This is a genomic window from Roseobacter fucihabitans (assembly GCF_014337925.2).
In the GTDB taxonomy this organism is placed as follows: Bacteria; Pseudomonadota; Alphaproteobacteria; order Rhodobacterales; family Rhodobacteraceae; genus Roseobacter; species Roseobacter fucihabitans.
The window spans coordinates 207844-264866 of the sequence record NZ_CP143423.1; the positions used below are offsets into that span (position 1 = coordinate 207844).

At 58.6% G+C, this 57023-nt stretch carries 54 protein-coding genes and 1 pseudogene (2 of these 55 only partly in view); 28 read left to right on the forward strand and 27 right to left on the reverse strand.

The genetic code is table 11. The annotated features are described in order from the left end of the window. The 4 genes from ROLI_RS00995 to ROLI_RS01010 form a co-directional block, all read right to left on the reverse strand. Positions 1-668, reverse strand: the 5' portion of a protein-coding gene (locus ROLI_RS00995) for a cytochrome D1 domain-containing protein (protein WP_187428342.1). 484 nt of this gene lie to the left of the window's left edge; 668 of the gene's 1152 nt are visible here — the first part of the coding sequence; the start codon lies at positions 666-668; the stop codon falls past the left edge of the window. Beyond that, positions 668-973: a cytochrome c gene (locus ROLI_RS01000; protein ID WP_338469219.1), complete on the reverse strand. Its 306-nt coding sequence runs from the start codon at positions 971-973 to the stop codon at positions 668-670. Before ROLI_RS01000 ends, ROLI_RS00995 begins: the two co-directional genes overlap by 1 nt. Before the next feature lie 4 nt (positions 974-977). Next, on the reverse strand, positions 978-1775 hold the full coding sequence (gene cobA / locus ROLI_RS01005) for a uroporphyrinogen-III C-methyltransferase (RefSeq protein WP_187428084.1): 798 nt from the start codon (positions 1773-1775) through the stop codon (positions 978-980). Between the two features lie 95 nt (positions 1776-1870). After that, positions 1871-3613 (reverse strand): nitrite reductase, encoded by a 1743-nt coding sequence (locus ROLI_RS01010; protein ID WP_187428085.1) that lies wholly within the window; start codon positions 3611-3613, stop codon positions 1871-1873. A gap of 129 nt (positions 3614-3742) precedes the next feature. On the opposite strand from ROLI_RS01010, the gene ROLI_RS01015 reads away from it, so the two are divergent. From ROLI_RS01015 to ROLI_RS01050, 8 genes are all read left to right on the forward strand, one after another. After that, positions 3743-5713, forward strand: coding sequence for a NosR/NirI family protein (locus ROLI_RS01015; protein ID WP_187428086.1), 1971 nt, complete (start codon positions 3743-3745; stop codon positions 5711-5713). Between the two features lie 23 nt (positions 5714-5736). After that, positions 5737-6114, forward strand: a complete 378-nt coding sequence (locus tag ROLI_RS01020) for a cytochrome c family protein (protein ID WP_187428087.1) — start codon at positions 5737-5739, stop codon at positions 6112-6114. A gap of 84 nt (positions 6115-6198) precedes the next feature. Then, a complete protein-coding gene (locus tag ROLI_RS01025; RefSeq protein WP_187428088.1) occupies positions 6199-6651 on the forward strand; it encodes a cytochrome c in 453 nt (150 codons plus the stop codon). Between the two features lie 9 nt (positions 6652-6660). Then, complete coding sequence (locus ROLI_RS01030; RefSeq protein ID WP_187428089.1) at positions 6661-8025, forward strand: cbb3-type cytochrome c oxidase subunit I; 1365 nt, start codon at positions 6661-6663, stop codon at positions 8023-8025. Beyond that, complete coding sequence (locus ROLI_RS01035; protein ID WP_187428090.1) at positions 8022-8834, forward strand: CbbQ/NirQ/NorQ/GpvN family protein; 813 nt, start codon at positions 8022-8024, stop codon at positions 8832-8834. The genes ROLI_RS01030 and ROLI_RS01035 overlap by 4 nt, the downstream gene beginning before the upstream one ends. Positions 8835-8837: 3 nt before the next feature. Beyond that, complete coding sequence (locus tag ROLI_RS01040; RefSeq protein WP_187428091.1) at positions 8838-10742, forward strand: nitric oxide reductase activation protein NorD; 1905 nt, start codon at positions 8838-8840, stop codon at positions 10740-10742. A 35-nt stretch (positions 10743-10777) separates the two neighbouring features. Further along, a complete protein-coding gene (locus ROLI_RS01045) occupies positions 10778-11269 on the forward strand; it encodes a cytochrome c oxidase subunit 3 (protein ID WP_187428343.1) in 492 nt (163 codons plus the stop codon). After that, positions 11266-11517 carry a cytochrome C oxidase subunit IV family protein gene (locus ROLI_RS01050; RefSeq protein ID WP_187428092.1) on the forward strand — a complete coding sequence of 84 codons (252 nt, stop codon included), beginning with the start codon at positions 11266-11268 and terminating at the stop codon, positions 11515-11517. Before ROLI_RS01045 ends, ROLI_RS01050 begins: the two co-directional genes overlap by 4 nt. Here ROLI_RS01050 and ROLI_RS01055 read toward each other — a convergent pair. Both ROLI_RS01055 and ROLI_RS01060 read right to left on the reverse strand, forming a co-directional pair. Further along, the gene (locus tag ROLI_RS01055; protein WP_187428093.1) at positions 11514-12101 is read right to left on the reverse strand and encodes a DUF4202 domain-containing protein; all 588 of its coding nucleotides are present in this window, start codon (positions 12099-12101) and stop codon (positions 11514-11516) included. The genes ROLI_RS01050 and ROLI_RS01055 overlap by 4 nt on opposite strands. Continuing rightward, on the reverse strand, positions 12064-12798 hold the full coding sequence (locus ROLI_RS01060) for a Crp/Fnr family transcriptional regulator (protein WP_187428094.1): 735 nt from the start codon (positions 12796-12798) through the stop codon (positions 12064-12066). The genes ROLI_RS01055 and ROLI_RS01060 overlap by 38 nt, the downstream gene beginning before the upstream one ends. Positions 12799-13039: 241 nt before the next feature. On the opposite strand from ROLI_RS01060, the gene ROLI_RS01065 reads away from it, so the two are divergent. Continuing rightward, complete coding sequence (locus tag ROLI_RS01065; protein WP_187428095.1) at positions 13040-13732, forward strand: Crp/Fnr family transcriptional regulator; 693 nt, start codon at positions 13040-13042, stop codon at positions 13730-13732. A 17-nt stretch (positions 13733-13749) separates the two neighbouring features. Here the strand turns inward: ROLI_RS01065 and ROLI_RS01070 are convergent, their stop codons facing one another. From ROLI_RS01070 to ROLI_RS01110, 9 genes are all read right to left on the reverse strand, one after another. After that, a complete protein-coding gene (locus ROLI_RS01070) occupies positions 13750-14652 on the reverse strand; it encodes an FAD:protein FMN transferase (RefSeq protein WP_187428096.1) in 903 nt (300 codons plus the stop codon). After that, positions 14649-15161 carry a nitrous oxide reductase accessory protein NosL gene (locus ROLI_RS01075; protein WP_187428097.1) on the reverse strand — a complete coding sequence of 171 codons (513 nt, stop codon included), beginning with the start codon at positions 15159-15161 and terminating at the stop codon, positions 14649-14651. The genes ROLI_RS01070 and ROLI_RS01075 overlap by 4 nt, the downstream gene beginning before the upstream one ends. Further along, positions 15158-15979, reverse strand: coding sequence for an ABC transporter permease (locus ROLI_RS01080; protein WP_187428098.1), 822 nt, complete (start codon positions 15977-15979; stop codon positions 15158-15160). The genes ROLI_RS01075 and ROLI_RS01080 overlap by 4 nt, the downstream gene beginning before the upstream one ends. Continuing rightward, positions 15976-16878 (reverse strand): ABC transporter ATP-binding protein, encoded by a 903-nt coding sequence (locus tag ROLI_RS01085; protein WP_187428099.1) that lies wholly within the window; start codon positions 16876-16878, stop codon positions 15976-15978. The genes ROLI_RS01080 and ROLI_RS01085 overlap by 4 nt, the downstream gene beginning before the upstream one ends. After that, positions 16868-18112 carry a nitrous oxide reductase family maturation protein NosD gene (locus tag ROLI_RS01090; RefSeq protein WP_187428100.1) on the reverse strand — a complete coding sequence of 415 codons (1245 nt, stop codon included), beginning with the start codon at positions 18110-18112 and terminating at the stop codon, positions 16868-16870. The genes ROLI_RS01085 and ROLI_RS01090 overlap by 11 nt, the downstream gene beginning before the upstream one ends. A gap of 3 nt (positions 18113-18115) precedes the next feature. Further along, entirely contained in the window at positions 18116-20029 is a 1914-nt protein-coding gene (gene nosZ / locus ROLI_RS01095) for a TAT-dependent nitrous-oxide reductase (RefSeq protein WP_187428101.1), read from the reverse strand. Positions 20030-20043: 14 nt separating this feature from the next. Further along, positions 20044-22203: a NosR/NirI family protein gene (locus ROLI_RS01100; RefSeq protein ID WP_187428102.1), complete on the reverse strand. Its 2160-nt coding sequence runs from the start codon at positions 22201-22203 to the stop codon at positions 20044-20046. 113 nt (positions 22204-22316) lie between these two features. Continuing rightward, the gene (locus tag ROLI_RS01105; protein ID WP_187428103.1) at positions 22317-22988 is read right to left on the reverse strand and encodes an NnrU family protein; all 672 of its coding nucleotides are present in this window, start codon (positions 22986-22988) and stop codon (positions 22317-22319) included. A 1-nt stretch (position 22989) separates the two neighbouring features. Further along, positions 22990-24201, reverse strand: coding sequence for an NnrS family protein (locus ROLI_RS01110; protein WP_187428104.1), 1212 nt, complete (start codon positions 24199-24201; stop codon positions 22990-22992). A gap of 90 nt (positions 24202-24291) precedes the next feature. On the opposite strand from ROLI_RS01110, the gene ROLI_RS01115 reads away from it, so the two are divergent. Next, entirely contained in the window at positions 24292-24717 is a 426-nt protein-coding gene (locus ROLI_RS01115) for an Rrf2 family transcriptional regulator (RefSeq protein ID WP_187428105.1), read from the forward strand. Positions 24718-24798: 81 nt separating this feature from the next. On the opposite strand, the gene ROLI_RS01120 is transcribed toward ROLI_RS01115, so the two are convergent. Both ROLI_RS01120 and ROLI_RS01125 read right to left on the reverse strand, forming a co-directional pair. Then, positions 24799-27204 carry a YbcC family protein gene (locus ROLI_RS01120; protein ID WP_187428106.1) on the reverse strand — a complete coding sequence of 802 codons (2406 nt, stop codon included), beginning with the start codon at positions 27202-27204 and terminating at the stop codon, positions 24799-24801. A gap of 21 nt (positions 27205-27225) precedes the next feature. Continuing rightward, on the reverse strand, positions 27226-28767 hold the full coding sequence (locus ROLI_RS01125; protein ID WP_262386366.1) for a proton-conducting transporter membrane subunit: 1542 nt from the start codon (positions 28765-28767) through the stop codon (positions 27226-27228). Between the two features lie 124 nt (positions 28768-28891). On the opposite strand from ROLI_RS01125, the gene ROLI_RS01130 reads away from it, so the two are divergent. Next, positions 28892-29770 (forward strand): LysR family transcriptional regulator, encoded by an 879-nt coding sequence (locus ROLI_RS01130; protein WP_187428108.1) that lies wholly within the window; start codon positions 28892-28894, stop codon positions 29768-29770. Between the two features lie 179 nt (positions 29771-29949). Here the strand turns inward: ROLI_RS01130 and ROLI_RS01135 are convergent, their stop codons facing one another. Beyond that, the gene (locus ROLI_RS01135) at positions 29950-32742 is read right to left on the reverse strand and encodes a bifunctional aconitate hydratase 2/2-methylisocitrate dehydratase (RefSeq protein WP_187428109.1); all 2793 of its coding nucleotides are present in this window, start codon (positions 32740-32742) and stop codon (positions 29950-29952) included. 288 nt (positions 32743-33030) lie between these two features. On the opposite strand from ROLI_RS01135, the gene ROLI_RS01140 reads away from it, so the two are divergent. From ROLI_RS01140 to ROLI_RS01155, 4 genes and pseudogenes are all read left to right on the forward strand, one after another. Further along, positions 33031-33306: a helix-turn-helix domain-containing protein gene (locus ROLI_RS01140; RefSeq protein ID WP_338469220.1), complete on the forward strand. Its 276-nt coding sequence runs from the start codon at positions 33031-33033 to the stop codon at positions 33304-33306. Positions 33307-33407: 101 nt separating this feature from the next. Continuing rightward, the gene (locus ROLI_RS01145) at positions 33408-33677 is read left to right on the forward strand and encodes a hypothetical protein (RefSeq protein ID WP_187428110.1); all 270 of its coding nucleotides are present in this window, start codon (positions 33408-33410) and stop codon (positions 33675-33677) included. A gap of 249 nt (positions 33678-33926) precedes the next feature. Beyond that, positions 33927-34073 (forward strand): annotated as a pseudogene (locus ROLI_RS01150) (transposase); the annotation flags it as partial. Positions 34074-34149: 76 nt separating this feature from the next. Beyond that, complete coding sequence (locus ROLI_RS01155) at positions 34150-35385, forward strand: 50S ribosomal protein L11 methyltransferase (protein ID WP_187428111.1); 1236 nt, start codon at positions 34150-34152, stop codon at positions 35383-35385. A gap of 35 nt (positions 35386-35420) precedes the next feature. On the opposite strand, the gene ROLI_RS01160 is transcribed toward ROLI_RS01155, so the two are convergent. From ROLI_RS01160 to ROLI_RS01170, 3 genes are all read right to left on the reverse strand, one after another. Further along, positions 35421-35735 (reverse strand): phage integrase N-terminal SAM-like domain-containing protein, encoded by a 315-nt coding sequence (locus tag ROLI_RS01160; protein ID WP_262386349.1) that lies wholly within the window; start codon positions 35733-35735, stop codon positions 35421-35423. Between the two features lie 197 nt (positions 35736-35932). Continuing rightward, complete coding sequence (locus ROLI_RS01165) at positions 35933-36196, reverse strand: hypothetical protein (protein WP_187428112.1); 264 nt, start codon at positions 36194-36196, stop codon at positions 35933-35935. A 112-nt stretch (positions 36197-36308) separates the two neighbouring features. Then, positions 36309-36518, reverse strand: a complete 210-nt coding sequence (locus tag ROLI_RS01170) for a hypothetical protein (protein WP_187428113.1) — start codon at positions 36516-36518, stop codon at positions 36309-36311. A 304-nt stretch (positions 36519-36822) separates the two neighbouring features. Between ROLI_RS01170 and ROLI_RS01175 the strand changes: the two genes are divergently transcribed. Next, positions 36823-37134 (forward strand): hypothetical protein, encoded by a 312-nt coding sequence (locus tag ROLI_RS01175; RefSeq protein WP_338469221.1) that lies wholly within the window; start codon positions 36823-36825, stop codon positions 37132-37134. On the opposite strand, the gene idi is transcribed toward ROLI_RS01175, so the two are convergent. The 6 genes from idi to ROLI_RS01205 form a co-directional block, all read right to left on the reverse strand. Next, the gene (idi, locus tag ROLI_RS01180) at positions 37095-37625 is read right to left on the reverse strand and encodes an isopentenyl-diphosphate Delta-isomerase (RefSeq protein WP_187428115.1); all 531 of its coding nucleotides are present in this window, start codon (positions 37623-37625) and stop codon (positions 37095-37097) included. The genes ROLI_RS01175 and idi overlap by 40 nt on opposite strands. Further along, entirely contained in the window at positions 37622-38800 is a 1179-nt protein-coding gene (locus ROLI_RS01185; RefSeq protein WP_187428116.1) for a geranylgeranyl diphosphate reductase, read from the reverse strand. Before ROLI_RS01185 ends, idi begins: the two co-directional genes overlap by 4 nt. Positions 38801-38802: 2 nt before the next feature. Beyond that, positions 38803-40092: a BCD family MFS transporter gene (locus ROLI_RS01190; RefSeq protein ID WP_187428117.1), complete on the reverse strand. Its 1290-nt coding sequence runs from the start codon at positions 40090-40092 to the stop codon at positions 38803-38805. Beyond that, positions 40089-40997 (reverse strand): chlorophyll synthase ChlG, encoded by a 909-nt coding sequence (gene chlG / locus ROLI_RS01195; protein WP_187428118.1) that lies wholly within the window; start codon positions 40995-40997, stop codon positions 40089-40091. Before chlG ends, ROLI_RS01190 begins: the two co-directional genes overlap by 4 nt. Before the next feature lie 64 nt (positions 40998-41061). After that, a complete protein-coding gene (gene ppsR / locus ROLI_RS01200) occupies positions 41062-42483 on the reverse strand; it encodes a transcriptional regulator PpsR (protein WP_187428119.1) in 1422 nt (473 codons plus the stop codon). Continuing rightward, a complete protein-coding gene (locus tag ROLI_RS01205) occupies positions 42480-43262 on the reverse strand; it encodes a cobalamin B12-binding domain-containing protein (protein ID WP_187428120.1) in 783 nt (260 codons plus the stop codon). Before ROLI_RS01205 ends, ppsR begins: the two co-directional genes overlap by 4 nt. A 315-nt stretch (positions 43263-43577) precedes the next feature. Between ROLI_RS01205 and bchF the strand changes: the two genes are divergently transcribed. The 12 genes from bchF to acsF all read left to right on the forward strand — a co-directional run. After that, positions 43578-44090 carry a 2-vinyl bacteriochlorophyllide hydratase gene (gene bchF, locus ROLI_RS01210; RefSeq protein ID WP_187428121.1) on the forward strand — a complete coding sequence of 171 codons (513 nt, stop codon included), beginning with the start codon at positions 43578-43580 and terminating at the stop codon, positions 44088-44090. Continuing rightward, positions 44087-45373: a ferredoxin:protochlorophyllide reductase (ATP-dependent) subunit N gene (locus ROLI_RS01215; RefSeq protein WP_187428122.1), complete on the forward strand. Its 1287-nt coding sequence runs from the start codon at positions 44087-44089 to the stop codon at positions 45371-45373. Before bchF ends, ROLI_RS01215 begins: the two co-directional genes overlap by 4 nt. Before the next feature lie 40 nt (positions 45374-45413). Continuing rightward, a complete protein-coding gene (gene bchB, locus ROLI_RS01220) occupies positions 45414-46940 on the forward strand; it encodes a ferredoxin:protochlorophyllide reductase (ATP-dependent) subunit B (RefSeq protein WP_187428123.1) in 1527 nt (508 codons plus the stop codon). Then, the gene (locus ROLI_RS01225) at positions 46930-50505 is read left to right on the forward strand and encodes a magnesium chelatase subunit H (protein WP_187428124.1); all 3576 of its coding nucleotides are present in this window, start codon (positions 46930-46932) and stop codon (positions 50503-50505) included. Before bchB ends, ROLI_RS01225 begins: the two co-directional genes overlap by 11 nt. 60 nt (positions 50506-50565) lie before the next feature. Further along, complete coding sequence (gene bchL, locus ROLI_RS01230; protein WP_187428125.1) at positions 50566-51465, forward strand: ferredoxin:protochlorophyllide reductase (ATP-dependent) iron-sulfur ATP-binding protein; 900 nt, start codon at positions 50566-50568, stop codon at positions 51463-51465. Continuing rightward, complete coding sequence (gene bchM, locus ROLI_RS01235; RefSeq protein WP_187428126.1) at positions 51465-52202, forward strand: magnesium protoporphyrin IX methyltransferase; 738 nt, start codon at positions 51465-51467, stop codon at positions 52200-52202. The genes bchL and bchM overlap by 1 nt, the downstream gene beginning before the upstream one ends. After that, a complete protein-coding gene (locus ROLI_RS01240; RefSeq protein WP_187428127.1) occupies positions 52199-53638 on the forward strand; it encodes a PucC family protein in 1440 nt (479 codons plus the stop codon). Before bchM ends, ROLI_RS01240 begins: the two co-directional genes overlap by 4 nt. 22 nt (positions 53639-53660) lie before the next feature. After that, the gene (gene puhA, locus ROLI_RS01245; protein WP_187428128.1) at positions 53661-54428 is read left to right on the forward strand and encodes a photosynthetic reaction center subunit H; all 768 of its coding nucleotides are present in this window, start codon (positions 53661-53663) and stop codon (positions 54426-54428) included. 76 nt (positions 54429-54504) lie between these two features. Beyond that, entirely contained in the window at positions 54505-55164 is a 660-nt protein-coding gene (gene puhB, locus ROLI_RS01250; protein WP_187428129.1) for a photosynthetic complex putative assembly protein PuhB, read from the forward strand. 5 nt (positions 55165-55169) lie between these two features. After that, a complete protein-coding gene (gene puhC, locus ROLI_RS01255; protein ID WP_187428130.1) occupies positions 55170-55637 on the forward strand; it encodes a photosynthetic complex assembly protein PuhC in 468 nt (155 codons plus the stop codon). Positions 55638-55659: 22 nt separating this feature from the next. Beyond that, positions 55660-55956, forward strand: coding sequence for a hypothetical protein (locus tag ROLI_RS01260; RefSeq protein ID WP_187428131.1), 297 nt, complete (start codon positions 55660-55662; stop codon positions 55954-55956). Then, positions 55953-57023: the 5' portion of a magnesium-protoporphyrin IX monomethyl ester (oxidative) cyclase gene (gene acsF / locus ROLI_RS01265; RefSeq protein ID WP_187428132.1), read on the forward strand. 78 nt of this gene lie beyond the right edge of the window; 1071 of the gene's 1149 nt are visible here — the first part of the coding sequence; the start codon lies at positions 55953-55955; its stop codon lies beyond the right edge, outside the window. Before ROLI_RS01260 ends, acsF begins: the two co-directional genes overlap by 4 nt.

Genomic DNA, 57023 nt, shown 5'->3' on the forward strand with positions numbered 1-57023 from the left:
TGAACGGTTGGGGTTTCAGACCACAGATCGAGCGTGCTCAACCCATCCTCGCCAAACAGGCCGACGATGTAACGCCGCCCGTCGCCCGTGATCAGCGCGTCGTAAGGGTTCACCCCCATACCGGTGATTTTCGTGACCTCGGGCGCGGCCCCGGACATATCGGCGATCCAGGTTTCACCGCTGTCCCACATCGAGAACACGAACCGCCCACCGGGTGCGTCCACGAGACCGATGGTTTTGGAGCCTGTCGGAAAATCCGCAACCAGATCGAGCGTTTCGGCATCAAAAACCCGCACGCCGCCTGGTTCGTAGTTGGACACGGCCACCAGAAGTCCGTCATCGGAAATGGCACCGCCGATGGAATTACCCGCCTGCATCACCCGACCTGCGATGGTTTGCGTGACCAGATCGAGCTTGGTCAGGCCCCCGTCACGGCCAAAAATAAAGGCATAACGCTCATCGGGTGAAAAAACCGCGCTGGCATGGGAGAGATCACCGAAACCCTCAACGCGCGCGAGCACATCCATATCGGATTGATCCACGATGAGAACGGAGCCGGTGGTGCGTTCGATGACCACACCCAGATCGCCGGTCGCATGGACGGCGAGCTGCGCAATGGCCCCAAGGGTCAGCGTCAGATATATCACAAGAGCACTCAGCAGACGCATCATTCGTTGACCTCCAATAGGTAGGCGGCGATCCATTTGGCCTCTGTTTCACTGAGCAAGGGACGCCAGGACGGCATGGCAGTGCCGGGGATGCCGTCCAGAACGATGGTTTGCAGGCCCTCAACCGTGCGGCCTTTCAGCGCCTCAGGCGTTATCGCGCGGCCCAGACCGCCGGTGAGGTTCAGGCCATGGCAGGAGCCGCAATCCTGTGTGATCAGATGCGCGAGCTGTTCCTGTCGCGACAGCGATAGGCTGCCCGCCCAGAGAGGAGGCGCACAGAGTGCAATTACAAACAGGATTGCCACGCCTCTAACCATGCAACACCCGTTGCAATTCAGGTGCTTGCAGGATCGTATCCGCGCTGTTGGTCTGATCCAGAAGGCTGACGACCTGTCCGATGATGAACAGAACCGGACCGGGAACGGGGATCGTCGCGCGCTTGATCTGCAAGGCACCCAGATGCGTCACCAGCCGGCTTTCGTTGGGGCGGGTGCCGTTGGCCACGACCAACACGGGGTGATCTTGGGGTAGGCCATGGCTGATCAATTCGCGGGCGATCTGTTGCATGTTCGCGTGGCCCATGTAGACCACAAGCGTGGTCTGCGCATTGGCCAACCCAGCCCAGTCCAGATCCAGCGGGCGGTTGGCCTGGCAATGACCGGTGATGAAACGGACGCTATTGGCGAGCCCGCGATGCGTCAGCGGCACGCCGGTGGCCGCAGAAATGCCCTGAGCGGCCGTGATGCCCGGCGCATAGCTGACCGCAATTCCGGCGGCGCGCAGAACGGCGGCCTCTTCCGAGCCACGCCCGAACACCATGGGATCACCGCCCTTGAGGCGCGCCACGGTGGAGCCCTGTTCTGCCAGTTTCAGTAACAGCGCATTGATTTCCGATTGCGGGACGGGGTGATGATCGGGCTTTTTACCAACATCTATACGCCGCACACCCGCCGGGATCAGCGCCATGATATCGCACGACACCAGCCGGTCATGTACCACCACATCTGCCGATTGCAGCATCCGCAGCGCCTTGATCGTGAGCAGGTCGGGATCACCCGGCCCCGCACCCACCAGAAAAACCTGACCCCTGTTCATTTTCTTGAGCATGTCGCGTCCTCGTTCAATGGTTTGCAGCCCCCTAAGGGCTGAAAAGGGCGCGGCAAGCGGGAGAAACTTGCCACGCCCCATTGGCGCGTTGTGTCTTAGTAAACGTCCGCGCGTGTGTTGAAGACGTTGAACTTGCCGGTCGGTGTGATGAGACGTTCGTCCTTGATCACATGCTTGAGTTCCAGCGTCTTGTCATCGACCACAACGATGGCCGATTCCAGATCCGCCGCGTTCCAGATCGAAAACCAGATCTCATTGCCCGCCTGGTTGAATTCGCCCTGGACAACACGCGGCTGACCCTCGGCAATCCCGGCCCATTCTACGAGCGGCAGAACGGTGTATTCAGGCTCCTCCTGATCCAACTCGTCGATCTTGAAGACCGCAACCGATCCGGAGGTTTCCGCATCCGGGTTCAGCGTCGCATCCACATAGAGGTGGTTCGATGTCGGGTGCGATTTCACAAAGAGCGATCCACCGCCAAGCGCATAAAGCTGCTGCACCATCTTCCAGGCATGATCCGGGTTGCCCTCGGGGTCTGTCCCGATCAGCGCGACGGTATCATCCCCAAGGTGTGATGTTGCCCATACGGGTCCGTAGGTTGGGTGGTTGATATTGGCACCGCGACCGGGGTGCGGTGTTTCGCCTTCGGTCTCAATCACCGCGACCTTCTTGCTCTCCTTGGTGTCGATCACAACGATCTTGCCACGCGCATTGGCCGCCGTCAGGAAGTAGCGTTGCGTGCTGTCCAACCCGCCATCATGCAGGAAGCGTTCCGCGTTGATCTCGGTAATTTTCAGCGCGTCGATGTCGGAATAATCCACCATCATGATCTTACCGGTTTCTTTCACATTGACGAGGAATTCAGGCTTGTAATGCGATCCCAGAATGGCCGCGACACGAGGTTCGGGATGGAATTCCTGTTCATCATAGGTCATGCCGCGCGTTGATTTGATACGCAGAGGTTCCAGCGTGTCACCGTCCATGATCACGAATTGCGGCGGCCAATAGGCACCTGCAATGGCGTATTTATCCTCAAAGCCCTTGAACTTGGAGGTCTCGACCGATCGCGCTTCCGAGCCGACCTTGATTTCGGCAACGGGACCGGGGTTTTCCATCCACAGGTCGATCATCACAACCTTGGCATCGCGACCGATCACGAACAGATAACGCCCGGATGCAGAAATCCGGCTGATGTGAACCGCATATCCGGTATCGATGATCGTTTTGATCTCATAGCTCGCGCCATCAATCAGGGCGATCTGGCCCGCGTCGCGCAGCGTCACCGAAAAGAGATTATCGATATCGATATCGTTCATCTTTTCCGTGGGCCGGTCTTGCGGTGCCACGATCACGCTCCAGCTTTCGCGCATTTCCGCCATACCCCATTCCGGCGGCACGGCAGGTTCAAGCAGCAGATAACGCGCCATGGCGTCCACCTGCTCTTCGGTCATATCGCCCGAGGTGCCCCAATTGGGCATGCCCGCAGGCGAGCCATAGGTGATGAAGTCGCGCAGATATTCAAACCCGTTTGGCCGGGTGATGTCCGTCGTCAGAGCCTTGCCTGTCGCGCCCTTGCGCAACACACCGTGGCAGCCCGCGCAGCGTTGGAAGTAAATCTGATTCGAGGATTGATATTCGCTGGGCGTCATCACCGGATCGCCCGGTTTTCGACCTGGAATTTCGACCTCAATCTGACCCAGAGTCGTCAGGGAAGGCTGGTAGGCCGCCGAAGCGTCATCCCCATGATCCGCTGGCTTTTCCTGTGCAAGCGAAAAACTGGCAGTGAGCGATAACAAAGCACCGACGGCAACAGAACGTGTGAGGATTGAAAGGGACATATTTCGGCTCCAATTTTGGAAAATTCTATGTGTGTAAGGCTGGGCGAGAGGGGCACGTTCCAGCCTTGACTTTGGTCAAGACGATTGCCCGCCATGCCCTGCAAGGTTGGTTTCAGGGAGAAAACCCGCATGAAAAACCGCGCGCTGTTTATTGTGATTGCGTTCTTTTTGAGCGCGGTTTCTGCATGGGCGGACAGTGGGCTCGACCTTGGTGACGCCCGTGATTTGCTGGGCCTCCAAGAGCCTGAAATAAGCATCCAAGAACAGGTTGAACCCCTTCCGGTCTGGCAGGTGACATCCGCCGTTGATGGCCGCGTGCTGGGCAAAATCGGCTCCACTTGGGAGATCCTGGGCTCGACGGGGTATTCGGGCAAACCGCTGGATATTCTGGTCGGTGTGGATGCTTCAGGCATCATTACCGGTGCCAGGCTGATTGCCCATGCCGAGCCGATTTTGACCTTGGGGATTTCGGATCAGGATATCGCGGATTACGTTAACCGGTTCGCGGGCCTGAACATGGGTCCGCAGGGGATGGAAGGCAGCCCCCCCGATATCATCAGCCGCGCGACCGTTTCCACAGGCGTCATTCGCGATTCCATCCTGCATACCGCGCGGGTGCTGGCCCATGCGGATCATGGGGGCTTGGAGCGTGTGCGGTTTCAATCGGCCAATTGGGCGGCCCTGAGCCGTCTTGACGCCTTTGCCACGCGCTCTGTCACCTTGCGCGATGCCCGCGCGGCGCTGCCGGATGCATCTCCGCCGATCCCCGATAAAGACGGCACGTTCCTGGAGGTCTGGGTCAGCGTGCTGGACCCCGCGACGATCGGGCAGAACCTGCTTGGCGCGGCGGGTTTTCACCGCGTGATGGCCGCGCTGCCTGCGGATCACGACGCGTTGCTTGTGGCCAGCCGGGGGCTGCACTCCCATCGTGGCACGGCTTGGCGCAGGTCCGGGGTGTTTGAGCGCATCGTGCTGGAACAGAACGGGCAACGCTTCGTGCCGGGCTCGGACGGCTACCAGCGGCTGGACCAGTTCGAACCCGGTGACGCGCCGGACGTCAAAGAGGCGAGCCTTTTCGCAATCCCGCGCGATCAAATCAACCTGGCCGATCCGTTCACGCTGACAATCATCGCCACGCGCGGCGCGGCCAGTTTTGAGATGCCCGTGGCCGTGGCCCTTGGTGAGGCATTCTTGAAACCCGCCACCGCACTACCCACACCCACGCTTGTCTGGCGCGCGGCATGGGTGACAAAGAAATGGTCGGTTCTGGGGTTGAGTTTGATGCTGGGCACGCTGTTCATGATCCTGCTCTTTCAGGACGCCTTCGTGAAACGCCCGCGCCTTTGGCTCTGGACCCGGACGGCATTTTTAACCGTCACCTTTGTCTGGCTCGGGCTCATTCTGGGCGCGCAGCTTTCCGTCGTGCAGGTCGTCGCCTTCGCACATTCACTGCTGAACGGCTTCAAATGGGACGTCTTCTTGATGGAGCCGTTGATTTTCGTGCTCTGGGGGTTCACCGCGTTGGGTCTGTTGTTCTGGGGCCGGGGGGTATTTTGCGGCTGGCTCTGCCCGTTTGGCGCATTGCAGGAGCTGTCAAACCAGGCCGCGCGCCGTCTTGGGATCAAACAAATCACCGTCCCGCCTGCCGTGCATGAACGGCTTTGGGTCATCAAATACACGCTCTTTCTCGCGATCCTGGGGTTGTCATTCTACTCCATGACGGACGCGCTCATTCTGGCCGAAGCAGAGCCTTTCAAAACGGCGATCTCCTTGCGTTTCATGCGCAGTTGGCCATTTCTGCTTTTTGTGGGCGCGATCCTTTTCGCGGGGCTTTTCGTTGAGCGTGCCTATTGCCGTTATCTCTGCCCGCTGGGTGCGGCTCTCGCGATCCCGGCGAAGTTAAAAATCTTTGACTGGTTGCGTCGTCGCCCGCAATGTGGTCGTGAATGTCGCCTGTGCGAACAACATTGTACGGTTGGCGCAATTGACCCGCTGGGACGAATCAATCCCAATGAATGCATCCTCTGCCTGCGCTGTCAGATGATCTTCCACGAGCCGCACACCTGTACGGTTCTCAAACGCCGCAATCGCGCGGCATAAACATGATCTGAAAGGATAAATACATGTTCCATAAACTCTCAATCGGCCTGCTGGCCCTGACGATCGCGACCCCCGCGCTGGCATCGGGTGACGCTGCAAGTGGCGAAAAGGTCTTTCGCAAATGCAAGGCCTGCCACGCCGTGGGCGAAGACGCTAAGAACAAGGTCGGACCGGCTCTGAACGGCATCATTGGCGCGGCCGCAGGGGCCAATGCCGATTTCAAATACTCCGATGCGCTGATGGAAAAGGCCGCAGGCGGTCTCGTCTGGACCGAAGAGGAAATGACCGCGTTTCTAACCAAACCCAAAGAATACCTGCCAAAGACCAAGATGAGCTTTGCCGGTTTGCGCAAAGAAGACGACGTGGCGGACGTTATTGCCTATCTGGCGACCTTCAACTGAGGGCTGCTTGACTTTCGTTAAGGCGGCCGCGCGCCGCCTTGACCACTCTTGTTCCTATTGGCCTGCTATCAAAAGGAGCAAAGGATGCGTGACGTTCTCACGACTTCCATGGCCCGCAACATATTCTATGGCGGGTCACTGTTTTTCATTCTCATCTTCGTCGGTCTGTCGGTGCATTCGCACTATTACATCGTCAACACCTCCACGAATGCGGCGACCCTTACGGATGAGGTCGCCCACGGCAAGCATCTGTGGGAGCGCCATGGCTGCGTCAATTGCCATACGATCCTTGGGGAAGGTGCCTATTTCGCCCCTGAGCTTGGCAATGTGATGACCCGCTGGGGTGTTGAGGACGATCCTGAAGCCGCCTTTGAGACCCTCAAAGGCTGGATGGACGCCATGCCCACGGGCATTGAAGGGCGCCGTCAGATGCCGAACTTTGGCCTTGAGGACGACGAATACCGCGCGCTGAGCGAGTTCCTTTTGTGGACCAACACGATCCGCAATCAGGACTGGCCCCCCAACGACGCAGGATAAGGAAAACCCATGAAATACAAATCTCAATCCATCGCATTGGTCTACTTCTCCGTAGCTCTCGCGCTTTTCGCTGTTCAGGTTTCAGGGGGGCTGCTTTTGGGCTGGATCTATGTCAGCCCCAATTTCCTGTCCGAAATCCTGCCCTTCAACATCGTGCGCATGTTGCACACAAACTCGCTGATTGTCTGGCTCCTCTTGGGCTTCATGGGGGCGGCCTATTTTGTGATCCCCGAGGAATCCGAGCGCGAAATCCATTCGCCCCTGCTGGCCTATATCCAGCTTGCCATCATGGTGCTTGGCACGGCTGGCGTCGTCGTGACCTATCTGTTCAACCTGTTTGAGGGCAACTGGCTGCTTGGCAAGGAGGGGCGCGAGTTCCTGGAACAACCCGTCTGGGTCAAACTGGGCATCGTCGTGGCCGCGCTGATCTTCATGTATAACATCACCATGACCGTGCTGCAGGGTCGCAAAACCGCGATCACGAACGTATTGCTGTTGGGCCTTTGGGGGCTGACGCTGCTCTTCCTCTTTGCCTTTTACAACCCGTCGAACCTCGCACTCGACAAGCAATACTGGTGGTTCGTCGTGCACCTCTGGGTTGAAGGCACATGGGAGCTGATCATGGCCTCCGTCCTCGCCTTCCTGATGCTCAAACTGACCGGCGTGGACCGCGAAATCGTGGAAAAATGGCTGTATCTCATTGTCGCGACGGCCTTGTTTTCCGGCATTCTCGGCACGGGGCACCACTATTATTTCATCGGGATGCCGGGCTATTGGTTGTGGATCGGCTCGATCTTCTCCGCGCTCGAAGTGGTGCCTTTCTTCGGCATGATGGCCTTTGCCTTTGTGATGGTTTGGAAGGGTCGCAAGGACCACCCCAACAAGGCTGCTTTGCTCTGGTCGCTGGGCTGTGCCACGCTGGCGTTTTTTGGCGCGGGCGTCTGGGGTTTCATGCATACGCTGCACGGGATCAACTACTATACCCACGGCACGCAGATTACCGCCGCGCATGGTCACCTCGCGTTTTTTGGCGCTTACGTTTCGCTGAACCTCGCGATCTTCAGCTATGCATTTCCGATCCTGCGCCAGCGTGATCCCTATAATCAGGTGCTCAACATGGCGTCCTTTTGGTTGATGGCGGGGGGTATGACCTTCATGACCTTCGTGCTGACCTTCGCAGGTACGGTTCAAACCCATGCACAGCGCGTTCAGGGTGAGTATTTCATGGATGTACAGGACGCGCTTGCGATCTTCTACTGGATGCGCTTTGGCTCCGGTATCGCGGTGGTTCTTGGGGCGCTCTTGTTCATCTATGCGGTGGCCATGCCGCGCAAGGAACTGATTTCCGCTTCACCGAAAGTGCCTGCGGAATGAACATGGCATATACACCAATCGACAAGGGGGCGGCTGACGCCCCCTTTTACATGCCTCAAGGGTCGGAATGTGAGCTGTTCGAGGCGGCATATCACGCCAACATGCCGCTTCTGCTCAAGGGGCCGACGGGTTGCGGCAAAACCCGTTTCGTGTCACATATGGCTGCGCGCCTTGGTCGCCCGCTTTATACGGTGGCCTGTCATGATGATCTCTCTGCGGCGGATCTGATCGGGCGATACCTGCTCAAGGGTGGTGATACCGTCTGGGCCGATGGGCCTCTGACCCGTGCGGTGCGGGATGGCGCAATCTGCTACCTCGATGAGGTCGTGGAGGCGCGCAAGGATGTGACCGTCGTGCTGCACCCGCTGACCGATGACCGGCGCATCCTGCCGATTGATCGCACCGGGGAGACCTTGGAAGCAGCGCCCGGTTTCATGCTGGTGGCCTCCTATAACCCCGGCTATCAGAACATCCTCAAAACGCTGAAACCCTCGACGCGGCAACGGTTCCTCTCCGCCAGTTTCGATTTCCCGCCTCTGGATCAGGAGACCCGGATCGTGGCACAGGAAAGCGGGCTGGAACCTGAACGCTGCAAGAACCTTGTGCGTCTTGCGGGTAAATTCCGCGCGCTCAAGGGGCAAGACATTGAGGAAGGCGTTTCAACGCGGTTGGTGATCTATACCGCCACGCTGATCGCCAAGGGCATGCCCATGACGCAAGCGATCCATGCTGCGATGATCGAACCGCTGACCGATGACGCGGACGTGCAACAGGGGTTGTCCGACATCGTTACGGCCATCTTTGGCTGACCCATGTCGGACGCGCTGGAACCCTGGGAGCCGGAAGAGACCATCGGGAAGATCTGGCACCGTTGGGCCAGCCATTTCGATGCACCAGAACCCGCCTACCCGGAAGCGGCCGTGCATCTTGAAGATGAAATCGCGCGTCTGGCGGTACTGTTCAGGGGTCTGGGGGGCGATGCATCCGTCGAGATACGCCCCGCCATGGCAGAGGCCAGCCACCACCGTCTCAGCTGGCGGCGCAGGCTTGGCACATGGGCGGAACATGCGCCCCAGGCGAGCTTTGACGGCGGGATCCTGCGCCTGCCGATCACCCTTGATCTCTTTGCGGATAGGGCGCTCAATCGCGGGCTTTATACCTGGTTGACGGTTTGCACGGCCAGCCTGCGCGATATCCCCGAGACGCTGGATGACCCGCTGGCCGCCGATATCGCCTATTTACATGCGGGGCAGGAAATGGTGCTGCGCGCCCTGACGCAATGCCCTGGTTTCAAATCGCTCTTTGTGGCGCTGAAGGATGCGCATCTCGCCGCGCGTCCCCGTACCGCATTGCCCCGCGCAGAGGCCAGCGCCGAAGCCCTCGCGCGGTATGTCTTGGGCGAAGGCGATGCGCCGGAACCGCCCCCCGGTGCTGCCCCGCGCAACTACCGTCCCTTGCGGCCCGTGCCGCTCTGGCCACGGTTGCTCCCCGGTGATCCCAATGCGTTCTGCGCGCCCAATGACGCGCCAGAGGCTGCTGACACGGGCCAGGAGGAAGCGCTTGAAACCACCAGAAAGGGCAAACGCAAAGCCGCCGACCAGACCGAGCGGCGCGACAGCCTGATCCTGCATAAATTCGAAGCCATCCTCAGCTTTGCCGATTTCCTGAACCTGAACCGGCGCACCGATGACGATGATCTGGAGGCGGCCAAAAAGGCGATGGATGATCTCGACGAACTCTCGCTGACCAACATCTCCAAGGCCCCCGCCAGCAAATTCAAACTGAACCTCGATCTGGCTCCTTCGGATGTGAACCGCGAAGCGATCTCGGGCCAGCACACCTATGATGAATGGGACGTGCAAAGCCAAAGCTACCTGCCCGATCACTGCTGCGTCTACGCCTCTGAAACCGAACCCGCCGCCGCGCCCGCGCCGCAGGACGCCCCCGCCAAGCGCCGTATCCGCAACGTGCGCCGCCAGTTTGAGGCCTTTCGCCCGCGCCCCGTTACGCTGAAATCACAACCCGACGGCGACACGCTGGACCTCTCCGCTGTCATCCGCGCGCGCGCCGATCTTGCCGCTACCGGGTCGGCCCATGATCGCCTGTGGTGCCAGACACGGCCCTCCTCGCGCGACCTCGCCGTCTCCATCCTGATCGACACCTCGCGCAGCACCGAAAGCGCGGTGACGGGTCGCGCCGTGATCGACATTGAACGCGAAGCGCTGACCGCGCTGGCCTGGGGGCTGCACGCTTGCGGTGATCCGCTGGCGATCCATGCGTTTTCCTCGCTGCGCCGGGATCGCGTCTATGTTGAGCGGTGCAAGGATTTCACCGAACCCATGAGCGCCAAGGTCGAATGTAAACTGGCCAGCCTGCGGCCCGGTTTCTATACTCGTCTTGGGGCCGCGATCCGGCATGTATCGGCGGATCTGCAAACCCCACCGCAGACGGCCAAATTATTGCTGGTGCTGACCGATGGGAAACCCAACGACATCGACCATTATGAAGGGCGTCACGGGATCGAGGACACCCGTAAAGCGGTGCTTGAAGCGCGGATGCGCGGCCAATCCGTCTTTGGCATAACCGTCGATCCCAAGGGTCAAAGCTGGTTTCCACGCCTGTTTGGGCCCGGTGGCTATGCGGTCATTGCCCAACCCGAACATCTCATCACCACGCTGCCTGCGCTTTATCGACAACTGGTCGGCGACGGCGGGTGAGCCCTGCGCCCAAAGGCCTGCCGGGCGAGCTCATGATGTGGGTGTTGATCTTCTCTGAACTGGCGGTTTTTGGCGCAGGGCTTGCGGCTTTCATGGCCGTGCGCCTGACCGATCCCGCCGGTTTTGCTGCGGCTCAAAGCACGCTCATGGTGGGGATGGCGGGGGTAAACACCATCGTTTTGGTCACGTCGGGCCTTTTTGCCGCCCTTGCGACGATTTCGGTGACCAAACCTGCGGCCAGGATGTGGCTTCTGGCGGCAAGCATGTTGGGGGCGGTCTTTCTATGGCTCAAGGGGGTCGAATACGCCGGAAAATCTGCGGCCGGGATCACGTTCGAGACCCATAGCTTCTTTACCTTTTACTACCTGCTGACCGGTTTTCACGCGGCCCATGTGGTCGCGGGCATCGTCATGCTGGCACTGGTCGGCTGGCAGGCGCAGCCAAGGATCATCCAGACCGGTGTCGCCTTCTGGCATATGGTCGATCTGGTCTGGGTACTGCTCTTTCCAGTGATTTACCTGCTATGACCCGAGCGCATCTGATCCGTGCTTGGGTAGTTCTTGCAGCCCTCACCGCCCTCGGCACCGCTTTGCATTTTAGCGCGCTGCCGCCGAAAATCGCCGGCAGTCTGATCCTCTTGGCGGCATGGCTCAAGGCGCGCCTGGTGCTGTTGGATTATCTGGAACTGCGCGGCGTGCCTGGGTGGTCGGGCGGCATCCTTTTTGGGCTGCTCGGCTTTGTTGTCCTGCTGCTGCTGCTGTTTCTGGCGGTTTAGGCCGCGGCTTTCACAGCATCCGCAAGCGGCACCGGTAAGTCGAACTCGCTCAACACCCGCGCACGCGCCGCATCCGACATCTTGCGTGCTGTCTTGCCGACGATGTCGAGCACTTTATCCTCAGGGTGTTTGGCCGCGAAAGGTCCGAAATACCATTTCAGGAAAGTAAAACAAATCACATCTTCCAACTGCTGCACCTCTGCATCTCGCTTGATGCCCTCTTTGCGCAACAACACGCCAACCCGGTCGCAGGCCTCCTGCGCATAACCGGCGTCCTGCATCAACCCGGCCAGACGTGCACCATGGGCCTGCCCCTGATCGCGCCGCCATTGCAAATAACCGGCGCGCCCTTGCGCGTATTCCGCCCGCTTGAGCAACCACCGTTCGATATGCTGGCCACGCGCTGCAATTCGCAGGACGTCACTGGCGGTTTCGCCAAACAACCGGTCCAGCTCAGAAGTCATGCGCACCCCGTAGAGATAGGCCTCCGGCTGCTCTGTACCCGTCTCATCCGCCTCCAGGGTCGGATCGGCACGGTTGGCGATGTCAATTGCTGCCAATACGGCGTTCAGCTTTGCGTTCATGTTTTGCGCTCCAGGATTCTGCGGGATCTTCATCGGCGTATTCGGCCAACCGTTCCACAGAAGCAATAATGGCATGATCTTTCTGGATCGTCACGCCGTAGCTTTTTAAACGCCGAAAGGCGCGCGACAGAGATTCAGGTTTCATACCCAACCATGCCGCAATCAGCACCTTATCATATGGAAGTATCACCGTGCAGTTTCCGGTTTTACCTGCGCAGAGCGACAGCAGAAAATCGGCGATGCGCTGCCCGCCGGTGTGTGATTTCAATTGTTCCACATGCTCAACCAGCGACCGGTTGCTTTCCATCGCGCCGGATAGAACCGATTGGCACAGCACCATATTCCCCGACAGGGCCTGGGACAGCGCCCGTGCGTCAATTTGCAAAACCATACCCGTGGAGACGGCTTCCGCGCCTGCCATGAAGCTCTGATCTCCAAGGGCTGCTTCCTCGCCGAAACTGCTGCATTTGGTAAAGATGCCGATCACGGCCTCGTTCCCGCAAGGCGTCATGCGATAGGTTTTGACCCATCCTTCCAACACAACATACAGGCTGTGTGCTTCTTCCCCCTGCAAATATACCGAAGCCCCCCGATCAAGATGACGAACGGATGACTTGTAAAGTAGTCTTTCCAAATCTGTTGGCGGTAGGTTTCGAAAGATCGGAGCGCGCCCGGCGATCTCAAATATTGTCCCCATTGTGTTTCTTTCTATAGCTTCCAAAGCGAGGTGGCTAACAACGCGTGATCAGGCGATTCCCCTTATCCTGGAGAATTCAACTGCCGCTTGAGCATAGATGTTAACAAAACCCTGTCTTTGAGGATTCTCAATTGAGGACGGAAAACTGTACAAAATAAGTGACAGTTTGCCGTTTGATGATGTTTACGATTCCGGCCAATTGTGTAACTTATATACTCAGCGAAAAGCGAAAGGCTGAGCAATGGACGCTGCATTTCTGAATGATCATGATCGGGAGGCGCTGCGGCATTCGACGCTTTGTTCGGCGATGAACGAAGATGAACTTTCCAGTGTCATGGCAAGTGGCCGAATTCTGAATTTGGGGCGTTCAGAGTATCTGTTCGAGCAGGGTGAGCGCGCGCATAATCTATTTTTGATTCTGGATGGCTGGGCGCAGATCACGCGCGATGAGTGCGATGGTACGCATACGCTGATCGAAACCTTCCACAGAGGCGATTGTCTGGCAGAGGCCCCGGCCTTTCTGGGCAAAATCTATCCTGCCTCTGCGCAGGCCATGACCGATCTCAAAGTGCTGACGATTAACGGAGAAATGCTGCTCGATATTATGCAGAGCAACCGTGCCTTACTGGCGCAGGCGCTTGCTTCGGTATTTCGAAAGCTTCACACTCTCATTGACGATGTGGAATCGCTCAAAACGCTTACGATCCGTGAAAGGCTTGCGAACTTTCTGTTGGAGCACGCCAGGAGTACCCCGGACGGGCAGGCCTTTACCTTGCCTTTCAGCAAATCCCTCATTGCCGCCAAAATCGGCACCAGCCCTCAGCAATTGTCGCGTACCTTTACCGAACTAAAGGAATTTGGCGTCACGTCACGCGGACAGAAAACCACGATTGAGGAGTCTGATGTGCTGCGCGCTATGCTGTCAAAAACCTGACCCGACGGCGGGTTTCTCTATCCCCGATACGCCAGGCTGGCGGAAGGAAAATGCCCGAGCATGGCCTCCGTTTCCTGCGTATTAAGGCAGCAAGCTGCCGTGGACAGGGCATCCGCAAGGGCGGCAGTTTCATGGGTCACGCTGAGCGTGTTCCAAAGCTGGGCCGAGAGGCCACTGCGCGCATCAATGATGTGTCCTCGCCCGTCCGTCAAAACCGTCCCCCGCGACGAGGATGTGGCCAGAGCGCGGTCCTTGAGTGTCAAATTTCGTACGACCGTCCCCGATGGATCCGCAATTCCGACGCGCCAGGCCCCCCCCTCGGGACGGCTGCCCCAGGCGCGCTGTTCGCCGGCATCCACAATCACGTTCTGTAACCCGAGGCGGCGCAACAGCTCTGCAACACGGTCCGTGATATATCCCTGCGCGATGCCGTTAAGCGTCAGAGCAGAGCCGGGTTTGAGCCGTGCCGCCTTTGCAGAAAACACAACATCGCCAAAATCACCCGATGGGGCAGGGGCAGGTTCGCCCAAGGCCCGCGCGATCCAGAGCGGTTGGATCGTGGGATCGAAAGAGCCGCCTGAGGCTTGCCAAACCGATTTTGACAGGCTGAGCACCTCCAACAGGTCAGCGGAGGGCGACATTAACGCCCCGGTTGCGTTCAGCCGGCTCAACTCGGAGTGGGGCCGATAGAGACTCAGGATGGTCTCAAGTCGGGCGATTTCATCGCGGACCTGTGCGAAGACGGGTGCCGCTTCCGCTGGATCGAGACCGGCAACGATGATCTGCGCCTGTGCCCCTAAGGCCTGGCCCCGCCAAGAGGTGGTGGATGCTGCGGCGAGGGCGTTGCGCGATAGGCCGCAGAGGGGAACCGCCGCTGAAATCCGCAAAAACCTGCGGCGTGAAAGGGGGCGCGTGCTCATCCGTTTTCCTCTCCTGAGAATGTGATGTCTACGGGGGCGAGAAATGCGTCTTGTGGCACATCATCCATTCTATAAATCTGCCCGCCGTAATCGGCTTTGAAGGACGCTGCACTGGCCTTTGTGGAAAACGGGACAAGTTCGGGAGCGCCCATGCCGCCCATCTTGCCCGAACCGATCACATAATGCGCATCACTGGCCGTGATCCAGTTCTCTGCGCCCGGTGTGGCCCAGGGCGCGATGGCCATGTCATTGACGTAGATGGCCGTGATATAGCCGTCCTGCTCGGCGCTGGCGATATAGGTAAAGGCGTCCCGGACTTGCGCAAAGAAGATTGGGTCCGGCAGACCGCTCAGGAAAATCTGCGCCTTGGGGCCGGGGTGTTCGGAGATGTTCATCATGCAGTAGTGCGCGAGGTTTTCTGCCGTGAGCGGCATTGGATCGGGTGCTTCGGCGATATCTTCCTTGCAGGCGGTCAACGCCAACGCGCAAAGCAAAATCAGAGTTCTCATGGCACCCTCCGTCCAAAAACAACACGCGCCAGCAGCAATCCGGCCACCGGCCAGAACAACAGGGACAGCAGTGCACCCTGCGCAGGCAGCGCCGCCGCCGCTGCCCCCATGCCTGTCACCAGCGCCTGATCTGCGGACCCCGTGACGGCAAAAAGCCGCAGGGCATCGGCAGGATTGGCCAGCAGCGCCCATGGGAAGATTTCCCGGCTGAACACCCCGCCATTGTCCCAGACGACCAGCGCTAGCAGGACCAGATCATAGAGCACGACCAGAACGAGCCAGACGAACCCGGCCCCGCCCGCGGCTGCGGCCACCGACCGGCTGAGGCTTGAAACGACATAGCCCAGGGCAATAAACGCCGCCCCCAAAAGAATCGCCCCCAGCATCAAGCGCAGCAGGGCGATCCCGCTGGCGGGTCCCGCACCGCCAAGCGCAAGCGATATAAGCCCCGAGAGCCCGAACCCGATGCAGACCGCGATGGCCAATGCCGCCAGATGCGCGAGGAATTTGCCCGCTAAAAGCGCGCCGCGCGACACCGGATAGGTCAGCACCAACGCCAGAGAGCCGCGCTCCGCGTCCCCCGCAATTGTCTCGAAAGAGATCAAAAGCGCCACCAGCGGCACCAAATAGACCGCCAGTGTCGTCATCGACGCCACCGAAACGGTCAACAGATCCACCCCCAGCGCGCCGGAGGTGGTGGCCCCCGCGAGCGTCAGGGCCAGAGCAAACACGGATAACAGACCCGTGGCGATGATCAGCCAGCGGTTGCGTTGCAAAATGCGGAATTCGACGCTGGCGAGGGCAATGATCTGGCTCATGTCCTACCCTCCGATCGGGAATAGAAACGATAGAGGTCTTCCAGCGTGGGCGGGATGATCTCGACATCTGCGATTTCTGTACCGAACGCCGTGACCTCCGCCAAACGCGCCATTTTGTTTTCCTGCGTGACCGCAAATTCGACCCGCGCGCCGTTGATGCGCCGCCCGCCAAATCGATCAAACACGGCGCCCGCGTCATTTTTGGCCTCAACCCGGATGCGGATGGGCATGTCCGCACGGGCAAAGAGCGTCTTGAGCGGGGCATCCGCCACCAGCTGACCCTTGCGCAGAATGGCGATACGGTCGGTGCGCGCTTCGATCTCGGTCAGCGCGTGGCTGGCGATGACCACACCGGTGCCTTGCTCCGCCAGCGCGTCGATCAGCGCATAAAGGTCATGCCGGGCTATGGGGTCCAACCCGCTGGTCGGCTCATCCAGCAGCGCCAGCGCGGGTTTACCGAGAAACACTTGCGCCATGCCCAGCCGTTGCCGCATTCCCTTGGAATAGGTGCCGATGCGCCGGTCCGCTGCACCCGACAGACCCACGCGCTCCAGTAAGACCTCCGCTTCGCGCATGTCCACCTTGGCGAGCCGCGCGAATAATCGGATCTGCTCGCGACCTGAAAGGGCAGGATGGAACGCCACCGCCTCGGGCAGATAGGCGACCGCCGCGCGCGCGCCATGGCTGCCCAGCCGGTGCCCGGCAATGGCCACTGATCCAGTCTCAAGCGGCAAGAGCCCCAGAACGCCCTTCATCAGGGTCGATTTGCCCGCCCCGTTATGGCCCAGAAGGGCAACGCGCTCCCCCGGTTGTACGTTTAGCGACACATCAATAACGCCGTCGGCCCCCTTGAACCGCCGCGTCAGCCCGCTGACCTTGAGGGCCAGATCATCCGCCATGGGACGCCCCCCAGACCGGCACATCAATCACAACCGGACGCATCAGCGGCGCACTGTCCATCACGCCGCCGGGGGTCAGCGCGGGAAAGGCCGATTGCGCCCATTGCACCATCTGCACGGCGGGCGAGCCGAGTAACAGGCGCGCGGCGGGTTGCTGCCAGAGCATCTGGTCGATGCTGTCATTGGGCCGATAGGTGCCATCCGCGATCCCGTTGCCGTCCAGATCAGTCGCGACAAAATCGGACCAGTAATTCCCCCGCCCCGCAATCGCCCAGTCGAGCCATTTGGTGGAGACATATTTGACCTGCGTCCGGTTACCGACAACGGCATTGCCGGTGACGTCATTGCGCTCGGAGCCAGCGGTGAAATGGATGCCCACGCCGCAGCGTTCAAAGCGGTTGTCCGTGATCCTGTTCTTATGCGCATTATAGACAAACAGGCATTTCTTGGCGCCCTCCTGCACGTAATTCCCGCGCACCTCGGAGCGGTTGGTGAAATTCAGCATCACGCCGTGATCGCGATCCCCGACGGAGACATTGTCAAGCACCTTCACATGGCGCGAATACATCACCGCAAAGCCCAGGTGGTTCCCGATGGACAGGTTCCCCGACACCTCGCTGTCATTGGCATACATGTAATGCACGGCGAAACGCAGGTCACGAAACCTGTTGCCACGAAAGACGTTGCGTTTGGAGGTATTGACGAAAATCCCGTCGCGCCCCCAGCGGATGTCATTGCCCTCCACCACCGTGCCGGGCGCGTTCCAGACATAGACGCCATTGCCACGCTGGTTCATGCGATGGCCCTGTCGCCCTTCGATCACATTGCCCGTGATCAAGGCATCGCGCGTACCGTGCACGTCAATACCGTAAAGGTTACCTTGCAGCAGATTGCCCTGCACCACCGCACCGGTTGCCGATTTGGTTAGGGTGATCCCGGCATCCTTGGTCTCATGGCTGTCCCCGGAGCCGGTCACATGCAGCCCCTGCACCCGGATATCTTTGGCATCCAGCGTCAGGACGGAGCCTTGACCCTGTCCCGTCACATGCACTCCCGCACCGCCAATCAGATGCACCGGTTTTGATAAAAGCAGCGGGCCCGCGTAGTGGCCCGGTTGCAAGCGCAGCACCGCACCCGGCGCTGCGGCATCGATAATGGGCTGCAAAGGCGTCGTCCCTGCGAGCGCCATGCCCGCAGAGATCAAAAAGAAAAGAAACGCCCTGAGCAGCCCCATGGTTCAGCTCGCCCTTGGCTCGACGAACATCCGGCCGCGCATCTCCATATGGAGCGCGTGGCAGAACCACTGGCAGTAATACCAATGCACGCCCGGACGGTCGGCGGTGAAGGTAATCGACGCCGTCGCCTGCGGTCCCACCTCCATCGCCACACCGTGGTTGGACAGGCAGAACCCATGCGTCACATCATCGATGTCATCGAGGTTCGTGACGTAGATCGTGACCTCATCGCCCTGTTGCACGGTGAATTTTTCCAGACTGAATTCCGGTGCGATGGAATACATATAGACACGCACCTTATTGCCATCCCGGATCGGTTCGGGGTGGCCGTCCTCAAGATCCACACCATCGGCGGCGGCCTGTTGGCGCGCGGCTTCCCAAGAGGGATCATCGCGGCTGTAGATGTTCACCGGATTGACCTTGGAGGCATGCACGATGATGGAATCATGCGGTTCGGCAAAGGTCGGCCCGTCATGCAGAACCTTCATCTCGTCACTGGAGATGTCGATCAGTTGTTCGTTCTCCGGTTTCAACGGCCCGGTATTGAGGAACCGATCCTTGGAGAACTTGTTCATGGAAATCAGCCATTTGCCATCGGCTTCGGCTGTCTCGCCCATGGAGGTCGAGTTATGCCCCGGCTGATAATGCACATCGACCTTGGAGATGATCGGATCGACATCCGCGCCGCCGTAAGCCTCGATGGCGCGCGCCATGTTCCACTTGGCGACCTGACTGTCCAGAAACAGCGTGGTGAAACAATTCCCCTTGCCGTCAAAGGCGGTGTGCAACGGCCCCAGCCCCAGTTCGGGTTCGGCCACGATGCAGGAGCGCGGATCGGCCCCTTCAAATAGCGCATCCACCAGCGTCACGTCGATCACCGATACCGTCGGTGACAGCTTGCCGTTGATGACAATGTGCTGCTTGTCGGGGGCTGCGTTACAGCCATGCGGGCTGTTGGGGATCGGGATGTAGCGGGTGAGTTGCGAATTGGCGGTCTTGCGCCCATCCAGCACGCGCACGCCCTGCAATATCTGCCCTTCGCCCGCGGCCACGGCGGCCTCGATGGCTTTGATGTTGAACACCACGCAATGGTCTGTTTCATTGGCCGTCATCTCGGCGAGGTTCATCCCCATCTCCGAGTTATAGGAGGTCGCGAAGGCGTATTTGCCCTGATAATCCGCGTCGCAATTGTCGAGATTGCCGGACACGATCACCTGCCAGGCGACCTTCATCTCATCACCATCAATCGCGGTGAAAATGTTCACGTATTCCTCGGGGCTATCCAGGATCGAGCCGTCATTGACCAAGGGCACCTCATGCTCACCATTGGCAAAAATATAGCCTGTGCGCGGGTATTTTTGCGGGCGCATGCCGTGAATATCCTGCGCATTGGGGATCTCGATGATCTTGTCGCATTTCATGATGTCACACCGGATCCGCGCGACCCGCGTGTTGGCCTTGTCATTGGCAAAAATATAACGCCCATCATAGGTGCCATCGGTGAACGACATATGCGGGTGGTGCAGATCGCCGTTGTCGTAGGTTTTCATGCCGCGTTTTGAGAGCATCTCGCGGGTCTCGGGCAGGAGGCCTTCGGTCAGCACCTGCAGGCTCTCGTTGGTCTGGCCCCATCCCGTCGCCGAGCAGCGGTTGAACACCGGAATGCGCATCAACTCACGCATGGACGGAAAGCCCAGGATCCGGATCTCACCTGACTGGCCCGAGGACCAGAAGCCGTAATATTCATCCAATTCGCCCGGCGCGAGGTTAAAATGCCCCTCGGCGGCGTGGGCGGGTGTCGCGCTGCCCAGCAGACCCGCGCTCCCGGCGGCAGCAAGTGCCGCGCCGCCGGCGGTTGCGCCCATCAACTGGCGACGGTTCATGCGCATCTGCGCTTTGCGTTCCTCTTGTGACATGGTCTTTCTCCTTCTCAATTGGGTTCTGAAACTGGTTTGGTGCGGGAAAAAGCGTCCAGCGCCTCCGTCCCGGCGGCGCTTTTTGCGCGCCGTCTGATCTGTTTGATGACAACGGGACATTTGTCCTCGGACTGGTACAGCACCTGACAATGCAGGCAATTGACGCATTCATTGGGGTTGATTTCGCCCGTGGGATGGATCGCCTGCACCGGGCATTCATTGGCGCAAGAGTGGCACGGGTTGCCGCATTCCCGGTAGCGTTTGAGCCAGTCAAACATGCGAATACGGGCCGGAATCGCCAGCGCCGCGCCCAAGGGGCAGACATAGCGACAATAGAACCGTTCGATGAACAGCCCGATGCCCAACATCGCCAATGCAAAGACTACAAAGGGCCATTCGCGCGCAAATTTCAGGATGATCGCGGTCTTGAAGGGCTCGACTTCGGCCAATGCTTCGGCGCGTGGCAGGGAGGTCAGCGATACCGCGAAAAGCCCCAGAAAGATCATGTATTTGATCGGCCAGAGACGTTCATGCAGACCCCAGGGCAAGTCAAATTGCGGAATTTTCACGGCGCGCGCGATCTTGTTGGACAGCTCCTGCAAAGCGCCGAAGGGACAGAGCCAGCCGCAATAGGCCCCACGGCCCCAAAACAGCAGCGCCGCCGCGATGGCAAACCACTGGATGAAGACCAGCGGATCGAGCAGAAACGCGTCCCAGCTGAAGCCCGAGCGCAACGCGCCCCCAAGCGCCAGCAGGTTCACCACAGAAAGCTGCGCGTTCATCATCCAGCCCAGAAACACCAGCGTCATGGTCAGAAAACCGGTGCGCACCCAGTAGAACACCCGCGCGTTTCGGGTGAATTGTTGTTGGAAGAAAAAGATCACCGTGAGCGTGGCGAGCATCGCTGCGAGGATGCCAATCTCAACCGTTTTATCGCGCCAGACGCGTTGCCACAGGGCAGTTTTGGCCGCGGCCTCATCCTCGACAAGAGGGTGGTTCACGAGGGCAGGCTCGATGAAGCGTTCGGGCAGTTGATAGCCCAGATTCGCCGTGATGAACGCCTTGCTGACCGCACCGGTCGCGCGCTGTACCAGAAGTTGCAGACGCCAAGGCTCTGCGGGGTCGAACTCGACATCCGCGCCGATCTTGAAAAGGTCAAGCTCTGTAAAAGCGGGTGCATCCGCCGGATCAAGCCGCCCCAACCGCTTGTGATCACGATCAAAAAAGCGCACGGCGCGGTCGCCCTGGATAAGCTGTATCCGGTCAAAAATGCCGCCGCGCACATAGCCCGACCCCTTGAAGGAATAGGACCCGCGCCCGGTGATCAGAATGGCCTCCTCGCCCTCCTCCAGCCAGCCCACCAAATTGGCGTATTCGGCCGCCCCCAGCAGCGATCGCCCAATCTCGGGGATGGACACAATGGCGGCGGTCATTTCAATGAATGTATCCTCGGAGGCCCCTTTTTCAGGACGGGAAATCGCTTTTTCATCGCCGCTCTGCTCGAAGGCGCGATTGACCTGGCCAATGTCGAGCGCGAGGGTGCGGACCGAGCCATCCCCCGCCAGCGTCATCCAATCGGATGTGGCCTCACTTGAACGGTCGATCTTTCGCTTTGGCCCTGCGATCTGTACGGTTAACCCGCCCAGCGACAGCATCCGTGCCACCTTGATCCCAGCGCGCACGATGCTGTCATCGATCACCATGACGGTCACGGTCGCGCCGGAAATGATGTCTAACTCATGCCCGGAGCCGCCGGCCTCTATTTCCGCCTTCAGATCAAGACCGCTGTATCCTTCAGTCATCGCCTTGACCTTGCGATCTGGAATCCCGATCAAAACGATTGGCTCGGAGTGTTTGACCAGATGCGCCGCCATCAGCTTCGCGTTCATGTCAATCGCGGCGACCACATGGATGGGCTTGCCGGAATATCCGGTCGTGCCGACAAAATCCGATGTCAGAAAGGCATACCCCAAAGTCTCCCCCCCGCGCAGGATCGGGGCGACTTTTGTTTCCGGGTCGATCGCGCCGAAGCCGTCGGCGTCTTTTGCAAATTCGCTTGCGGAAAGAGAAGGCAGAAAGGTTGCCAGCGTGTCCGAAGCCACAGGCCTGACACCCATGGAAAGACCCGCGATGAGCACAAGGCAAAACGCAAACAGGCTTCGGATTGCAAGCATGTAGCGCCTCCCTCACGGCACTCTGTGCAAGCTTGCCTTGCGGTGCCTTGACTAAAGTCAAGGAAGGGCCAGCGAAACCACGACCCCCGCAGGGCTGCACCCGATATGTGATCCTAAGGCAGGGGGCCGACGCCAAAAAGCACGGGATGAAGGGCCAGCAGCGCCAGAAAAGCGATCAGACCAGCAAGGAGCCTAAGTGCAAGATTACCGCGATTTTCCGTGCCAAAGGAGGTGTTTGCGCCCTTGGCGCGGTGTAGGAGGTCGCCCCATGCCGCGCCCATTTGCCGCTTTTTGCGCCGATCAATGATCTTGCCACCGAGCACAGCGAAAGAGCCAAAAAGCCCGAACAGCAAGACATGCGCCACATCACCATTGGGCAGGATATGTGCGAAGGCCCAAAGCCCAAGCGCCAGCAGCATCGGGTGTCGTGTGAACCGAATGATGCCGGGTTTGGCCGCATCAAAGGCCTGATTGCGCGCGCCCCCGAAAGAAAAGGGATTTGGCCGACCAATGCTCAGGGCCAACAGAATGCAAACGCACAACATGACAATAAGGGTTATGATATTCTGCCATGCTGCCCAACGCCACAGGACGACATATGGCGCGCGCCCCGCAGCACCGATGACCCAGGCCAGCGCAGATAAGGAGAGCAGCGAATAGGAAATCGTGAAGCCTGTTTGCCCAAGCCAGGCAACAAGCCTTGTTCGCACCACAGGCCGCACAGGCAGGGAATGTGTGAGGAAGAACACGCCAAAGGCTGCGATAAATTCGCCCCATACCGTCATGTCACGCCTGGCCTTTTCCAACCGGCTTGGATCGCAGCAAAAGGGGGCCATAGATGCCGACAAAGCCTGCAAAACTGGCGATCCAGAAGATTGCCGCCGCCCCGAATAGCACCGTCGCCTTGGTCACGAATACCCCTGCGGCGACCCGTAAAAGCACGGCAATCACGACTGCGGCGTAGATAAGGACCGTACCGGTGCCTGCGTGCAATGCTTGTCCGGTATGGCCAAGGGTCGCGCGGGTCATCACCGCCAAAGTCATCAATCCGATCGCCCCACCCATCCAGATATGTTGGACCGCACCCAAACCGGACATTTCGCGAAAAGCGATTTCTGCCGCCAGGCCCAATGCGCCAAGCGGCAGCATCAGATACGCGATATGCAAGACGCTCACCAGAGGTTCGGCCCGCGTGTGCACGCCCGCCCATCGAAAAACGCGCATCACGTGCAACAGGCCAGCAACAGCGAGACAGGCTGCGGTCAGGAGGGAAGCTGGCGTTGCCACCCATGTCAGGAGTGCGATCAGCAAGGCCAGCAGGGAGATCTTGTCAAAACGTTGCATCGGGGGGGACGGCAGCTGATCCGCCTTCTGTTTCACCAGCCAGCTGCGCGTGAAGGATGGCACGACCCGCCCTCCGATCACCGCGATCATCATCACGCCCGCCCCAAGACCGATACGCAGCCCGTAGCCCTGCGCGGCATACTCACCCTGGGCCGCTTCCCAGTGGAATACCGCGTTGCCCAGCATCAAGACGGCCAGCATTGCGAGCACTATGAGGTTGCGCCAGTTTTTCCCCGCAATGATCTCGCGCGCAAGCACGAGGGAAAGCGTGAACGGCATTGCAAGATCGATGAGTGCGATCAGAAACGGCGAGAGCGTGCCCGGCAGAGTAAGAGCCACACGCCCAGCAACCCACAAGGCGAAAAGCCCCGCCAGCGGCCAGCCGACGATTGGCAGACGCCCTGTCCAGTTGGGCACAGCGGTCAGCAGGAACCCCGCAACGACGGCCGTGAGATAGCCAAACAGAAACTCATGTGCGTGCCATGACACTGGATCAAACGCGGTTTCCAGTGCGATTTGACCTGACAGCAGCGCCAACCAGATCAGCATCGCGATGACCGCCCAAACTCCCGCGCCAAGGAAAAAAGGGCGGAACCCATATGTCAAAAGAGCCGGTCCGGTCCATGCACGCATTTGTTGGGCTGTGCTGCTCATCCTGAGGGTCCTGGGATTCTTCTGCCTTGCATCTGGCGATACGCCTGTTAATTGGTATTGTAAATACTTATTCATTTGCACGGTTCATAAATGCGGCTGACATCCTTCACTGATTATGGCTTGCGGATGCTGATGCGCATGGCCAGCGCGCCGGAGCAGGCCTTTTCAACGGCCGATCTGGCCGAAGAGTTCAACCTGTCCCGCCATCACCTCAGCAAGATTATGCAACGCCTCGCGCGCGGCGGAATTGTGCAGACACAGCGTGGCGGCAAGGGCGGCGCGCGCTTGTGCAAAGCGCCGGGAGACATCCCGCTCGGCTCCGTCGTTTCACTGCTGGAGAGCGATCAGCCCTTGGTCGAATGCCTTGCCGTGGGGCAAAACACGTGCACGCTGGAGGATAGATGTGGTCTCAAATCCCGCCTGCGCGCCGCCGAGGCGGTTTTTCTGGCGGATCTGGACAGATCAACATTGGCCGATATCGCCTTGGCGCGAAAACCGACACGCAGAACATCATAAGCCCTTCGTGGCCCCTAATTCCTGCACCACCTGCCATATGTCACAGCGGGCGGTGCAGATCAAAGCAAGCAATTGACAGGGTCAGCTCGCCGCCTTCAGCTCCGCGGGCGGAGCCGGATCAACAGCCATCTGTGACCATTCCAGATCCCCGTCATAGCGCCAGGCCATCCGCCCTTCTTCATCCAGCGCAAAGAGGTGCAGCCAATGATTATCAAACAAATCCCGTACACCGTCATGGCGCTTGAGCACATCGCTCATCGCTTCGCGCGGTGCCTGGATGCAAACTGACAACCGCAGCGGCTCATGCGCGTAATCCTCGCCGTCATGCACCGATTGCCAGGGCAAACCGGCGCGCAACGTTCCGCCGTTGCCTTCAACCACGCCGATACCGCCGGTGATATTGTGCAGCAGCTTATTGCCCGCGCCAAAGGTATCCGGGGCAACGGTTGAGCCATAATATTGCAGGCTGATCCAGCTTGCCACGACCACCGGCGCGGTCATGATGAGTTCGAGCACACCGAAACCCTTGTCCTCTTTCCACTGGTAGTCATGCAGAAACGCGCGGCCCTGCATATTTTTGCACGCTGTGTGATGGCGCGGTGCTGCGATGAACGCCTTGCACCCGGCCAGCGCCCATTCGGGCCGTGTTTCCGCCCAATCCCTGCTGCGCAGATCGATGTCACCCTGACCTGCCGCGCGCGGCAGACGCAACGCCCGCTCGCCCCGCGTCTGGCTGCCCGCAGCCGCGAAGCATTCTTGCGCGCGGCGCAGATCATCCGCGTGACCGTCGCAGGGATGATCCTGAGTATAGAGCGTGATCGCATCGGTCGTCGTGTCATGCAGGGCCGCGACAAACAACGTGTCCTCGGGCAGGTCGATACCGCGCTGCCCGAGACCCGCACGGACCTCGGCACTGTTGAGCAGCCCGGCCAGCAACCGCGCGTTGACCTCGCCGGAATACCCCCCGCAGGCGCCACAATGCAGACCGCTGGCGAAAGGGTTGTTGACCACATTCGCCCCATGCCCCGCCAAAACCACGAGGCGCGCAAAATTCTCTGTGAACGACATCGCCCGCAAAATGGTTTCCGCCGCATCAATCTGGGCGGCAAGATCAAGCGCGGGGTCCAGCCGGGGTGCCGGTCCGCCGGGTGCCTCATTGGGCGCGAGGTTCAGCGTATCGCGCAGCAGTTTGCCGACATAGATCGGCCCCGTCGCCTCCACAAAGGCAAAGGAGGAGACCGCAGCCAGTTTGAAGCGGCCCCATGCGCGGCTGGCGCGGGCCGTGAAGCGGGCGGTTTGCTCTGCCTCAACGTTATCGGTTTGCGTGACCGATGTGACGCCCGGATTGAGCAGCACCGGCAGCCTGTGTTCTGCGACGTCCGATGCAAAACCCTTGTGGGACGCGGTCAGGCCGAAAAAACCGGCAAACCCAAGCGTGCGAATATCAGGGCTCACCGCTTCCAGCGCGCGGCGAAAGACCTCCGAGCGCACATCGATGCAAAACGCTGCCTGCAAGGCTGGTCTTTTATCCGTCAGTTGCGGTGCCGGGTCGGCCAAGGTTTGTGCCAGATCGCGCTGTACCGCACGTTCCCATGCCTCTTGCAGAATGGCGTTGGCGACAAGGTCCGCATCCGGGGTCACGGGCGCGGCATGGGCGGTTTTCACATCTTCCCATTTCTGCGCGATCTGGTCTTTGTACTGCGCAAAAAGCGCTTCTTCCCAGATCAGCCGGATGGTCAGCATGTCGGTGATGGTCTTGTCATCCGTGCCCGCCAGTTCGGCCTGCCACAGGTAATAGCGCGCGACCTGCGACCAGCCGCCGAGAGTAAACAGCAATTGATGCAGATAGGTTTCGAGGGCCGCCTCGGGCAGCGCCAGCGCTTTGATACTGCCCGACATGGCCTCGCGCGCCGTGTCCGGCGTTTCGGCGACGAATTGCGCAAAACTCACCAGCCCGGCGATTTCCGGGGTCAGGTCATGGGTCGCATTCTGACGCCAGGCGTCATAGGCACCCCGCCGGCGCGGTGCCGCCCAAAGTGCCTGGCCCTGATCGAAATAACCCGCGGCCCAGAGCCCCAACCGATCCGCGATGATCCCCGGCCAATCGATGCCACAGACCTCTGCGGCAAGATCCGCGATGCTCGGCAAGGGTGTCGGGTCAGCGGCCTGCGCGCCGGCCAATTGCTTTAGCGACTGAAGATCGGGCAGGTTTGGCGATGTCTGGCGCGCAAGGGCGGCGGTGATGTCGGCATCGGTGATCGTGCCGTCCTCGAGCCGCTCTTTGTACCAGTTGCGCGGCATCGTCACGGGGACCCCGCCCACGCGCCCCAAACGCGCCCCAACCTGCGCCAGCGTTTCCTGTGCCTGACCCAGATAGGGGTTCACGGCGACCGATGAAGCCAGAGGCCAGACGGGGGGAATGGCGCGGGCAGCCGTGTCGCTGGCCTTGGTGATCGTTGCGGGGGAGATTTTCAAAGAAGCAGTCATCTGTTCATTCCTTAACATCACTCAAAGGCTCCGCTTGGTGGACCACCCACCCAGCAGCTTGTCAAAAACGGCATTGGCATAAAGACCGTTGGATAGATGTACCCGCATGCCCGCCGCCGCCGGATGGTAGGCCCAGAGCGGGAACATCGCCTGTGCCACGGCCACCAGACCAAAGCTCAGGATCGCAAGCACGATCAGCGCCCATTCCAGCGGACCGGGTGCCGGTGTGGCCGGCAAGGTGCCCTGCATCAGCCATTCCGCCCCGGTTTGCAGCGCAAAGTAACCCACCGCCGCCGCAACCGAGAAAGCGGCGGTGCGCTGTGTCAAGACGCGCGGGGCAGCATCTGCCAAACCCTGTGCGAGAAGATACGCGACACCGAAGATCAAAATCGCACCAAGCGCGATCGCTTGCGGGGATTTACCGGTGAAGCCAAAGATCAGAGCAACAGCCGCGTAAATTACCAGCGCAATCAGAAAGGCGCGCCCCACCGCGGAGGCATTGGGGATTGCCACGGGGCCGGGCCTGCGGATCGCGGCGACCCCATCGACGGCTGTTCCGGAGGCCAGAAAAGCATGCGCCTTATAAAGCGAATGGGCCACGATATGCAGCAAGGCCAGTGGGAACAGTGCCAGACCACATTGCAGGATCATGAAACCCATCTGCGCCACGGTGGACCAGGCCAGGGAGGTCTTGACCGCCGATTGCGTCAGCATCACCAGCCCGCCAAAGAGCGCGGTGAACCCGCCGATCATCACCAGAACGGCAAGCACGCCCGGTGCCAGCAGCATCACATCGGCAAAGCGGATCAACAGGAACCCACCCGCGTTGATGACCCCCGCATGCAGCAATGCGGAGACGGGTGTGGGTGTCTCCATGACTTCGGTCAACCACCCGTGCATCGGGAATTGCGCGGATTTCAGGATCGCGGCAAGCACCAGCGCAGAGGCAATCCATCCTGCGGCCTCATGGCCTTCGCCCATACGGGCCGCTGCGAGAATATCCGCGATGTCCCCGGTGCCATATTGCACGAAAATCAGGACGACAGCGACGAGCAAAGCGCCATCGCCCAGGCGCGCGGTAATCCACTTCTTGCGGGCCGCGCGCTGTGCTGCGACGCGGTCCGAATAATGGAGCAACAATTGGTGCAGACAGAGGCTGGTGGCGATCCAGGCCGCCGCCAGAAGCAGGATATTGCCCGCAATCACCAACACCATCACCGAGGCAAGCGTCGCGCAGAGCCAGCCGGTAAAGGGTCCCTGTTGCGCTTCGCCATCCATGTAATTCGCGCTGTAGCGCACCACGATCCAGCCCACAAAAGTCACCAGCAGCAGCATGGTTGCGCTGACGGCATCCAGGCGCGCCGATAAACCCATGCCTTCCAACCCCACAAGAGCGGATGTTCCTGCCCCTTTGGCCATTAGGGCAACACAGGACAGGAAGGCAGTCGCCAAAGCGGCAAGCGCTAGGACTTCAATCATCCGCAACAGCGTGCCCGGACGCATGTCAGGTCCGCGAAACGCAACAAAAGCCGCAATGATTAATGCGATGGGTGGCAAAAACATGAGGGTGGCAATGGACACGGGGGACATCTCCTTGACGCTGAAAAACCGCTAGCACAGCGCTATCAAATTCGGATGTCATAATAAAATTCATTGTTTACTCATTATCGTTCTGTTTAATAGATGAATGAGCGAGTTCAACTATCACCATCTGCGCTATTTCTGGGCCGTCGCGCATGACGGTAATCTGACGCGCACCGCAGAGCGGCTGAACCTGTCACAATCTGCGGTGTCGGTTCAGATCAAGCAGTTGGAAACCCATTTGGGCCATGCCCTATTTGAGCGGCGTGGGCGCCAGCTTGTTCTGACGGAGGCTGGCCGTATCGCGCTTGATCACGCGGATGCGATTTTTGCGGCAGGGCGTGAATTGATCGGCACCTTGCAGCAAAAGGGGCGAAGCCGTCAGGCGATCCGCATCGGTGCGCTGGCCACCTTGTCGCGAAACTTCCAGATGGAATTCCTGCGCCCGATCCTGAACCGGCCAGATGTCGAGGTGATATTGCGTTCAGGCACGAGCACAGACCTTTTGCAGGGGCTTGAATTGCTGAACCTGGATGTCGTTTTGATCAACCAACCGCCCGCTCAGGATGCGATGACCTCCTTTGTGTCACATCGCCTGTCGGAACAACCAGTAAGCCTTGTCGGCACGCCAGACCGGCTTGATCCGCATCTCAGCGTGAGCGACCTTCTGACCACGCAGCCGGTTATTTTGCCCACCGCCGATACCGGCATTCGGATCGGCTTTGATGCCTGGACCGACCGTCTGGGCATAAGACCTCAGATTGCCGCAGAAGTGGATGACATGGCGATGATGCGACTGCTTGCGCGTGCCAGCGTCGGGCTGGCGGTATTGCCGCCCATCGTTGTGCAGGATGAATTGACAAATGGGAGCCTTGTGGAAGCAGAGCGCCTGCCCGGCATCGGCGAGACCTTTTTTGCCGTGACAATGACGCGCCGGTTTCCAAATCCGTTCCTCACGGAACTGCTGGAGCCTCGTGCAATTTAGACGATACCTGTGCATGAACGTTGCCGGGACTGCGGAGCGGCTCGGGTTTTTGGGGCAAGGCCACTCATTGGGTGAATAGGGCGGCATGCACGGATAATATGAAGCGGGCGGAGCAGACAAAGTGCAGATACGCAACAGCGCTATTGATCAAACACAAAGCGAGCCCCGCCCGTAATTTCTCAGAAATGAGCCGACGATGTCCCGCTTGGTTTTGCAAGTGGTGGGGCAAACTTGGTCAGATCTATCCCCTTTACGGCCGATTTATATTCTTCAAGGGTCGGTGTGCGGCCGAGGATTGATGACAGAACGACAACAGGCGTGGAAGCCAATAAGGACTCGCCCGTTTTGTCATCCGCGTCTTCGACGACGCGGCCCTTGAACAGGCGCGTGGATGTTGCCAGCACCGTGTCGCCTTTTGCTGCCTTTTCCTGATTGCCCATACACAGGTTGCAACCCGGCCTTTCGAGATACAGGATATTCTCGTATTCCGTGCGTGCCTTCCCTTTGGGGGCTGCGTCGTCGAACTCAAATCCAGAGTATTTCTGCAAAACCGCCCAATCGCCTTCCTCTTTCAACTCATCGATGATGTTGTAAGTGGGGGCCGCGACCACCAAAGGCGCTTTGAAGGCAACCTCGCCGTATTCCGCCTCCAGATTGCGCAGCATTTGAGCGACGATTTTTACATCCCCCTTATGCACCATGCAGGACCCGACAAACCCCAGATCGACCTTCTTTTCGGCGCGATAGTATGAAATTGGCCGGATCGTGTCATGGGTGTAGCGTTTGGAAACATCCGCATTGCTCACATCGGGATCAGCAATCATCGGCTCGTCAATCACATCCAGATCGACGACAACTTCTGCAAAATACTTCGCATTGTCATCGGGTTTTAGCGCGGGTTTCTGACCGGATTTAACCTCCGAAATACGCCTGTCGGCGATCGCGATCAGGCCTTTGAGCATCTCGGCATCGTTATCCATGCCTTTGTCAATCATGATCTGAATGCGGTCTTTGGCAATCTCAAGGGATTCGATGAGGGTTGCGTCTTCGCTGATGCAAATGGAGGCCTTTGCTTTCATCTCGGCGGACCAATCGGTGAAGGTGAAGGCCTGATCCGCAAGCAAGGTGCCGATGTGGACTTCGATGATACGGCCCTGAAAGACGTTGTCGCCAAATTGCTGAAGCATCTGGGCCTGTGTTGCATGGACCACATCGCGAAAATCCATGTGCTCGGCCATCCGGCCTTTGAAGGTGACCTTAACAGATTCCGGGATCGGCATCGTCGCCTCGCCCGTCGCAAGAGCCAGCGCGACCGTGCCTGAGTCCGCGCCAAAGGCCACACCTTTGGACATTCGCGTGTGGCTGTCTCCGCCGATGATAATGGCCCAGTCATCAACCGTGATGTCATTCAAAACCTTATGTATGACGTCCGTCATGGCATGATAGACGCCCTTGGGATCACGCGCGGTGATCAGCCCGAATTTATGCATGAATGCCATCAGCTTGGGCGTGTTCGCCTGCGCTTTGAGGTCCCAAACGGACGCGGTGTGGCAGCCCGATTGGTAGGCACCGGCCACCGTGGGCGACAGGATTGTGGCGGCCATTGCTTCGAGCTCTTGCGAGGTCATCAAGCCGGTTGTGTCCTGCGAGCCTACGATGTCCACGCTGACCCGCGCGTCCGACCCTGCATATAAAACTGTGCCCGGTGTGACGCCCAAGGCGTTGGCATTGAAGATCTTCTCGACTGCCGTCAGCCCCTGGCCAGGATGCGAGATTTCTCTTGAGGGCGCGAAGGCGGATTTCAGTTCCACTCCCAGGATCTGGCACGCAACAGTTTGCAGCTTCTTGCCAAAGACAATCGCGTAGGATCCGCCGGCCTTCATGAACTCGGCCTTTTGCGGGGTAAAGGATGCAGCCAGGTCCACCAGCTCTTGCTCACCCGTCTCATCGAACAGTTTCCTGTCCTTGGTGTTGATGGTGAGAACGGTGCCGGTTTCAACCGAATATCTTTGTTCGAGGATCGGGTTGCCATCGTTGTTCATGATCGGTGCGCCCTGCGCATCAACCTTTTTGACCCAATTTTTCAAATCAACACCAATGCCACCGGTCACGCCAACCGTGGTCAGGAAAATGGGCGAGATGCCATTTGTGCCCGCAACGACAGGGGCGAAATTGACAAAAGGCACATAGGGGCTGGCCTTTTTACCGGTCCACAGGGCCACGTTATTGACGCCAGACATACGCGAGGATCCGACACCCATCGTCCCTTTTTCTGCGATCAGCATCACGCGTTTGTCGGGATGTTGCTTCTGAAGGTCTTGAATTTCCGCCTGCGCTTCGGGTGAGATCATGCATTTGCCGTGCAATTCACGGTCCGACCTTGAATGCGCCTGATTTCCCGGAGACAGTAGATCGGTGGAAATGTCGCCTTCGCCCGCGATGTAGGTCACAACCTTTATTTCTTCGTCTATGTCGGGAAGTTTGGTAAAAAACTCAGCCTTCGCGTAGCTTTGCAAGATGTGCTCTGCGACGGCGTTCCCCCGTTTGAATGCCGCTTTGAGACGGTCCGTGTCCGCTTCATACAAGAAAAACTGTGTTTTGAGCACGCTGCCAGCTTGCCGCGCGATCATTTCATCATCGCTTAACGCGAGATCAAGAAGAACCTCCACAGACGGCCCCCCTTTCATGTGCGATAAGAGCTCGAATGCGAAACTGGGAGAGATTTCTTCAACGACCGGATTGCCAAGGATGATTTCCTTGAGGAACTGCGCCTTTACTTTGGCGGCGCTGGTCGTGCCCGGCAGCGTATTGTAAATCAGGAAGTCTAGTGAAGCCGCTCGGTCAGCGTGTCCTTCATCTTTGATTTGCGCGATGATCTCCCGAGTCAACTCATCATCGTCGATTGGCTGGGGATGCAAACCCTGCTGTTTGCGTTTTTCGATGTCTTCGAGGTAGGCTGTGTACAAGCTCATGGCTGCCCCAACTATTGAATTTTCTATGGCATTAGCCGCTTTGTAACTGACGTTACGATTAGCGGGCTATAATTGTATACATCGGTATACGAAAAATGGAAGCGCCGCAAGACGCGCTCGTGTAACAAGGTGCCGCTTTGATGGTCAAAGTGGTTTTCTTTTGACATAACATATTTTGAAAAATGCCAACGTGCCCGCGCAAAGCGATAATGTCAGCCCTGAGCAAAGCAGAAGTGTCACTCTACTCGCAAAACGATGTGAGAACGAGCCGACATGGGATGGATGATGATGAGCGGGCGTGAGTTGAACCGAGTGGAAGTTTTGGCGCAGGTTGATCATGGTCGGTTGAGCGCCGACACTGCTGCGAACATGCTTGACCTGACACGGCGGCAAATCTTTCGGCTGTCGAAGCGATACCGGCAGGATGGCGCAGCGGCGATCCGGCACAAGTCGCGCGGATGCGCGCCGAACAATCAGTTCCACGCAGCTAAGCGCGGTTCTCGAACACATCAAAGAGATGCAGGCCTCACCACCTCCAAAGCCGAAGGTTCGCACGAACTCTGAGAAGATGGGCTATAAACCAAACGGACGGCGGCCAGGACGACCGTCTGGATCGCGGGCCAAGAAAAATTGCGAAAGCTGCGCAATAGCCCCAAGTTTGGCGCATGAATGCTGATGATGATGTTGAAGTGATTTTTCCGGACCTGTGCGCGGATGTAGAGAACCACGGGCATTTTCTGACAGTCGAGATTTACAAGACGGATATCGATCCAAGCTGCATCCTGGAGGTTGTCAATGGGTTCGCAACCTCAATAGTGTTTGATGATCCGTTCATCGCAGACGGCCTCGCTTGGCAACAGTTCGAGCAGACTGTGAAGGAAGAAGGCCTCGCCGCCTTCCTTACCAAGAAAGAAAAGCGCCAGCTTTTCCACTAACCCCCGCAAGGCTTTTCAGCCCTGAAATATTTGAGGTCTCCGGGCTGCCAAGCCTTGCTGCCGTCCCTCGCTATGGTGACACTTCTGCTTTGCAGCCTTGGTGACATTTCTGAATGGTGTTTACAAAACGACATGTGAAACAGAGCAAGTAATCCGAGCGTTAAACATGGCCGTCGCATTCCGGCTAAACGAGCACCGGGGGCGGTACGAAACCGCGACTTGTCCATCGGGATTTGTGGATGGTGACAGCGTAACGTCGAGCATGGCGCAACAGTTCACGCTGACGAAGCCACGCACCGGGATCGTTTGGCCGCTTACTTCCCAGTCAAGCGTATCAACCACCAAGAGGCGTATTCAAAGGAAGCTGCTTGCACAAACCAAGTGGAAAGCTTCTTTCCCTTTACCAATTTTTAGATGTTTGCAGCGAGTATGCCGATCAGCAGTATTTGCTTCAAATGAGGAAAAATAGAAATTGGCCGAAAGAAAATTAAAGCAGCCTTCGCAAAATTACCAAGAGCCCCAGGATCAAAGCGCGCAAGAAGCCGAAAATCTTATCCGTCTCGCAAAACTTGAACCCCTGGTCGACGGTGGCATTCGCACATCCCAGCTTCTCTCGGACACTCTCAAGATAGCCCCCCACCACCATGAAGCGCAGATCCTGCAGGAGCGGTTGCATCAGATGTTCGTGCCTCGGTGGCACTTTCCCATGCTCGCTGACAAGGGGCGCAATAGCGCCTATGCCAAGGCCATTGACATGAAGGTGCAGCCCGGTGATGTGGTCCTCGATATTGGCTGTGGGGCGGGTTTGACCGCAATGCTGGCGGCGCGCGCTGGGGCGAAACACGTTTATACCTGCGAGCAGCAGCCCCTGATTGCGGAGGCTGCAACAAGGGTCATTGCGCAGAACGGCCTGGGTGATCGCATCACGGTCATCCCTAAAATGTCACATGATCTTGTGGTTGGGGTGGATATTCCCGAACCGGCGGATGTGGTGATTTCAGAGATTGTCGATACCGTGTTACTCGGAGAAGGTGCGCTCGCAACACTCACACATGCAATGATCGCGCTTGCCAAACCACAAGCCAGGACGATCCCTGAACGCGGAACACTGATGGCGCAACTCGTGGAAAGCGACAATCTCGCAGAGCTGTGGCGACCCCAGGAAGCCGAAGGTTTTGATCTGAGCGCTTTTCACTCCTTTGCCCGGGTTGCGCAAATTACCCCAAATGATTTTGCGGTCTGCGGGATGACCCCTTTGGGGCCGACCTCGGACCTTTTTAAGTTCGATTTTACGAAGCCAAATGTTAATCCAGCACGGAGGACACAGGATCTCGCCTGTTTCAGCGCGGGCAAAGTCCATGCTGTATTTGTGAGCTTTGAGATGGAGCTTGCACCGGGTATTGTGTTGACAAATGACTTGCATTCCGAAGTCCATTGGGGACGGACGGCGTTCTTGCTGGACCGCGTGGAAACCGCGGTAGCGGGAGATCTCCTGAGGGTCACGGCTGAACATGATTCCTCCCAGTTGAGCCTATCGGTGCACGACACCGTAGTCCGCACCGATAAAGCAGGTCTCGCTAAAGGGTGGCTGAAGCAAGCGTTGGATTTGCCGCCACATCTCTGGGATGCCCATAAAATGACTGCAAGGGTGAACTCGGCAAGTCACCCACCACAGATCAAGGAAAACCGGAAAAACCGCGCGGGATGAGCCGCTTGCTTTAGGTTAGGTCAAATGACAATTGACTACCCCGGAATGTTCAATTCGCGCACCTTCTGCTTTTGATCGCGCAGACGTGCGAGGGTAGGGCTGAAGATATGCGCCACCAGATCGTGCCGCCGAAGAGTCACGCGGAAAAGGAATTTCACCCCGGTCATCGTTTGGGTACGCTTGCAGATACTGACACGGCTTTCCACCAGATGCTGCTGGAAGTACTTTGCGTGATCCGGGGTCACCGTCCCTGGTGAGCGCCCGAGCCAGGAGGCAAAATGTTTGCAGGCGCGCAAATTAATAATCTGAAACGCAGGGCCGAAATTGCGCACCGGTATGTCAAAAACCATGCGTGCTCGTAGGGGTGCCAAAGGTATCGATTATTGAATTTGCGTGGGAAGACCCTCTGTCGATCAAGGCAAAATCACTTCGATCGGCAGCTCACACCCAACATCAAAACCCGCGCAACAAATCGCGTTTCAACGCAACACCAATCATAATCGCCCCTATCGCGTAGCGATTCAGTGCAAGAGCCCCGAAGAGACATTTAATTGTTTAGATTCCAAATCCGCTGGAGCTCATCTTGATCTATGTCATTAACGATAATCTGAAGTCTTTTAGGATCCTTCATTTCTAAAAAATGCGCGGTGTAGATTGGCTTCCCGTCGACTTCATCAGTTGCCATGTAAGACCACTCCAAACCGTGCTTCTCGGCTAATATATCCTCAATAAAGTCAAACGTTTCAGTGTCTGTGACTGACAGCACCACGTGCCCGTCAGTCACTTCGATTTTGAGGTCGGAATATTGCATTTTAGCGCCACTCCAAAAAATGGGTTAAGCTCAAATTGGATCACAACATAAACCTATTGTTACATCGTTGTGAATTCGCATTTCAATGCACAAGTTGTCCGCACAGCGGACCTCATACCAGATATCTCGCGATATTCTTGGTCTGCTCATAGGGGCGGCGAAACAGCGCGTAGTGCGTTTTATAGATCGGGTCGGGCTTGGCCCACACGGCTTCCTGCACCGGAGTCCAATCGGCAAAATCCGCGCGGTTAGCTGCGCCAATCGCTAAAGTAGCGAGGAAGGCATCGTCGTAACTCGCCCCGGTGACTTTTTCGCAGACCACCTGACAGACACACGTAATATCAGATGTTGCCTGCAACCAGAGCCGGTTTTTGGTCCGGCCCCCTTACCGCGGGTAGCCGGCTGGGGGCCTGACCCAGATCGGCAAATATATCGGTCACACGGCGCTTCCCGTAAGCGATGTCTTCGATCAAAGCGCAAAGATCAGGCGGGTGGGCCAGTCTGGGGGTACGAAGCGTCTAAACGAACCAAGCTCAACGATCTCGATCCACGGCCTACCTCGCCGACGTTTTCAACCGCATTCATGATCATAAAATTGACGGGCTCGACGAATTGCGGCCTCTGAAATGGGTGCCGCTGACCGCTTCTCATTCAGAGGCGGCCTGATGGCTGCCGTGACCCACGTCTGCACCATCGACTGCGTCGCCAAAATGTTGAGCGAGGACGTCGAACTTCTCCAAGCGATCACCTGCAACGACGACAACCTCACTCATGGCAATATCATGTCCGTTTACCGCGGACCCGAAGAAACAATCTTTACCCTGACCGATGAGCGCTCCGAGAAACCGAGGGACATGATCCGAGCCGCTTGGTTTCACCACCAAAAACGGGCACCCCCTCAGGAGATCGCCAGCGCGCCGAAAATCTTTTCTGCATGATCGCGCAGGTAAATGCGCAGCCAGGGGGTAAATCTCTCCGGTGTCTCGTCCACCTGGGCTTGTAGAGCGCCAAATCGGACCCATTCAACGGCCATTACCTCGTCAGGATTGGGCGTCACTATCAAATCCGGCGTCGCAGCAGCGACATAGACATCGACGACCTCATGCTCGATCAGCCCACCACCGACATCGGCGCGGTATTCCAGATGATGCCGGTGCAGGGGCTCCAAGCCCGTGACCCCGATCTCTTCTTCCAACCGCCGGATGGCGCAATCAAGCGGCGCCTCGTCCCACTCAGGATGAGTGCAGCAGGTATTCGTCCAAAGGCCCGGCGTGTGATATTTGCCCATCGCGCGTTGCTGCATCAGCACCGCATCCCCGTCCAGAACGAACACCGACACGGCCTTGTGACGCAAACCCTTTAGGTGCGCCTCAAGCTTTTCAACAGGTGTCAGCGTGCCATCCACCCAGGCGGGGATCATGATCGTCATACGCGCGTGGTTGCCACGAGACCGCTCAGGTGGGCAAGGTTTTTTATGCCGATTTTGAGATGCGCCATGGGCCGGGCCGCGACCAGTTTCTTGTTCATATAGGCCTCGAAGGTCAATTTCTGAACGTCGACGTCGTGACACAGCGACACGAAACGCTCGCGCCGCTCGTCGCTGCGATAATAGGCGTTCTGCATCGCGCCCAGCACCTTGAAGACCTGCTTATGCTCGCGCATGAACAGCTTGCGCGCCAACCCGAGGTTTGCGATCTTACCACTGGCCAGCGTGGCCGCCGCCGCTGTGGCCGCAACGCGCCCGCCAACCATCGCGTAATAAATCCCTTCACCGGATGAGGGCGCGACAACGCCCGCCGCATCCCCCGCAAGGACCACGTCATTGGCATTATCCCAGAATTTCATCGGCTTGAGCGGAATAGGTGCACCTTCGCGGCGCAGGGTCCTGCAATCGCTCAGCCCCGCAGAGGCCCGCAAGTCGGCAGTGGCCTGTTTGAGATCGACGTCCGTGACAATCGTGCCCATGCCGACACTGGTGGTGCCACCATGCGGGAAGATCCAGCCGTAAAAGTCGGGCGAAATCTTGCCATCATAGATCACATCGCACCGCGTCGGATCATAGGTCTCGGTCGCGGCCGGGGCCTCGATGATCTCGTGATAGGCCAGCACATAGGGGATCTTATCCCCGCCCGGAACTTCCTGGCGCGCCACCTTGGAGCGCGCGCCATCCGCACCGATGATCAGCCGGGTTTGCAACTTGCGTTCTTCACCGCTTTCCTTGTCGCGGTACAGCACGAAACGGTCTTTGCCCTCCCGCTCAATGCGCAGGAAAGTTCCGGTGAAACAATGCGCGCCTGCCTGTTTGGCGCGTGCGCGCAGGAACGGGTCGAAATCCTTGCGATCCACCATGCCGACGAACCCGTTTTCAATCGGGATATCCACATGACGACCGCTGGGCGAAATCATCCGGGCGGTGTTGACCTTGGCGACCAGCTGGTCGTCCTTGATGTCAAAATCCTCCATCAAACGGGGGGGGATCGCGCCGCCGCAGGGTTTGATACGCCCATCGCGGTCGATCATGGCCACCTTATGGCCCGATTGCACCAGATCCAAAGCCGCCGTCGCACCGGACGGACCGCCGCCAACCACTACTACATCATACATGGTCATTCTCCCGGAACCAACGAACTGTGCAGCGCGGCGGGGCGTTCCATCACCCGCAGTGCCATATATGCAGCGGCGATAAACAGCGCTGCTTCGATTAGAAATACTGTGCCAAAGGCGGTCGCGTCGCTGGTGGCGACACCGGCGCGCATGATGTCAACGGATGCTGCGCCGACCAGACCGCCGAACCCGGCGGCCAGCGCCTGTGCCGCGCCCCAAAGACCCATGCGGGTGCCTTCGCGCGCATCGCGTCCGTCGCTTGCCAGCGCCATCATCGACCCAATCGCAGCAACCGCGAAGACGCCGTTGAAAAAACCAAGACCAACGACAGCCGCCATCAAGGGCGCACCCACGCCGACCTGCCCCAGGAGCGTCAAAGTGACCAGCATCGCAGCCGAGCCAAAGCATCCGCCGATGACCCAGGCGCGCAGCGAGCCGATCTTGAAGCCCGTGGCCATGACGCCCACAAGCACCATGCCCATGAACACACCGCCGTTTTGTGCGCCTGAGAGCGAGGTGGATTGTCCGGGCGTGAAGTCGAACACCAGACCCGCATAGGGTTCCAGGATCAGTTCCTGCATGAAATAGGCGGTCATGGAGAGAAAGACGAAAAGCGTGAAATTGCGTGCTTTGCGTTCGGCCCAGACCTCCGCGAGGCCTTCGCGGAAGGGCATGGGCGCGACTTCGGGGGCCGCGTCCACGCGGGCCTCGATGCCCCAGACGGCGATGCAGGTCAAAACAAACGCGCCGCCGGTGACGATGGCCACGATCTTGAGCAGCAGGGTTGCGGAATAGGGGTCAAGCTGCGCGCCGACGACGCCCGCGGTGATTGCGATACCGGCGATCATCATCAGCCAGGTGATCGTCGCTGCCGCCGCGCGCCGGGTGGGTGCCGTGGCCGTTGCGAGCAAAGCCAGCAGTGAGGTGCCTGAGGCCCCGACGCCGAGGCCGATCAACGCATAGGCGACGACAGACAGCACCATGCCCATGGCAAATTGCGTTTCCATGATGACCACGCCGTAGGCCGCGAGCATTGCACCCGCGGCGAGCGCGGCCATGCCACGGATGATCCAACGCGTTCGATTGCCGCCCGTATCGGACAGAAAGCCCCAGTTGGGCCGCGTGATCTGGATGCCGTAATGCAGCGCCACGAGCAGGCCCGGCAAAACAGCGGGCAGGGCCAGTTCCACCACCATCAGGCGGTTCAGCGTCGAGGTGGTCAGCACGACGATGGCCCCGAGGCACATCTGCACCAGACCCATCCTGACGATGGCAAACCAGCTTAAGGTCATAGCCCGGACCCCATGCTGCGCAGCGCGAAGGCCGTGACCATCATGCCGCTGACATAAAGTAAAACGCCGGTGCCATTATACCAGGGGGCTTTACCCTTGGGGTCCTTGAACAGGACGGTCATGGCCCAAAGCTGCACCAGAACCAGAGCCATGACCGCCGCCGCGTGATAGGGCAGCGCCCAATGGGCGAGCAACAAAATGACCCCGGCCTGCGGGATGGTCATGACGGTGCAAGCGACTTTGGCGGCGCGTTCAGGGCCAAGCGTGACCGGGAGAGAGTTGACGCCCATTTGCCGGTCACCCTCCAAGGCTTTGAAATCATTGAGGGTCATAATGCCATGCGCGCCGATACCATAAAGCAGCGCGACGATGACGATGGGCCAGCCCGGCGCACCCGCGCTCAGCACGGCGGCCCCGGTAAACCACGGCAGGCTTTCATAGCTCAGCCCGACGAGCCCCGGACCCCACCAGCCGGAACGTTTCAGGCGCACGGGTTCCGCGGAATAGGCCCAGGCGGCGAGCACACCGATCACGGTCGCGCCGAAACCCCATGGACCCAACTGCCAACCGACCAGCAAGGACAAGGCGGACATCGCCAGCGCAATCCACAACCCCCATTTGCCGGGGATGCGCCCGGAGGGAATCGGGCGGTCCGGTTCGTTGATGGCATCCACATGACGATCGCACCAATCATTCGCGGCCTGAGACATGCCGCATACGACAGGACCGGCGAGGATGACGCCCAGAATGACAAGCCCCAGATGCGCGGAAGGCGCAACACCCGAAGAGATCACACCGCAGACATAGGCCCACATTGGCGGGAACCACGTGATGGGCTTGATGAGCCGCAGCGCGGCTACGGGTTCGGGAAAACGGCGAGATTGTATTATTGTTGTGACAGTCATGTGTAAACTATGACTGACACTTTGAGTCGACGCAAGAGGGTCAACGAACCGTTAAGGCGAAGCTTCAGCCGTTTTTATTCAGCAGGCTGAATTTGCGCAGCTTCACGTAGAGGCTTTGCCGCGACAGGCCGAGCATTTCCGCTGCCGCCACACGGTTGTTGTTTGTCAGCTCAACCGCGGTTTGTATGCACATCTTCTCAACAACGTCTGTGGTTTCGGCTACAATATCCTTGAGCGAGGCCGATCCGACCAGATCCATCACGTTACGGGCGGATTCCGGGGTCATTTGGTTTTGCGTTTCTGATTGCGGCCGGGCGGCTTCAACGCGGCTGACGTCCCGGATGACACAGCCGATTACGGAAGTATCCGCCGCATCCAGATGGGTCGCTGAAATCTCAACAGTCAGACGTGCGCCCAGATCATTGATCAATTTGGTCGAATACACCCGCATGCGCCTAGATCGTTCAGGCTGATCGGTCAGAACGGAGAGATCAATCTGTCCCCTGACCAGAAAATCCGAAAGGCTCCGGCCGACGACATCGGATTGATGCACGGCACCGACCAGATCAAGAAAGCTCTCGTTGACGGAGGTGATCATGCCCTTGTCGGACATGAACAACATCGAGTCGCTGCCGGAGCGGAACAGATCCAGAGCCTGCGTCGCCGCCGCGTCAGGTGCGTTCGAGACCTCATTGTCCCGAGAGATGCGACACAACAGAACACGCTGCCCACCGGCACGGAAAACCACCGGGCGTACGATCAGATTACCCGAGCCGCGTGACGATCGCAGTGTGACCTGACCACCATCCTCAGAGAGCGTGGCATTCATCAGGCTGTCCATGAGACCGATATTTGAGTGATCCGAGAATTGCTGGGCAAAGCTGCTGCCCTTCAGAGCATCAAGTTTAAGACCAAGCAGAGCCGCTGCGGCCTCATTGGCGTCATCGATCTTGCCCGACTGCACGGGGACAAAAACAACCGCTTCCTGGCAATGGGCCAAAAGCATGCGGAACCGGGCGTCGAATTCACGACGCGCTTCATATCCCTGTTCCAGCGCGATCTGCGCTTGCACGAGCTGTTGTTGTGTCTCTGCGATAGGGCGCAGATCCCTGCCCAAAAGCAGGGCCGCGTTTTCATGCCCGAAGCGGTGGAACGTATAGCGGACGGGGTATTGCCAGACGGCATTGTCGCTGTGGTTCAGTTCCAGAGATTTGCGCGGAACTTCACCGGCCATATAGGCCGCATGCGCCGCTTCGAATTTGGGAACACATTCACGGGTCAGAAAGTCGACGACCGGCCGGCCTTCCCAGTGCTTTAGATTGCCGAATGACTCGCTTTGAGCATTCAGCACGACAGAGAGGATATAACCTTCGGCAGAGATGACCAATGCGATATCCGACGCGGCACCGATGATGCTGCCCAGAAACTCCGGCTCAATCAGTGGAACGGCACCGCTGCTCCAGAAGTTGTTCCCACCGGAAGTCATCTTGGTGCCAAAATTCTGCTGCGTCGCATGCAGGCTGCGGCCGCTGCTTTCGCGCTATTTGAAACCAAATCCACGCCCGTCTGTTCCTCAAGATTTTCCGTATCTCGGGTGATGGCCCCCCCCAGAGCAATCAGGGGATCTCTCGCACCCGCGCGACGGATGGCCCTAACAGTGGCAGATATTGTTGAGAGCGATTCATTGCGCGAACAGGTAATCAGAACAACATCGGGTTGGGTTTCCGTAACACGCGACGTCAGAGTCTCAGGGGTTTCATCAAATGAAATACTCACATCACAGCCGATGCGGCGCAGCTGCGCGGCGACGACATTCACACCCAGGAAATGCTGCTCACCCGGCGGCAAGACGACGATGGCGCGCAAATGTTTGGTGGCAGCATTGCTTTCAAAGTGGGGGTGCAGGACAACCTGATCCAGCAGAGACTGCAAACGCAATGTACCGATGGTCACCGCCGCAAAGCTGATCTTATCCTCGACCCACTTTTGCCCAAGGTCGCGGGCAGCGTTTGGAATATAGATATCCAGAATCGTATCCGCGCTCAGGCCATGGCCGCGCAGCTCAGCGAACATCTGTTTCGCTTCAAATGGGTCTGCGGATAAAACTGAGCACACAAGAAGATCGAGGAGGATCTGACGCGTGCCATCGCTGTTGCGCAATTTCGTTTCATTCAGGGCGGAGATCACACGTCCGGCAAGCACATCAGTAGGTGTCGCAGCGAATTCGCGGCGGTCATACGTCCCTGATTGATCATCTTGCGGCATGTTACCACCTGGGCGAACGGGTTTCTTTGTTCTTATGTGCGGACTACAGCGTCAATTTTGTCGCTGATGGCATCAAACCTCTGCCTAGAACGCCAGAATGTCAAATCAAATTGACATTTTTATGCCGTGCTTCCGCATCAGAGTAGACCTGATTTCCCCAATTTTCGTAATATATTATGATTATCACTGTGTTTTTTGCAAAAAGCCTAAAAAGCAATCGATGAAATCTATGACGTCAATGTGTAAGTTATAGTTGACACTTTTCCGAGAAAACAGCTACCTTCAATCGAGAAGACGGGAGAGGTCATCAGCACGATGCAAAACCAAGCGGTGGAAAAATCCACAACAACAGGTCTCTATACAGCCGAAGAGCGCAAGCGGCGCGATGCGACCGTATGGACGCTCATTCAGGGCGTCTTGGCCCCACTGCAGTTTCTGGTGTTTCTGGTCTCCCTGGCCCTGGTGGTGCGCTACTTATGGAGCGGGCATGGATATGAGGCGGCGACGCTGTCCATTCTGGTCAAGACCGGGTTCCTTTATCTGATAATGATTACCGGCGCGATTTGGGAAAAAGTTGTTTTTGGTCAATACCTTTTCGCCCCTGCCTTCTTTTGGGAAGACGTCTTTTCCTTTGCCGTGATCGCGCTGCACACAGCCTATGTCTGGGCGTTGTTTGCAGGTATGCTCGCGCCCTATTCGCTGATGCTTTTGGCGCTCGCAGCTTACGCGGCCTATATCATCAATGCTGCGCAATTCATCTTGAAATTACGCGCTGCGCGACTCCAGGCGCAAGGGCTTCAGTACCAATCCGGGGAGGTCAGCGTATGACTGAATTGCCGCGTCTTCCCGTCTCCGGCGGATGCCGGGATGAACCGATTCTCAAGCAGCGTGGACAGCGTGAGGTTTTCTGCGGTCTGACGGGAATCATCTGGTTGCACCGTAAGATGCAGGATGCGTTTTTCCTCGTGATCGGCAGCCGCACCTGCGCGCATCTGCTGCAATCCGCAGCGGGCGTGATGATTTTTGCCGAACCGCGTTTTGGAACAGCGATTCTCGAGGAAACTGATCTTGCCGGTTTGGCGGATGCACAGGCGGAACTCGACAAGGTCGTTGATCAACTCCTCGCGCGCCGTACGGACATCAAACAGTTGTTCCTCGTAGGCTCTTGTCCTTCGGAAGTCATCAAGCTGGACCTGTCGCGCGCGGCTGAGCGCATGACGGAACGTTATGCCCCCTCGGTGCGTGTGCTGAATTTCTCCGGTTCGGGCATTGAAACCACCTTTACCCAAGGCGAAGACGCCTGTCTGGCCTCCATGGTGCCGGTTTTGCCCAAAACCGACACGCGTCAACTGATGCTGGTCGGCGCTTTGCCGGATGTTGTCGAGGAACAGGCGGTGTCGCTGCTCTCTGAGATGGGGATCAGCCCGATCAAAGTGCTGCCCGCCCCCCGCTCGGATATTGATCTGGGCGTTGGCGACAACACCGTTTTTGCGCTCACGCAGCCGTTTTTGGGTGACACGCACGCCGCCCTCGAGCGTCGTGGCGCGCGGCATCTGCCTGCCCCGTTTCCCTTTGGTGAAGAGGGCACAACCGCTTGGCTTCGCGCCATCGCTGATGAATTTGAAGTTGATGCCGAAACATTCGAACGTGTAACAGCAGCACCCCGCGCACGGGCCCGCAAAGCCATCGCCCAGGCGTCAGAGGCCCTAAACGGTAAATCTATCTTCTTCTTCCCGGACAGCCAATTGGAAATCCCTCTGGCGCGTTTCCTGACCCGTGAATGCGGTATGACCGCCATCGAGGTGGGTGCGCCTTTCATCCACAAGAGTATTGTCGGGCCAGACCTCGATATGCTCGCCCAAGGCCCAACCCTCTCCGAGGGGCAGGATGTTGATCTGCAACTCGACCGGTGCCGCGCCGCCCGCCCCGACCTGACGGTTTGCGGCCTTGGCCTCGCCAATCCGCTCGAAGCCGATGGTCTGGCCACCAAATGGGCCATCGAACTTGTCTTCACCCCAGTGCATTTCTTCGAACAAGCGGGCGATCTCGCAGGCCTTTTCTCTCGCCCGGTCCGCCGCGCCGATCTCCTGAAACTGGAGGCCGCCGAATGATCTTTCATCGTTCTGAAAATATGCAAATGGATCAGTTGCCATGAAGCTGACGGTTTGGACATATGAGGGCCCGCCCCATGTCGGCGCGATGCGCGTTGCCACTGGCATGAAAGGGTTGCATTACGTTCTGCATGCGCCACAGGGCGATACCTATGCGGATCTGCTCTTCACCATGATCGAGCGGCGCGACCACCGTCCGCCGGTCACATATACAACATTTCAGGCGCGTGATCTTGGCTCTGACACGGCCAACCTGTTCAAAACTTCCCTGCTGGACGCCTATGAGCGCTTCAAGCCCGAAGCTCTGATCGTTGGTGCTTCCTGTACCGCCGAACTCATCCAGGATGATCCCGGCGGCATGGCCGAAACCATGGACATCCCCGTGCCGGTGATCCCGCTGGAACTGCCAAGCTATCAGCGCAAGGAGAATTTTGGCGCGGATGAGACCTTCTTTCAGATCGTGCGCGCGCTTGCCAAACCGATGGAGCGCACAGCACAGATCAGCTGCAACCTGATCGGCCCCACCGCGCTTGGTTTTCGTCACCGCGACGACATCACCGAACTGACCTCCCTGCTATCGGACATGGGCATCAGCGTGAATGTTGTTGCCCCGATGACCTCTTCCCCGACGGATATCAAACGCATGGGGGCCGCGCATTTCAACGTGCTGATGTACCCTGAAACGGCTGAGACCGCCGCGCGCTGGATGGAGCGGGAATTGGGTCAGCCGTTCACTAAAATCGTGCCGATCGGCGTTGGTGCCACGCGCGATTTCGTCAAGGAAGTGGCCGAGATCACAGGCGTCAAACCCTACCTCGATGACAGCCGGTTGCGCCTGCCGTGGTATTCGAAATCCGTTGACAGCACCTATTTGACCGGCAAACGCGTGTTCCTCTTTGGGGATGGCACCCATGTCGCCACCGCCGCCCGCATCGCGCGCGATGAGATGGGTTTCGAAGTCGTCGGCATGGGCTGTTACAACCGGGAAATGGCGCGTCCGTTGCGCGCGCTGGCCAAGGAATATGGCGTCGAGGCGCTGATCAGTGATGACTATCTCGAAGTCGAGCGCGTGATCGAAGCGTTGCAGCCCGAAATGATTCTCGGCACCCAGATGGAACGTCACATCGGCAAGCGTCTGGGCATTCCCTGCGCCGTGATTTCCGCGCCCGTCCACGTACAGGATTTCCCCGCCCGCTATTCCCCGCAAATGGGGATCGAGGGCGCGAATGTCATCTTTGATACTTGGGTCCATCCGCTGGTCATGGGCCTCGAAGAGCACCTGTTGCACATGTTCCGCGACGATTTCGAATTCAACGATGCCGCTGGCCCGTCCCATCACGGTGGTCATGCGGCCAAACCTGCTGCGGACCAAACGCCGGCCCCCGAAACCAACACGCCCGTGGATGCCGCCATCTGGTTGGAAGCGGCCGAAAAAGAACTCAAGAAAATCCCGTTTTTTGTACGCGGCAAGGCGCGCAGAAACACCGAAACCTACGCATCGCTAAAAGGCGTCAGTGAGATCAGCGTAGATACTCTTTATGAGGCAAAGGCACATTATGCGCGATGAAACCCGGATAAACGGAGACCGCTTGCCCGGTTACCGCGTCGTGATTCTGACGCTGGACAGTCATGCGGCGGGTCCGGCGATGCGCGCCATGGGCAAACTGGCGCAGGACTATCCCGGTCTTTCCCTGTCAATCCATGCGGCGGCCGAATGGGGCGAAACCCCCGGTACGTTTGAGGCTGCGCGCGATGCGATTGAGACGGGTGACATCATCATCTCGAACCTGTTGTTCCTCGAAGAGCATGTCGCGCGTATCCTTCCAGCACTGGAAGCGCGGCGAGATCATTGTGACGCGATGATCGGCGTGATTGCGGATGCGGCCATTGTGAAACTGACCCGCATGGGCTCGCTCGACATGATGGCACCGCAATCGGGCACCATGAAACTGATGAAGAAGCTGCGCGGCTCCTCTAAACCCTCAAGCTCTTCGGGTGCCGATAAAATGGCGCTGCTGCGCCGTTTGCCCAAGATCCTGCGGTTTATCCCCGGCAAAAGCCAGGATTTGCGCGCCTGGTTTCTGACCATGCAATATTGGCTGGGCGGATCGGATGACAACGTCGAGGCGATGGTGCGCTTCCTGCTCAACCGCTATGCGACCAAAACCACCTGGGATCTGAGCGCGGATGCCGCAGCACCCATCGAATACCCCGACGCCGGGCTCTATCACCCCGATCTGCCGGGCCGCATAACAACCGATGCCACCGCCGTGCCTGCACCGGAAGGCGCGACCATGACGGTCGGATTGCTGATGATGCGCTCCTATGTGCTGTCCTCGGATACGGCACATTATGACGCGGTCATTCGCGCGTTCGAGGTCCGCGGCATGAAGGTTCTGGCCGGTTTTGCCGGGGGCCTTGATGGTCGCCCTGCTATTGACGCATATTTCCGCGACAAACAGGGGGTCAAGATTGACGCGCTGGTGTCGCTGACAGGCTTCTCCCTGGTGGGCGGGCCTGCCTATAATGACAACGTTTCCGCGATTGAGGTGCTGGCGGATCTTGATGTGCCCTATATCGCCGCTCATCCGCTGGAATTTCAGACCCTGGCGCAATGGGCCTGTTCCGAACAGGGTCTTGGGCCAATTGAAACCACCATGCTCATCGCGTTGCCCGAACTTGACGGTGCAACGAATCCCACCGTTTTTGCGGGGCGTCACGGGACCGAGGGCTGCCAGGGCTGTACGCATCAATGCGCCTGTGTCTCTGACAGCAAGGCAATGGCACCCTGTATCGAACGTATCGAGAGTCTGGCGGAAAAAACGCTCCGGTTGGCGCAGCTGCGCCGCAAGGAAAACGCTGCCAAAAAGGTTGGCATCGTTCTTTTTGGTTTCCCGCCCAATGCGGGGGCCGTTGGAACTGCGGCTTATCTGAGCGTATTTGAAAGCCTTTTCAATACGTTGAACCACATGAAAGCAGAGGGTTACGACGTCGTTGTTCCCGAAACTGTTGATGATCTGCGCGAGGAAGTGCTCAAAGGCAACGCCGCACAATACGGCCAGGAGGCCAATGTCGCCGCCCATGTGAGCGCCGATACGATTGTGAAAACTTCAACCCATCTGGCCGCCATCGAGGCGGTCTGGGGACCGGCCCCCGGTCGTGTTCAATCGGATGGGCGCGGCGTTTTTGTCTTGGGCAAACAGTTCGGTAATGTGTTCGTTGGGGTGCAACCCACGTTCGGCTATGAGGGTGACCCGATGCGGTTGCTCTTTGAGAAGGGCTTTGCCCCCACGCATGCCTTTGCGACCTTCTATTTGTGGCTGCGCAACACGCTTGAAGCCGACGTGATCCTGCATTTCGGCATGCATGGCGCGCTTGAATTCATGCCCGGCAAGCAGACCGGCATGGGCGCGCGAGACTGGCCGGATCGGTTGATCGGCGAGATGCCAAACGTCTATCTCTACGCCTCCAACAACCCCTCTGAGGCGAGCCTTGCCAAGCGCCGCTCGGGGGCTGTGACCATTACCCATATGACGCCACCGCTGGCTGCATCGGGTCTCTATAAAGGTATGGCCGACCTCAAGGACAGCCTGACGCGCTGGCGCGGATTGACGCCGGATGCGGTTGAGCGTGCAGAGCTTGAAACTCTGATTTCCGAACAAGCCGAGGCCGTTGATATGGGAGGCATCACGCCGGACCAGCTTTGGCTCAAACTGCTCGAAACCGAGGATGCGTTGATCCCGGATGGGCTGCACATCGTTGGCCAGAAAATCAGCGATGCGGCGCGGGCGGAATACCTCGACATCATGGACCACGCGAATGCCGAAACGAAGGCGCGCGTAAATCAGATGTTGCAGGAAGAAACCGAACTCGACGCCATTTGCCGCGCATTATCGGGTCATTATATCAAGCCGGTGCCGGGTGGTGATCTCATCCGTTCCGCTGACGTCTTGCCCACCGGGCGCAATATTCACGCCTTTGATCCCTTCCGGATGCCGACGGCCTTTGCTTGTCAGGACGGCGCGAAACAGGCGCAATTGTTGCTGGATACGCATAAGACGATGCCGCGCACGGTGGCTTTGGTACTTTGGGGCAGCGATAATATCAAATCGGACGGCGGGCCGATTGCACAGGCGCTGGCCCTCATGGGGTGTGCGCCGCGCTTTGACAGTTTTGGGCGGATTTCCGGTGCGGATCTGATCCCGCTGGCCCAATTGGGGCGCCCGCGCATTGACGTGATCATGACGCTTTCGGGCATTTTCCGCGATCTGCTGCCGCTGCAAACCCGCATGCTGGCCGAGGCCGCGCTTAAATGCGCGCAAGCCGACGAACCGCTGGAACAAAACTTCATCCGTGCCCATGCCGTGGCTTACTGTGAAAAAACCGGCTGCGAGATGCAGGAAGCTGCCCTGCGGGTCTTCTCAAACGCCGAAGGTGCCTACGGTTCCAACGTCAATGCGCTGGTGGACAGTTCCGCCTTTGGCGATGAGGATGAATTGGCCGATGCTTATGAGGCGCGCAAGAGTTTCGCCTATGGCACGGACGGCAAGGCCTCCGCGAATGCCGCGCTGTTGCAATCGACGCTGGCCGAAGTGGATGTGGCCTATCAGAACCTCGAATCCGTCGAACTGGGTGTGACCACGGTTGATCATTATTTCGACACGCTGGGTGGGATCGCCCGCGCCGTCAAACGTGCCAAAGGGTCGGACGCCGCTGTGTACATCGGCGATCAGACACGCGGCGCGGGCAAGGTCCGCACGCTCAAGGATCAGGTCGCACTGGAAACACGTTCGCGCAGCCTGAACCCGAAATTCTTTGAGGGCCTGCTCAAGCATGGCTCGGAAGGGGTGCGCCAGATCGAGGCCACCGTGACCAATACGATGGGCTGGTCGGCGACCACAGGTCAGGTTGACCCTTGGGTGTACCAGCGCATTTCCGAGACCTTCGTACTGGACGCAGAAATGCGCCAGCGCCTTGCCGATCTCAATCCGACCGCCTCCAGCCGCATGGCGAACCGCCTGCTGGAAGCCAATGACCGCAATTACTGGTCCCCCGACGCCGATACGCTGGCCGCCTTGCAAGAGGCTGCCGACGCGCTGGAAGACCAATTGGAAGGGATCGCAGCACAATGACCCCTTTCGCGATAGACGACCAAACCCAAGGGGTGTGCGCCCCTTTGAAAGGAAACTGATATGAGCCCATTGGATAGAACACCTCCCTCCCTGCGGGGTCAGGATGGCGAAGGATCCGTGCAAGTGCATCAGGATGACGCCGCTAAAATCGAAGGGGCCAAGGTCTTTTCGGTCTATGGCAAGGGTGGCATTGGCAAATCGACCACCTCCTCGAACCTGTCCGCCGCCTTTTCAATGCTGGGCAAACGCGTTTTGCAGATCGGCTGTGATCCCAAGCATGACAGCACCTTTACCCTGACCGGCACGCTGGTGCCCACGGTGATCGACATCCTCAAAGAGGTCGATTTCCACCCCGAAGAGCTGCGCGCCGAAGATTTCGTATTTGAAGGCTTCAACGGTGTGAAATGCGTCGAGGCCGGTGGCCCGCCTGCGGGCACGGGTTGTGGTGGCTATGTGGTTGGCCAGACGGTCAAACTCCTGAAACAGCACCACATGTTAGAGGACACCGACGTGGTGATCTTTGATGTTCTGGGCGATGTGGTGTGTGGTGGTTTTGCCGCACCCTTGCAGCATGCAGACCGGGCGTTGATCGTCACGGCCAATGATTTCGACAGCATCTATGCGATGAACCGGATCATTGCCGCCGTGCAGGCCAAATCGGTGAACTACAAAGTGCGTCTGGCGGGCTGTGTCGCCAACCGCTCCAAGGACACCGACGAGGTGGATCGTTATTGCCGCACGGTGGGTTTCAACCGCATCGCGCATATGCCCGATCTGGATGCCATCCGCCGGTCGCGTCTGAAGAAAAAGACGCTCTTTGAAATGCCCGATGACGAAGAAGTCGTACAGGTGCGCAAGGAATATATCCGTCTGGCCGAAACGCTCTGGAACGGCACCGAACCATTGGCCCCGGCACCCCTGCCGGACCGTGAAATCTTTGAATTGCTTGGGTTTGATTGATGCGTGACGACGTGAGTTTTGCCACATTGAGCGATATACCGGAGCCTGCACGGCCCCGGTATGATGCGACACGTGACCGGGTTGAAACCTATTTCGACAAGACTGCGACCCGCACGTGGGAGCGGCTGACCTCTGATGCGCCGGTCTCGAAAATACGCGAAACTGTGCGACGCGGGCGTGATGAGATGCGCGCTTTGATGTTGAGCCGGTTGCCTGCGGACCTCTCGGGTCAGCGCGTGCTGGATGCCGGCTGCGGTGCCGGTCAGATGACGGCGGAGTTGGCGGCGCGCGGGGCTGAGGTGCTGGCGATTGATATCTCGCCCTCGCTGGTGGAGATCGCCGAGCGGCGCCTGCCAGATGAGCGCCGTGCCCAGGTGACATTTACATCCGGCGATATGCTGAGCCCGGAGCTGGGTCATTTCGATCATGTGATCGCGATGGACAGCCTGATTTATTATGATGCGGCGGATATCGCCAATGCCCTGTTTGGGCTGGAAAAACGTACCAGTTCCACGATTGTATTCACCGTCGCGCCGCGCACGCGGATGTTGATGGCGATGTGGTATGCGGGCAAGCTTTTCCCCCGCTCGGATCGCAGCCCGGTGATGATCCCGCATGCACATGCCCCACTGACGCGCGCCGCAGAGGCGCAAGGCCTGCGCGGACAGGTACAACCGGTGGATCGTGTGTCTTCCGGCTTTTACATCTCGCAAGCGATGGAGGTGCGCACGCAATGAGTGCGATTGCATCAGGTCTGAAACGCTTGTCCCTGAGCGCCTTGCCGTTTTCGGACGTGGCCAGCGAAGGGCTGCCGCTCTCGCAACTGCTGCGCTTGTCGCTGTTCCAGATTTCGGTCGGCATGGCGTCGGTCCTGCTGCTGGGCACGCTGAACCGGGTGATGATCGTCGAGCTCAGCGTGGCCGCGATGATCGTCGCGGTGATGATCGCGCTGCCGGTGCTGATCGCGCCCTTCCGTACGTTGCTGGGCTTTCGCTCGGATACCCACCGCTCGGCCATTGGCTGGAAGCGCGTGCCCTACATCTGGTTCGGCTCGCTCTGGCAATTTGGCGGGTTGGCGATCATGCCCTCCGCGCTGCTTGTTCTGGGGGGTGACGTCTATATCAAGGTGCCCTTTGCGGGAGAAGTGCTGGCGGCACTTGCCTTCCTGATGACCGGTCTGGGCATGCATATGACCCAAACCGCAGGACTGGCGCTTGCCTCTGATCGCGCCACGGATGAAACCCGCCCGCGCGTTGTCGCGCTGCTCTATGTTATGTTCCTGGTGGGCATGGGGATCTCCTCGCTGATCATCGGATTTCTGCTGCGCGATTTCACCTCAATCAAACTCATTCAGGTGGTGCAGGCCACGGCCGTTGTCACCATCGTGCTGAACCTCATCGCGCTCTGGAAACAGGAAAGCCTGCAACCGATGAGCCGCGAAGAGCGCGCCGCCCCGCGCCCGCGTTTTGCCGATGCCTGGAATGATTTCATGGCCGGTGGGCAGGCCGGGCGCCTTTTGGCCTGCATCTTTGTGGGTACCATGGCGTTCAACATGCAGGATGTTTTGCTGGAACCTTACGGCGGTGAAATTCTCGGTCTTTCGGTGTCTTCAACGACCCTGCTGACCGCGATGTGGTCGCTGGGCGCGCTTGCAGGTTTCGCCCTGGCTGGCAAACGTCTGGCCTCGGGGTCGAATTCCTTCCGCCTCGCGGCCGGGGGAATTCTGGCCGGGGTTTGTGCTTTCTCCATTGTCATTTTTGCCGCTCCGATGAATTCGCCGCAGCTCTTCTTTGCGGGTGCGGGTCTTATCGGGTTCGGTGGCGGCTTATTCGCCGTGGCGACCCTCACGGCCTGCATGACCTTGCCGGAAACTTCAAAGGCCGGGCGCGGTCTCGCGCTTGGCGCATGGGGCGCGGCGCAGGCGACGGCGGCTGGTTTGTCCATCGCCATTGGTGGCTCCATGCGCGATTGGGTCGATTCCATCGCCATGTCCGGTGCCTGGGGCGAAGGCATGGTTTCGCCCGCCGTTGGTTATTCTTTTGTCTATCACACTGAGATTGGCCTGCTTTTCGTCACGCTTATCATCCTTGGCCCGCTGGTACGCCATGCAGGCCCCTCGACTTCACCGCAAAACGGCAATCGCCCGATGGGCCTTGCCGACTTCCCAACATGACCCCGTTTCAGGAGGAAACGTTATGACTGGAACATTCTTTGGCGAATTTGATCTGGCGAGCCTGTCGCTCTGGCTCTTTTACGCATTCTTCGCGATCCTGATCATTTACATCCAGCGCGAAAATATGCGCGAAGGCTACCCGCTGGAAGACGATGAGGGCAATAAGTCCTCCAATCCCAGCATGTGGCCCATCCCGAGCGACAAGACCTTCAAACTGCCCCACGGGCGCGGTGAAGTCAGCGTTCCCAGCGGTCAGACCCCCGAGCGCGAGAACATCCCGATGAAGCGTGTCGGTTCCGGCAACGGTTTCCCGCTGGAACCCACGGGCGATCCGATGCTGGACGGTGTTGGCCCCGCCTCATGGGCCCCGCGCAAGGATCACCCCGAACTTGATGGCCATGGTCATCCAAAAATCGTGCCGATGGCTGGAACCGAAGGGTTCCATGTTGCCGCGGGCCGTGATCCGCGTGGCTTGCCGGTCGTCGCAGGAGACGGTGAGATTGTCGGCAAGATCGTCGATATGTGGCTTGATGAGCCGGAACAGCTGGTGCGCTATCTCGAGTTGGAACTGGACAGCAAATGGGGCACCGGGACGCGCCTGATGCCCATGACCTTTGCCCGTATTCGCCGCGACAAGGTCGATGTGTTGGCGCTTTTTGGCAAGCATTTTGCCACCATCCCGACGATTGCCAGCCCGCGTCAGGTGACGCTGCTCGAAGAGGATAAGATCTCCGGGTATTACGGTGGCGGCAAACTTTATGCCGGCACGCGTGCCGATCCGAAACTCTGAACCGATCCAACGCGCGCGGCGGTGCCTAAGCCCACCGCGCGCATCCAAACCGTAACAGCAAAAGGGGATACTCGCCATGTCTCAGACGCATAAACCACAGGCCTACGGGCATGACGATTTTGAAATCGAACCCATCGAGGGGCTGCCTGCTGAACCGCCCAAGGGGGAGCAGATCCTCTGGCAGGGCCGCCCTGACTGGTGGGCGCTCTCCATCGAGGCGCTCAACCTGAAATGGGTGGCGGGCTATTTCGCCTTGCTCGCGATCTGGCGGTTCGTCTCTGTTGTCGATCTGATGCCGCTGGGGCAAGCTATTGGCTCCGCCGTGCCCTTCGTGATTCTGGGCGCTGTTGTCTGTGGCATGCTGATGCTGGTGGCCTATGTGCAGGCGCGCGCAACAATGTATACGGTGACGGATGCGCGCGTCGTGCTGCGCATCGGGGCGGCGCTGACCGTGACGCTCAACGTGCCTTATACGCAAATCAACAACGCGATGCTCGACCTGCGCAAACGCGGCACCGGCACGATTGCGCTCGATACAATGGGCGACACGCGCCTGAGCTACCTTGTGTGCTGGCCCCATGCGCGTCCCTGGCATTTCAAAGAAGCGCAACCCGCCCTGCGCTGTATCCCGGAAGCTGAAAAGGTCGCGGCCCTGTTATCTGAGGCCGCAGAAGCGCGCATCTCCATCCCCAAGGTCGCGCGTCCGATCACCCAAACCGCAGTCGCGGCGGAGTAGAGGCCATGTCCATGCAAACCCAGCCCCGCATCCACGCCCAGCCCGAAGATCTGGTGCCTCGCTTTCTGGTCCGTATCATGTTTGGTCTCGTCGCTTGTGTTCTGATGATCGTTGTTTTCGCCAGTGTGACGGACCGGCCGATCCAGAATGCGCCTCCTGTGGCGGAGGTCATCCGCGAACGGGCTATTTTCCTGCATGGTGACATGTCCGGAGCTGCGCGCGTATTGGACGCCAATGGCACGCTGATCGCCGATTTGAACGCGGAAGAAGGCGGATTTGTCGCGGGTGTGCAGCGCGTTATTGAGCGCGAACGCGGCAAGATAAAGGCTGACACAAGCGCCCCTGTTCTATTACAGTTGAGAGAGGGCAATCGCCTGTCTCTTTTCGACCCCGTCACCGGATGGTCTGCCGAGCTTATGGGCTTCGGTGCCTCCAACTCCCGCGTCTTCGCCAGACTGCTGGACCAACCTTAATCCCTACGGAAGGAAGCCACCCATGGGACTACTTACGAAAGACTTCGAGCGTGCGCCTTGCACTGTCGAAATCAGCCACAAGTTCGAAAGCCTGCATGCGCATGTGCGTTTCAATAACGGTGCCGTCATCTATCCAGGTGACGAAGTGCAAGTGCACGGCGATGAAATCATGGCCCCCTTCGGAGAAATCGTCTCTGAGGAGCGCGAGGCCACGATCATCCGCGCCAGTAAACTCGAACAGCTCTGGACCCGCCTCACGGGCGATTTCGAAGTCATGGAACTTTGCGAATTTTCCTTCTCTGAGGAGGTCAAACTATGAACGTCCAAACCCCCCGCGCCGCTGATGTCAAAGAGGCGAAAGTCAAACATACCTCCGAGATCACCGATGCCGAAGAGAGCCTGAAGGTTCAGGAAGCGCAATCGGTCCTTGATAGTGTTTCCGCGACCGAAGTGGCCATGCAAAACACATTGCTGACCCCGCGTTTTTACACCACGGATTTCGACGAGATGGACGCGATTGACGTCACCCCCGTGCGCGAAGACTGGGACAAGCTGATCGCGCAGATGGTCAACGATCCCAACAAGGGCCATTTCAAGAAAAACGAAGATTGGGACCATGTGGATTGGGACGGGATGGAGCCCGGCCTGAAAAAGGAGTTCATCGATTTCCTGATTTCCTCCTGTACCGCCGAATTCTCGGGCTGTGTTCTCTATAAGGAAATGAAACGGCGCGGGAACAACAAGGACATCACGCAGTTGTTCCAATTGATGGCCCGCGATGAGGCCCGCCACGCCGGGTTCATCAATGATGCGCTGCGCGAAGCCGGTGTTGCGGTGAACCTGGGGTTCTTGACGCAGAAGAAGAAATACACCTACTTCCGACCAAAGTTTATCTATTACGCGACCTATCTCTCTGAGAAGATCGGTTATGCGCGTTACATCACCATTTTCCGCCACCTCGAGGCGCACCCGGAGCATCGCTTCCACCCCATTTTCAAGTGGTTTGAGGAATGGTGCAACGATGAGTTCAGCCACGGCGAGGCTTTCGCATTGCTGATGAAAACCGATCCGAAACTGACCAGCGGGATCAACGTCTATTGGATCAAATTCTTCCTCACGGCGGTTTATTCCACGATGTATGTGCGTGATCACCAACGTCCCAAATTCCACGCCGCCTTGGGGGTTGATCCTGATTGGTACGCCCATGAGGTGTTCACCAAGACCTCCGAGCTGACCAAGCAGATTTATCCGATCACGCTCGATATCGAACACCCCCGCTGGCAGCGCGGGTTGGAGAAGATGCAAAAGGCCAACGCCGATCTGGCACAGGCCAAGGAAGACGGACGTTTCTTTGCCAAAATCGGTGCACAGGCGCGTGCGGTTTCT

Coding starts and splice junctions, on each gene's coding strand:
- ROLI_RS01010 (WP_187428085.1), bottom strand. CDS start 3,613: ATGTCCCTTTCAATCCTCACACGTTCTGTTGCCGTCGGTGCTTTGTTA.
- nosZ (WP_187428101.1), bottom strand. CDS start 20,029: ATGTCACAAGAGGAACGCAAAGCGCAGATGCGCATGAACCGTCGCCAG.
- puhB (WP_187428129.1), top strand. CDS start 54,505: ATGTCTCAGACGCATAAACCACAGGCCTACGGGCATGACGATTTTGAA.
- ROLI_RS01145 (WP_187428110.1), top strand. CDS start 33,408: ATGAATGCTGATGATGATGTTGAAGTGATTTTTCCGGACCTGTGCGCG.
- ROLI_RS01065 (WP_187428095.1), top strand. CDS start 13,040: ATGGACGCTGCATTTCTGAATGATCATGATCGGGAGGCGCTGCGGCAT.
- ROLI_RS01165 (WP_187428112.1), bottom strand. CDS start 36,196: ATGCAATATTCCGACCTCAAAATCGAAGTGACTGACGGGCACGTGGTG.
- bchB (WP_187428123.1), top strand. CDS start 45,414: ATGAAGCTGACGGTTTGGACATATGAGGGCCCGCCCCATGTCGGCGCG.
- ROLI_RS01085 (WP_187428099.1), bottom strand. CDS start 16,878: ATGGCGGATGATCTGGCCCTCAAGGTCAGCGGGCTGACGCGGCGGTTC.
- ROLI_RS01175 (WP_338469221.1), top strand. CDS start 36,823: ATGGGTGCCGCTGACCGCTTCTCATTCAGAGGCGGCCTGATGGCTGCC.
- bchM (WP_187428126.1), top strand. CDS start 51,465: ATGCGTGACGACGTGAGTTTTGCCACATTGAGCGATATACCGGAGCCT.
- ROLI_RS01240 (WP_187428127.1), top strand. CDS start 52,199: ATGAGTGCGATTGCATCAGGTCTGAAACGCTTGTCCCTGAGCGCCTTG.
- ROLI_RS01160 (WP_262386349.1), bottom strand. CDS start 35,735: ATGGTTTTTGACATACCGGTGCGCAATTTCGGCCCTGCGTTTCAGATT.
- ROLI_RS01080 (WP_187428098.1), bottom strand. CDS start 15,979: ATGAGCCAGATCATTGCCCTCGCCAGCGTCGAATTCCGCATTTTGCAA.
- ROLI_RS01135 (WP_187428109.1), bottom strand. CDS start 32,742: ATGAGCTTGTACACAGCCTACCTCGAAGACATCGAAAAACGCAAACAG.
- ROLI_RS01100 (WP_187428102.1), bottom strand. CDS start 22,203: ATGCTTGCAATCCGAAGCCTGTTTGCGTTTTGCCTTGTGCTCATCGCG.
- cobA (WP_187428084.1), bottom strand. CDS start 1,775: ATGCTCAAGAAAATGAACAGGGGTCAGGTTTTTCTGGTGGGTGCGGGG.
- ROLI_RS01030 (WP_187428089.1), top strand. CDS start 6,661: ATGAAATACAAATCTCAATCCATCGCATTGGTCTACTTCTCCGTAGCT.
- ROLI_RS01125 (WP_262386366.1), bottom strand. CDS start 28,767: ATGTTTTTGCCACCCATCGCATTAATCATTGCGGCTTTTGTTGCGTTT.
- puhC (WP_187428130.1), top strand. CDS start 55,170: ATGTCCATGCAAACCCAGCCCCGCATCCACGCCCAGCCCGAAGATCTG.
- ROLI_RS01205 (WP_187428120.1), bottom strand. CDS start 43,262: ATGCCGCAAGATGATCAATCAGGGACGTATGACCGCCGCGAATTCGCT.
- ROLI_RS01045 (WP_187428343.1), top strand. CDS start 10,778: ATGTGGGTGTTGATCTTCTCTGAACTGGCGGTTTTTGGCGCAGGGCTT.
- ROLI_RS01070 (WP_187428096.1), bottom strand. CDS start 14,652: ATGAGCACGCGCCCCCTTTCACGCCGCAGGTTTTTGCGGATTTCAGCG.
- ROLI_RS01225 (WP_187428124.1), top strand. CDS start 46,930: ATGCGCGATGAAACCCGGATAAACGGAGACCGCTTGCCCGGTTACCGC.
- bchL (WP_187428125.1), top strand. CDS start 50,566: ATGAGCCCATTGGATAGAACACCTCCCTCCCTGCGGGGTCAGGATGGC.
- ppsR (WP_187428119.1), bottom strand. CDS start 42,483: ATGACTTCCGGTGGGAACAACTTCTGGAGCAGCGGTGCCGTTCCACTG.
- bchF (WP_187428121.1), top strand. CDS start 43,578: ATGCAAAACCAAGCGGTGGAAAAATCCACAACAACAGGTCTCTATACA.
- ROLI_RS01020 (WP_187428087.1), top strand. CDS start 5,737: ATGTTCCATAAACTCTCAATCGGCCTGCTGGCCCTGACGATCGCGACC.
- ROLI_RS01140 (WP_338469220.1), top strand. CDS start 33,031: ATGAGCGGGCGTGAGTTGAACCGAGTGGAAGTTTTGGCGCAGGTTGAT.
- ROLI_RS01120 (WP_187428106.1), bottom strand. CDS start 27,204: ATGACTGCTTCTTTGAAAATCTCCCCCGCAACGATCACCAAGGCCAGC.
- ROLI_RS01060 (WP_187428094.1), bottom strand. CDS start 12,798: ATGGGGACAATATTTGAGATCGCCGGGCGCGCTCCGATCTTTCGAAAC.
- ROLI_RS01190 (WP_187428117.1), bottom strand. CDS start 40,092: ATGACCTTAAGCTGGTTTGCCATCGTCAGGATGGGTCTGGTGCAGATG.
- ROLI_RS01015 (WP_187428086.1), top strand. CDS start 3,743: ATGAAAAACCGCGCGCTGTTTATTGTGATTGCGTTCTTTTTGAGCGCG.
- puhA (WP_187428128.1), top strand. CDS start 53,661: ATGACTGGAACATTCTTTGGCGAATTTGATCTGGCGAGCCTGTCGCTC.
- ROLI_RS01090 (WP_187428100.1), bottom strand. CDS start 18,112: ATGGGGCTGCTCAGGGCGTTTCTTTTCTTTTTGATCTCTGCGGGCATG.
- ROLI_RS01050 (WP_187428092.1), top strand. CDS start 11,266: ATGACCCGAGCGCATCTGATCCGTGCTTGGGTAGTTCTTGCAGCCCTC.
- ROLI_RS01055 (WP_187428093.1), bottom strand. CDS start 12,101: ATGAACGCAAAGCTGAACGCCGTATTGGCAGCAATTGACATCGCCAAC.
- ROLI_RS01025 (WP_187428088.1), top strand. CDS start 6,199: ATGCGTGACGTTCTCACGACTTCCATGGCCCGCAACATATTCTATGGC.
- chlG (WP_187428118.1), bottom strand. CDS start 40,997: ATGACTGTCACAACAATAATACAATCTCGCCGTTTTCCCGAACCCGTA.
- ROLI_RS01105 (WP_187428103.1), bottom strand. CDS start 22,988: ATGACGGTATGGGGCGAATTTATCGCAGCCTTTGGCGTGTTCTTCCTC.
- ROLI_RS01215 (WP_187428122.1), top strand. CDS start 44,087: ATGACTGAATTGCCGCGTCTTCCCGTCTCCGGCGGATGCCGGGATGAA.
- ROLI_RS01040 (WP_187428091.1), top strand. CDS start 8,838: ATGTCGGACGCGCTGGAACCCTGGGAGCCGGAAGAGACCATCGGGAAG.
- ROLI_RS01035 (WP_187428090.1), top strand. CDS start 8,022: ATGAACATGGCATATACACCAATCGACAAGGGGGCGGCTGACGCCCCC.
- ROLI_RS01075 (WP_187428097.1), bottom strand. CDS start 15,161: ATGAGAACTCTGATTTTGCTTTGCGCGTTGGCGTTGACCGCCTGCAAG.
- idi (WP_187428115.1), bottom strand. CDS start 37,625: ATGACGATCATGATCCCCGCCTGGGTGGATGGCACGCTGACACCTGTT.
- ROLI_RS01115 (WP_187428105.1), top strand. CDS start 24,292: ATGCGGCTGACATCCTTCACTGATTATGGCTTGCGGATGCTGATGCGC.
- ROLI_RS01110 (WP_187428104.1), bottom strand. CDS start 24,201: ATGAGCAGCACAGCCCAACAAATGCGTGCATGGACCGGACCGGCTCTT.
- ROLI_RS01185 (WP_187428116.1), bottom strand. CDS start 38,800: ATGTATGATGTAGTAGTGGTTGGCGGCGGTCCGTCCGGTGCGACGGCG.
- ROLI_RS01260 (WP_187428131.1), top strand. CDS start 55,660: ATGGGACTACTTACGAAAGACTTCGAGCGTGCGCCTTGCACTGTCGAA.
- ROLI_RS01130 (WP_187428108.1), top strand. CDS start 28,892: ATGAGCGAGTTCAACTATCACCATCTGCGCTATTTCTGGGCCGTCGCG.